Source organism: Paenochrobactrum glaciei (assembly GCF_039522165.1).
Taxonomy (GTDB): Bacteria; Pseudomonadota; Alphaproteobacteria; order Rhizobiales; family Rhizobiaceae; genus Paenochrobactrum; species Paenochrobactrum glaciei.
Genome location: NZ_BAAADE010000001.1, coordinates 1,152,435 through 1,209,787, shown reverse-complemented (window position 1 = coordinate 1,209,787; position 57,353 = coordinate 1,152,435). Strand labels below are relative to the sequence as shown.

The window sequence follows — 57,353 nt, the reverse complement described above, 5'->3', positions numbered from 1 at the left end:
TGAGACCCAACACGTTTGCTTTGAAAAACGCATACACAGTCAGGCCATATGTACAATTACCTCGATTTTGAAAAACCAGTCGCCGATCTTGAAGGTCAAATTCTCCAGCTGAAAAAACTCAGCGAAGAAGATGGCAGCGTCGATATGAGCGACGAAATCAAACGCCTTGAAAAGCGTTCTTCAGATGCTTTGCGCGATCTTTATCGCAAGCTGACCCCATGGCAGAAGACACAAGTTGCCCGCCATCCGGATCGTCCGCATTGCCTGGATTACATCAATCATCTGTTCACCGAATTCACGCCGCTGGCCGGTGATCGTAAATTCGCCAATGACGACGCTTTGCAAGCCGGCTTTGCACGTTTCAACGGTGAAGCGGTTGCGGTTCTTGGTCAGGAAAAAGGCCATGATACCAAAACCCGCCTGAAGCACAATTTTGGTTCGGCTCGTCCTGAAGGCTATCGTAAAGCTGTACGCGTGATGGAAATGGCTGACCGTTTTGGTCTGCCGATTATTTCCCTCGTTGATACAGCAGGTGCTTATCCGGGCATAAGTGCGGAAGAGCGCGGTCAGGCAGAGGCCATTGCCCGTTCAACAGCTGCTAGTCTTAATCTGAAAGTGCCGATGGTTTCCATCATCCTTGGTGAAGGTGGTTCAGGCGGCGCGATTGCTATCGCTGTTGCCAACCGCGTTTACATGCTGGAAAACTCCATCTACTCGGTTATCTCACCGGAAGGTGCGGCCTCCATTCTGTGGCACGATTCAACCCGCGCTAAAGATGCAGCAGCCAATATGCGCATCACCGCGCAGGATCTGTTGGAATTGAAAGTCATTGACGGCATTATCCCTGAAGCAATGGGTGGTGCGCATCGTGACCGTGTGGCTGCAATGAATGCAACCGGCGAAGTCATCGCTTCAGCCTTGCGCTCTATGCAAGGTGTTGATGGCGAAACTTTGAAGCAGGAACGCCGTAAGAAGTTCCTCGAAATCGGCAGAAACATCTAATCTCTGCCTTTGAGCTTAAAATGAAAAAGCCCGATATTGTCGCAATATCGGGCTTTTTCATGCAAATATGTCAGCTTGTTACAAACTGTTACCGGCACTTATTCTGCTCATAGATTTGTCAAATTTGCACAATATTGAATTATTACTTAGACTTAAGATCGCATCCGGTAATTCAGTGCCGGATAGATAAAAAATGACGGGAATTGCAAAAAAAGCATAGTTTGGCTAACTCAGAGCAAGAATTTGTCAACCTTACTGAAAGGTTTTACTGCTAGCCTTCCCTTTCCAAATGTCGGTTAATCGGCAATATTGATGATGTGTCGCACGAGTTAAGTAGGCATAACGGGTATGAAAATCAGAACCGCAATTTTTGCAAGTTTAATGGCTTCCGTGCTTTTAGCCGGTTGTCAGGGATCTGCGTTTGATGATCTGGGCATGAAGGCTGAAAAGCCTCTGCCACAGAAAATCGTTGCTCAGATGAAGGCGAAGGGCATGACCCGCACCTCGCCTGTCATGGTTCGTATTTTCAAAGAAGAAGGTGTCTTAGAGGTCTGGAAACAGAAAAATAACGGCCGCTATGACATGATTTCTTCCTATGAAATCTGCAAATGGTCGGGCAAGCTCGGCCCTAAATTTGTGGAAGGTGACCGTCAGGCACCGGAAGGTTTCTACACCGTTTATCCGGCCCAGATGAACCCGAACTCACAATATTATCTGGCCTTTAATATGGGCTTCCCGAATGCTTATGACCGTGCGCATGGCCGCACCGGTCAGCATTTGATGGTGCATGGCGCCTGCTCGTCAGCAGGCTGTTATTCCATGACCGACGAACAGGTTTCAGAAATTTACGCCTTCGGTCGTGATGCCTTTGTCGGCGGCCAGCGTGCATTCCAGATTCAGGCATTTCCGTTCCGGATGACCGCAGCCAATATGGCGCGCTACCGCAACGATTCAAACTATGAATTCTGGAAAATGCTCAAGCAAGGCTATGACGCTTTTGAAGTCACCAAAGTGCCGCCAAAAGTGGATGTGTGCGAAAAGCGTTATGTCTTCAATAATAATGCAATTCCTAGCGGTAGTCCGGCAACCGCTGCCTGCCCGCCGACCATGCAGTCGGAAGCCATCAGCACGGCCTTCACCAGCTATCACAAGACCTATGAAGCAGCCTTTAGCGCAGCAACCACCAAAAGCGGCAAAGCCTTGTCGCCATCAATTGCCGGTCTTGCTGAAGCCAAGCTGGTTTCGGCTTGGAGTGCTGCGCGCGCACGCGGTGAAAAAGTCAGCCGCGAACCGCCATCATTGAATTATTCGGCACCAGCGGCTACTCCGGCAACCGCACCAACATCTGCTCCAGCAGTTGTGCCAGCCTCAGTTCCGGCTTCAGTGCCCGCGAGTGCACCAGTTGCGGCTCCTGTACCTGCTCAAGCACCTGTTACACCTGAAGCAGCGCCTGCCGCCACTTCCGTTCCGGTGCCATCAAACAATCCCGCAGCGGCACCTGTACCAGCTGAAAACAACATCATGGCGCAGGATGCAATTGAACAGGCGGATACAACCGTGACCGGTGCTGTTCCTGAGAAAAAGAGCCTCTGGGGCATGTTCAAAAAATAATGACTATGTCTGAAGAAAAACAGGCACTCATTTACGATTTACGCGGGCTTAACTGCCCGCTTCCCGTGCTTAAAACACGACGTAAATTGCAAGATATGGCCAGCAGAGACGTGCTTGAAGTTCGCACAACCGATCCGATGTCACGTCTCGACATTCCGCATTTTTGCGCAAATGAAGGTCACACCATCATTCATCAAGAAAATGATGGCGTTATCTTTACCTTCCGCATTCAAAAAGCGTGAAACTTATTTCAGCGTAAAGCCCGGGATAGCCAGCGGATTATCCGTCATCGCCGCGCCATCCGCCTGATCAATACCAGGACGGCCTAAAAACGCATTGAACAAATCCCGGATATAGTTTTCATCGAGATCTTTGACGATCATCACCAGTACGGTTTGTGGCTTGCCTTCCGGCCAATGCGGCAGACGTGCAGGCGGATGGAAAATCTTTTGCACACCATGGATCACCAGCGGGCGTTCCGGATCTTCTGCGATCTGAATAATACCCTTCACCCGCAAGAGTTTGTCGCCATGGCTTGAGCGCAACAGATCAACAAACATCTCAAAAGCTGAAAACGGCACCGGCAGATCATGTTTTAAAGCAAAAGTACGAATGGCCGTATCATGGTGATGATGATGGTGCTCATGCGTGCAATGCTCACCACAGACATGGTCGTGGTGATGATCGTGACCATGATCATGATGGTGCTCATCATCAAAAACATCCGCATTCAGCCAGCGCTGCACATCGGCTGTTTTCTTTTCCGGATTATAAAGGCCGCATTCAAAAAGACTGGCATAGCCGGTTTGCTGATCCGAAACATTCAACAATTCTGCTGAAGGGTTAAGCAAACGAATGCGCTGCAACAAATGTTCATAAGCAACCTTATCCTCCATCAAATCCGTTTTGGTAAGGATAATACGGTCAGCCATAGCAATCTGCTTCACAGCTTCTTCATGTGCATCCATGGTGGCCATTGCATTAACAGCATCAACCGTTGTCAGCACACCGTCCAAACGAAACGCCTGCAACAAAACCGGATGCCCCATAATGGCATTAAGAACAGGCCCCGGATCAGCCAGACCGGTGGTTTCAATCACCACCCGTTTTAACGCTTTCAACTGACCCGTTTGCAAACGGTCAATCAAATCCGCAAGCGTATCCACCAACTCGCCACGTACAGTGCAGCAAATGCAGCCATCGGCCAGCTCAATAACGCCATCACTTGATTGCTCAACCAACAAATGATCAATGCTGATTTCACCAAATTCATTGATGATTACAGCCGTATCGGTGAGTGCAGGATCTTTCAACAACCGGTTCAACAGGGTTGTTTTTCCAGAACCGAGAAACCCTGTCAGCACAGAAACGGGAATAGGATGGCTGAACGTACTCATGGATTTATGTTACTTTCTCACATGCACAAAATGCAGATTTTAATTTTAAGAACCGCGCTTGGCCGGACGCTGAAGCGGGATCGGCACTTGTGAAATATGCAGCTGTCCCGGCTTGTTTTCCGGTGCCTTTTGGCTCAAACCCACTGTAATTGCGCGGGGTTCATGTTTGATATCATGGATATATGGAGAATCTATTTTCATATATCCTTCCACCTCACGACCATCCCATCGTGCTGCGATCGCTTCCTGATTACAAATCTGCGCGCGCAGATCCGGTGCCGAATTGATGTTCTGGCCATAAGGTGCCAGAGCTCTCAAATCCGGCGCATTGGCTGCATTGCCGCGGAAAGCTGTTTCCATCAATTCAGCCGATTTGGCTGCACGGGTTTCCTGACGTGTCGCGCCAAGCACAACCGACATCACAGTTCTGCCTTGACGGGTTGCCGAAGCCACCAGATTGAAGCCTGAAGCGCAAATGAAGCCGGTTTTCATACCGTCTGCACCATTATAACGGCCAAGCAGAATATTTCCGTTCAGTTCCTGACGGTGACCATCGGTAAAGTCGAGCGCTTCGACGCTGAAATAATGCGCATATTGCGGAAATTGCTGACGCAGCGCCATGCCCAAGACGGCCAAGTCGCGTGCTGTTGTATAATTTTGCGGATCAGGAAGGCCGTGCGGATTGGTAAAATGCGAGCCGCTCATGCCTAAACGTGCTGCTTCCGCATTCATCATTTTAGCAAAACCATTGACGCTACCACCCAAGGTTTCAGCCACAGCCACCGATACGTCATTGGCCGATTTAACCATCATGATTTTGAGCGCTGTATCCAGCGTCATAACGGAGCCCGGCTTATAACCCATTTTGCTCGGCGGCTCTTTGGCAGCGATGACACTGATGCGCACCGGCGTATCGGGTGTTATCTGCCCTGACTCCAGCATACGAAATGCCACATAAGCGCTCATCATTTTGGTGAGAGAGGCCGGATACCAGCGCTGGAATGCCTCTTCATGGGCGTAAACTTTGCCAGTAGCTACATCCACCACAATAGATGGCGCTGCTGCCGCGCCGCTTAAAGCCGCACAACTCAACGCAGTTGCGGTTAAGACGGATACAGGCAGGCAACCTTTGATCAGTTTCAATAACATTAATTTAATTCCGTTCTGGTGCCGCTTAAAATATTCAGCATGACTTATCTAAGGCATGTGGCATAGAAAAGGCAAACAGGCATTGCTCTCTTTCATGCAAAAGTAATAGTCTGTGGCAGGGAAACCACCCCATAATCATCGGCGACCACGCCGGTTTACAGATCAATTTCGGAGCTAATCTATGCCAGTGCTGAATCGTGCCGTTGAAATGCAATCGAAAGTCTCTGAATGGCGCCGTTATCTGCACCAAAACCCTGAATTGCTCTATGATGTTTTCAATACGGCAAAATTTGTTGAAGACAAGCTGAAAAGCTTCGGTTGTGATGAAGTGGTGACCGGTATCGGCCGCACTGGTGTTGTCGCCATTATTAAAGGCCGCCACGGTGACGGACCTGTCATCGGCTTGCGCGCTGATATGGATGCGTTGCCTATTCAGGAAAGCAGCGGCGTGGAATGGTCTTCCAAAACCGATGGCAAAGCACATTCATGCGGCCATGACGGCCACACAGCCATGCTGCTTGGCACAGCACAATATTTAAGCGAAACCCGTAATTTCTGTGGCGCTGTCGCTTTGATTTTCCAGCCAGCCGAAGAAGGTGGCGCTGGCGGTCTTGCCATGATCGAAGATGGTTTGCTGGAAAAATTCCAAATCCGCGAAGTCTATGGCTTGCATAACCGGCCGGGTATTGCATTGGGTGAATTTGCCATTTGCAAAGGCCCGATCATGGCTGCAACCGATGAATTTGATATTATCATCTCCGGTAAAGGCGGCCATGCGGCTATGCCACACACAACCATTGATCCGGTTGTTGCAGGCGCACAATTGATCACCACATTGCAATCCATTGTTTCACGCCGCACAGATCCACTGGATTCACTCGTTGTTTCGGTTACAAAATTTCATGCCGGTGACGCACATAATGTTATCCCGCAGGAAGCACGCCTTGCCGGAACTGTGCGCAGCTTAAGCAAAAACACCCGTAAAGAAGCCGAAGACGCAATCAAAGCAGCCGCAGCGGGTATTGCCACCCTCACCGGCACGTCGATTGAAGTAAAATATCAGAAGAATTATCCGGTTACTTTCAACCATGATGCCGAAACCGATTTTTCTGCACGTATTGCCAAGCAGATTGTGGGTGAAACCAAAGTGGACACCCAAACCCCGCCAATGATGGCTGGGGAAGATTTTTCCTATATGTTGGAAAAATGCCCGGGCAGTTATATTTTCCTCGGTAATGGTGACAGTGCCGGTCTGCATCATCCGGCCTATGATTTTAATGATGATGCCATTCCTTATGGCATCAGCTATTTTGTGCAAGTTGTTGAAACTGCATTGGCAGCTTGATAAATTAAGCTTTCCCAAAACCTGTGCGGCCAATTTCTCATTGGTCGCACAGGTTTTCGGGTTGGCGAAATTAACAAAACACAGTATGTGTTGCCTCGATGGTCCCGTAGCTCAGTAGGATAGAGCGCAAGATTCCTAATCTTGAGGCCACTGGTTCGAATCCAGTCGGGATCACCACTTTTATAAAATCGTTTAGCTGAAAATAATCTGATTTTTACCAGCGCGTTTGGCTTTATAAAGCCGCTCGTCTGCACAGTTTAATGCTGCTTCTGCTCCATCCCGCGCATTGACAAAATTTGCCAGCCCCATGGAAAATGAAACCGGCGCTTCAGCCGCTTTCACCACAATATCCAGCTGGCTTTTAATTTCATTGGCTTTGCTCACCGCTTCTTCAAGTGTTGTATTGAGCATCAAAACCACAAACTCATCACCACCCAAACGTCCGTGAACTTCATCACGGGTGCCTCTGGCGGATAAGGTCTGTCCGATCAGCTTTAAAAGCTTGTCGCCCGCAGCATGGCCATTTTGGTCGTTGATCATTTTGAAATAATCAATATCGAAATAAAGCAATGAAAACGGCACCGACTGCTCGTTTGAAATGGTAATCGCTTTTTCAATTTCGGCTTCCAGCGAACTGCGGTTAGCCAGTTTTGTCAAACCATCCACCAGCGCCATATTATGCGCCTGTTTCATCATACGCCGCATTTCAAGCAATTGCACAGCCGTATTGGCAAGGCTTTGCAATTTGCGCTGTTCTTCTGTCGTATAGCTGCGTGGTTTCACATCCAAGGCACAGATAGCACCCAAAGCCGTACCATTAGGCGCAATCAATGGAGAACCTAAATACATCCGAATATGCGGATCATTGAGAACGAAAGGATTATTGGCAAAGCGCACATCCTTTGTCGCATCCTCAATCAAAAACGGTGCATTATCCAGAACCGCATGTGAACAGAATGTATGCTCATTGGCGACATCGCCAAATTCAATACCGGCAAAGCCCAAATGGTGGGTTACATGCTCATCTATCAATGAGACAGCCGCCATCGGCACATCAAATAATGACATTACCAATTCGCACAATGCGTCGAGGCTGTGATCGCGCCCCAGTTCCACACTATTATAAGCTTGTCGGGTTTCTGATGCTAAAATCATAAGTCTACTATGCTGCAATCCCTTTAATAATCAATAGCAATTTATTCTCTCGTACAGTCATGAAACATTGAAGCTTAGTATTTAGCAACAGATTTAAATCCAGATGCGCCTTAGCACTTTGGCTGCGTTGCTTTCGATTGAAAACTGCATTAATTCTCTTTACAAAACATGAAAAGATTAAGAGGGAGATCTTTATGCGTTCAATGTTTCTGGCACTGCTGGCTGCCACTGCTATCGCCACCACCCCAACCATGGCTAAAGATGTTTCTGTAGCTGTTACCGCTATTGTTGAACATCCGGCACTTGATGCTGTTCGTGACGGCGTTAAAGATGCGCTGACGGAAGCCGGCTATAAAGACGGTGAAAACCTTAAATTCACCTATCAGTCAGCTCAGGGCAATCCTGCAACCGCTGCACAGATTGCGCGCCAGTTTGTTGGCGATGCGCCAGACGTTATTGTTCCGATTTCGACACCTTCCGCACAGGCTGTTGTTGCTGCTACCCGTGATATTCCGGTGGTTTTCACCGCAGCTTCCGATCCTGTTGGTGCGCAGCTCGTAAAAACCATGGAAAAGCCGGGCGGTAATGTCACCGGTCTTTCCGACCTTTCACCTGTTGCCGAACATGTGGCTTTGATTAAAGAAATCATGCCGAATGTGAAAAAAATCGGCTACCTCTACAATTCCGGTGAAACAAACTCTGTTTCTCTTCTGGCTGTTTTGAAAGAAGCTGCCGCTAAAGAAGGTATCGAGATTGTTGAATCTGCTGCCACCAAATCATCGGAAGTCAAAGGTGCTGCACAGGCTCTTATCGGCCGCGCTGATGCCATGTATGTGCCAACCGATAACACCATCGTTTCAGCTCTCGAAAGCGCTGTAACCGTTGCTGAAGAAGGCAAGCTGCCGCTTTTCACTGCTGATACAGATTCTGTTACCCGCGGTGCTGTTGCTGCCCTCGGCTTCAACTATTACGATGTTGGCAAACAGACCGGTGTGGTTGTTGCCCGCATTCTGAAAGGTGAAAAGCCAGGCGACATCGATGTGGACGTTGCCAAAGGCACCGATCTCGTTGTCAATTTGGGTGCTGCCAAGAAAATGGGCATCGAACTGCCACAGGCAGTCGTTGATCGCGCAACCAAAAAGATCGACTAATTAATTTGAGACGCACAGCAGATATTTCTGCCGTGCGTCTCATTCTCTTAAATTTTCAGCATTGTATTTTATTGCAAAGTTGAAAAGTAAAATCATAAAAGCATTTTTACTGCACCCATTCTGTGCGTAAAATTGCCGGACAACGAACGGCCAACTCGCAAGCAATTAGGCATGTGTGTACGCCAGATTTAAAGGAATGGCATTGTGAGTCAGATCGCCTTTTGGGGTGCGGTCGAATTAGGCCTGATATTTTCATTTGTTGCGCTAGGTGTATATCTGGCGTTCCGGGTTCTCGATTTCCCCGACCTTACCGTAGACGGTTCTTTTCCATTAGGTGCTGCTGTCACTGCCGTGCTAATTTTAGCCGGATTTAATCCGTGGCTGGCTGCTGCCATTTCGATGATTGCCGGTTCCCTTGCAGGGCTTGTGACAGCGACACTCAATGTGCGCTTTAAAATTCTCAACCTGCTTGCCTCTATTCTCACCATGATTGCCCTTTTCTCGGTCAATTTGCGGGTGATGGGACGTCCGAATATTGCACTGATTAATCAGGACACCATGCTGTCGCCGTTCTTCGGTCATGGTCTGCCTGAATATTATGTGCGTCCATTGTTTATTTTCGTACTTGTCGTTATTGCAGTGATCCTGGTTTGGCGCTTTCTTGAAAGTGACACCGGTCTGGCCATGCGTGCAACCGGTGCAAATCCGCGTATGGCACGCGCACAGGGCGTTCGCCCTGAGCGGCAGATATATCTCGGCATGGCGCTTTCAAACGCACTGGTGGCGCTTGGTGGCTCTTTGTTTGCACAGACAAACGGCTTTGCGGATGTAACGTCCGGTGTTGGTACTATCGTTGTTGGTCTTGCCGCTGTTATCATCGGTGAAACAGTGCTGCGCTCACGCCTCATCCTTGTCACACTTATCGGCTGTGTCGTCGGTTCCATTATCTACCGTATTGCGATCCAGCTGGCACTCACCAGTGATTTCTTAGGCCTCAAAGCCTCAGATCTTAATCTGGTCACCGCAGTGCTTGTGACTTTGGCGCTGATCTTGCCGCGTCTTCGCCGCGGAGGTGCATGAAAATGATTGAAGTTTCTAATCTTGATGTGATTTTTGGCCGTGGAACACCGCTTGAAAAACAAGCGCTCAACGGTATCAGTCTCACCATGCAACAAGGCTCATTTGTCACTGTTATCGGTTCCAATGGTGCGGGTAAATCCACTTTCCTCGGCACCCTTGCGGGTGATGTTATCCCGACAAGCGGCAAGGTTGTTATCAACAATAAGGATGTCACCAGACAGGCAACGGCGGAACGAGCCAAACTGGTTGCCCGCGTCTTTCAGGATCCGCTGGCTGGTAGCTGTGGAACACTGACCATTGAAGAAAACCTCGCCCTTGCTGCGGCGCGTGGCAAAAAGCGTGGTCTCTCACCTGCCCTTTCTTCAAGCCGCCGCGCAGAATTTCGTGAGCGTGTGGCCGGTTTAAAGCTTGGCCTTGAAAACCGTATGCAGGATCGCATGGAGCTTCTCTCCGGCGGTCAGCGTCAGGCTTTATCACTTGTTATGGCAACGCTTGCAGAATCAGAAGTGCTGCTGCTTGATGAACACACAGCCGCGCTTGATCCGGGCATGGCAGAATTCATCATGGAACTGACCCGCAAGCTGGTAGCCGAAAACAAGCTTACCACATTGATGGTGACGCACTCGATGCGTCAGGCGCTTGATTATGGCGACCGCACCATCATGCTGCATGCCGGTGATGTGCTGCTCGACGTGGAAGGTGATCAACGCAAAAACTTAGGCGTTGAAGACCTCATCAAAATGTTCCGCGATGTACGCGGTCAAAACATTGATGATGATGCCCTGCTCATCGGCTAAACTAAACTTAAAGGCCTGATTCAAAATCAGGCCTTTTTCTTTGCTCAAATTCTATTCGTGAAACTTGCTTACGCTACCGCAAATTGCCGTTTAAGTTTAAACCCGAATGGGTTAAACAGGCTTCATGGCTCAGAAAAAATCACATGAGGTTGATGCTTTTATCAACCGTCCCAGCAGCAGCTTTCCGATTATCCTGCTCTACGGCCCTGATAAAGGCTTGGTGAGCGAGCGTGCAAAGATTTTTGCCAAAGCCACCGGACTGCCTTTAGATGATCCTTTTACCGTCATTCGTATGGAAGGCGACGAGGTCGATCAAAATCCAGGCGCACTTCACGACGAAGCCATGACCATTTCGATGTTTGGCGGCAAACGCCTGATCTGGATTCGTAATGTCTCCGGCCAAAAAACCATGGCGGACATTATCAAACATCTGGCTGCCGAGCCGCCACAAGATGCCATTATCCTCATTGAGGCTGGCGATCTTAAAAAAGGTGCTGCCTTACGCACAGCTGTGGAAAACGGCTCTGCCGCAATGGCTCTGCCATGCTACAGCGATGATGCGCGCGGTATTGACGGTGTGATTGATGATGTTCTTTCCGCCGCAAATTTACAGATCAGTGGCGATGCCCGTCAGCTGCTCCGCATGAGCCTTGGTGGTGACCGTTTGGCCACGCGTGGCGAACTGGAAAAGCTCTGCCTTTATGCCAAGGGTAAAAGCCGTATTGAGCTGGAAGATGTCCGTGCTTCCGTTGGTGATGTCAGTGTTGCCTCAACCGATGAAATCGTTGATGCGCTTTTGCTCGGTGATATGAAAGGCTTCAACAGTTCTTTTGATCGCCTCGTTACCTCAGGAACTGCGCCTTTCCTCATTCTCAATGCTGCTATGCGCCAGTTTCAGCAACTGCAACTCATGCGCCATAGTGTTGAAGTGGAGCGCAAGGCACCAGCTGCCATTATTGCTGCTGCCCGCCCTCCTATCTTCTTCACCAGACGTAAGCTGATGGAAACAGCATTATCGCGCTGGCCGGCAGCTTCCATTTCACGCGCGGGCGAGCGTCTGCAAAAAGCCGTTCTGGAAAGCCGTCAGAACAGTGATCTTTCCGTACCCATTATTCGTCAATGCCTGATGGCACTTGTCGTTGAAGGTGCGCGTAACAGTCGCGCACGATAATTATATAACTTATTGAAATATAATTATTATTTAAATTAAAACGGCCTCCAGTTAATCATAACCGGAGGCCGTTTTAAATATCAGTCTTCCTTGTCACAATGTTGCATTTAGCTTTGCAAGCGACGGCAGATTTCGTCCAACTGCTCAAGCGAGCTATAACGAATACGCACTTCACCACCACGTTCACGGTGATTGATATCCACTTTCATGCCGGTGACATCAGAAAGCAGTTTCTCCAATGCTTTGGTATCGGCATCTTTTTCCACAGGTGCAGCTTTTTCAGCTTTGCGCGGGTTTTCACCCTGCGCTTCTGCCTGTGCCAATGCTTCGACCTGACGAACAGACAAACCATCCTTGACGATCTTCTCAGCCATCGCCACAGGATTTTCCATTGTAATCAGGCTACGCGCATGCCCAGCCGACAATGCACCATCCGTGATTAAAGACTGAACACCTGAAGGCAGCTTCAACAAACGCAATGTATTGGCCACATGGCTACGGCTTTTACCGATCACCTGTGCCAAATCAGCCTGTGTATATTCATGATTGTCGATCAGCTGTTGATAGCCAAGCGCTTCTTCAATCGAGTTTAAATCCGCACGCTGGACGTTTTCGATAATCGCAATTTCCAATGCAATACGATCATCCACATCGCGCAGAATAACTGGGATAGATGTCAGTCCTGCACGTTGCGAAGCGCGCCAGCGACGTTCACCTGCAATCAGCTCATAATGTTCAGGATTGCCGGGTGCCGGACGCACCACAATCGGCTGCACAACACCATGCTCACGAATAGACTGCGCCAGATCCGCAAGATCTTCCTCGGCAAACATACGTCTTGGGTTACGCGGGTTGCGCGTAATGAATTCAATTGGAACATTGCGCTCTGCTGAAACGGGCGTTTTTCGCTCTTCAACAGGACGATCAATATCCCCGATCAAAGCGGCTAAACCACGACCAAGGCGTTTTTTGGAAGGATCGTCGTTCATAGTCACGGCTACTTTCTAAAAATTGTTACGTAGTCGAATCGATAGTTCAAGCAGCTTGTAAATGCCGCTCACGTTGAATTACTTCTGAAGCAAGCTGCAAATAGGCCTGACTTCCGGCACATTTCAAATCATATAGGAGTGCCGGCTTGCCATGCGATGGCGCTTCAGAGACACGCACATTGCGCGGAATAACAGTGCGATAAACCTTCTCACCCATAAAGGTTCGAACATCATCCACAACCTGCGATGCAAGATTGTTGCGGCTATCAAACATAGTCAGCACAATGCCCTGAATGGAGAGATCAGGGTTCAAAGATGAACGGACCTGCTCAACGGTCTGTAGCAACTGGCTAAGACCTTCCAGTGCGAAAAACTCACATTGCAATGGTACGAGAACAGAGTCAGCAGCAGCCATTGCATTCAAAGTCAGCAAATTAAGCGATGGCGGGCAATCAACCAGCACATAACTATAATGCTCAGCAACGCTGGAATCGAATTTCAGCGCATCTCGCAACCGTCTTGTACGATCAGCAGCTTGTGAAATTTCCATTTCTAAACCAAGCAAATCGAGCGTTGATGGTACAATATGTAAATTCGGCACATCAGTTGAAACCGCGGCCTCCGGTACCGAAGCCGCCTGTGTCAGCACATCATAGGATGACAATGGACGGTTTAAGCGGTCAATCCCAAGCCCAGTACTGGCATTGCCCTGCGGATCAAGATCGACAATCAGGACAGTTTCACCAATAGCGGCAAGAGCTGTCGCCAGATTAATGGCTGTTGTTGTTTTACCAACGCCACCCTTCTGATTTGCAATAGTTATGATACGAGAACGTTTCATCATCACTGCCGCCCTGCTGCTTTCTGTTCACTATCCGTAGATAGAACCGGATTAATTGCTTTCTTACGCAGATTACTAATTTCAAGAATAACGGAATTATCATCGACAGCACTAACATGCTTTACCAGATCATAATCCCACTCATCCAAGGTCTCGTCGATTTCTCTCTGATAGTCCCGTCCCTTCTGAAAGAACGCAACTGCCCCATTTTTCATCCACGGCTCAGTCAAAGAAAAGAGTTTTTTCAATGATGCCAAAGCCCGTGCCGTAATAATATCGGGCGTTGAAACCCTTTCCCAAAGAGATTCAATACGCTCTGCATATACTTCTACAGGAATATCCAGATTACCAGTGGCTGTACGCAAGAAAGCGGCCTTCTTCACTACACTTTCCACCAATATTATCCGGCTGCCTGAATTTTCCTTCATCATGCAACCAAGTACAATGCCAGGAAAACCACCACCAGAGCCAAGATCAAGCCAATTTTTAGCATCAGCTTTACGGCTTAAAACCAACTCATAGAGTTGTGCACTATCCATAATATGGCGCTGCCAAAGCTCTGCGATAGTCGATGGAGAAGCCAGATTAATGCTTGCATTCCACTTGATAAACAGCTGTTCAAAGGCGATCAAGCGCTCTGCTGTTTCACGTGAAACAGTCGGACTAACAGTTTTCAACTGTGAATAATGATCCATTTTACACCTGCCCATTCAAATATAGTCAACACACAAAAACACTTACACAGCCTGATCAAAGGCATCATTGCGACGCAAGTGTTTACGTATTTGCGCGATCAATAAAGCAACAGCGGCAGGTGTCATACCTTCTACACGCTGCGCCTCAGCAATTGTAGCTGGTTTGCGGGTTTCAAGCTTCTGCTTCAATTCGTTGGAGAGACCTGAAATACCAGCATAATTCAGACTTTCCGGAATATGCAATTTTTCGTCCCGCTCCATTGCAACAATGTCATTTTTCTGGCGATCCAGATAAACAGCATATTGCGCTTCTGTTTGCAGAGCTTCGCGCGTCACTTCTGCGAACTGAGAAAACTCAGGCCAGATAGAAATAATGCGATCCATATCGATCGTCGGATAAGAAAGCAGATCATAAACACTGCGGCGCACACCATCATGATTTAAATGCAGACCGTGTGTAGCAGCTAAATTGGGGCTGATATTAATTGTCTGTGCCAGTTCCCGCGCAGTGGTTAAGTCTTGCTGACGTGCCGAAAATTTATCGCGACGGACACTTGATAAGATACCTAACTTTTCTGCCATAGGTGTCAAACGTTCATCAGCATTATCAGCTCTTAATGAAAGGCGGAATTCTGCACGTGATGTAAACATACGATATGGTTCACTCACACCACGCGATGTCAAATCATCAATCATCACACCAATATAAGCTTCGGTGCGTTGAATGATAACAAGTTCATCACCCGAAGCACGTCTTGCTGCATTCACACCGGCAAGTAAGCCTTGTGCTGCTGCTTCTTCATAACCGGTCGTACCGTTAATTTGTCCTGCAAAAAATAACCCCTCAACCTTACGGGTTTCAAGCGTGCGGTTTAATTCGCGCGGATCGACATAATCATATTCAATGGCATAACCAGGTTGCAGCATTAATGCCTTTTCAAGACCAGGAATGGTCTTCAAAAGAGCGAGCTGCGCCTCTTCCGGTAATGATGATGAAATGCCATTTGGATAAACAGTATCATCATCCAAACCTTCAGGTTCCAGAAAAATCTGGTGTCCGTCTCTATCACCAAACTTAACAATCTTATCTTCGATTGATGGGCAATAACGTGGACCAATACCTTCAATATTACCGGAATACATTGCTGAGCGATGCAGGTTCGCGCGGATAATTTTGTGCGTTTCTTCTGTCGTACGCGTAATACCACAATCAATTTGTGGCACTGTAATACGATCAGTCAGCATAGAAAACGGTAATGGATGTTCATCCGCTGACTGCTTTTCTAAGCTACCCCAATCTATCGTTTGGCTGGACAAACGTGGTGGCGTGCCTGTTTTCAAACGGCCTAAGGTAAAGCCTAGTTTCTTTAATGTATCACTTAATCCAAGGGCTGGTTTTTCACCCATCCGGCCAGCAGGGAAATTAAGTTCACCAATATGGATCAAACCATTTAAGAATGTGCCGGAAGTCAAGACAACAGAGCGACATGAAATCTCGCGACCGTCCATCAATTTGACGCCGGTGATTTTGCCATCTTGCGTGATGATATCGTCAGCACCGCCTTCAATAACATCTAAATTATCCTGTTCAGCAATCGCTTGCTGCATTGCTAAGCGATATAGTTTTCTATCCGCTTGTGTACGTGGACCACGAACTGCTGGTCCTTTTTTGCGGTTAAGCAAGCGGAACTGAATGCCAGCCTGATCGGTTACACGCCCCATTAAGCCATCAAGTGCATCAATCTCGCGCACAAGCTGCCCCTTCCCTAATCCGCCGATTGCAGGATTACAGGACATAACACCAATCGTATCCGTTTTATGCGTGACCAATGCAGTACGTGCGCCAGCCCGCGCAGACGCAGCGGCAGCTTCACATCCAGCATGTCCGCCGCCAATGATAATGACGTCGTAAGATACAGTCATGGTAAATTTCCTGACTAGAAGAGTTGATTACGGACTCTTTGCCATGTTCGTTTGAAAAAAGATAGAGCAATTCAATGCAGGTCTACCCTGCTTCATAATCACTTTTTTGAATGATAGTAGATTTTTAAGCTCAAAATTATGGCATGATAAATGGAGAATGGAGACTCATAAGGTCTATTATGAGTCAAGCATCAATTATGGATTCCACTGAAATGTTTCACGTGAAACATTCCATCACTCAAAAATCATTTAAACATGATTGAGTACGAAAATTGTTTCACGTGAATCATTTGCCAATGCAGAATTCTGAAAAGATAACGTCTAAAATATCTTCCACATCAACATCGCCTGTAATGCGCCCTAATGATTGAGAAGCTAAACGAAGGTTTTCAGCACGTAGTTCCAATGGGTAATTCGTGTTGGTTATTGCATTTTCAATTTCATTTGCAGTCTGTTTCAACAAGCTAATGTGGCGCAGCCGTGTGGGAACAACTTCTGACAGATTGCCAGCTTGAGCTGATATAGTTTCTGTTAAACTATCAATAAGCTGATTAATGTTTTCGCCGCTTGTTACAGAGATACAGATTTTAAAATCCTCACCCTTATAATCATGTGTCAGATCAATTTTAGTGCCGATACGCCAAGCTTCAACTCCTGCCAGATCATCTGATAAATCAGTGCGCTGATGAGCGGTTAAATCTTCGAGCAGTAAAACAAGGTCGGCCTTACGTGCTTTTTCGAGTGCACGTTCAATACCAATCTTCTCAACCTTATTTTCTGTTTCTCTTATGCCAGCAGTATCTGTGAGATAAACAGGAACACCTGCCAGATCGAGTTTAACTTCGAGAAGGTCACGCGTTGTTCCCGCTTCATCTGAAATAATCGCTACATCGCGCCCAGCCAAGAGATTTAATAAGCTGGATTTTCCGGCATTGGGTTCACCAGCAATAACGATCTGAAAGCCATCACGGAGTAAATCCGCACGTTTACCACCAGCAATATGATCCTGAATAGAGCTATTAAGCTCAGCCATCGCTTGCCATACCTGATCTGATACAGAACCTGGTACATCGCTTTCATCAGCAAAATCTAGTTCTGCTTCAATCAAAGCGCGCGCTTGAATAAGTTTGGTGCGCCAATCATTATAGAGATCGCGTTGCGCACCCGAAGCCACATGTTGTGCTAAACGTCTTTGACCTTCCGTTTCAGCACTGATTAAATCAGCCAAACCTTCAGCAATCGTTAAGTCCATCTTGCCGTGAGTGAAAGCGCGACGGGTGAACTCCCCTGCTTCTGCAAAGCGTAATCCTTGCATCTGCGATAGTTCACTTAAAAACCGTTCAACAACGGCAACACCGCCATGTAAATGAAACTCGGCACAATCTTCACCAGTGAAACTGGCTGGTCCTTTAAAATAAATCAAAAGTCCCTGATCTAGTAATTCACCATTGACACTATGAAATGAACCAAACATCGCTCGGCGCGGTTCCGGCAATTTTGAAAAGATCGTTTCGATAACGAATCGAGTTTGCGGCCCTGATACGCGAATGACTGCCACACCGGCAGGCAAGCGTCCGCTGGATAAAGCGAAAATCGTATCGTGGAAACTACTCTCATTCATAGCATTTTACCGTATTTAAAAAGATCAGTTGTCTGTATGATAATTCATCATAGGTTTTATCTAGCGCATTTGGTTGATAGTCGCAGCATAAATATATCCAGTCTCAACCTTTCATTTCCTGCTATGCAAACTTCAAGGATCAACACCATGACAGTTCAACTTTCCAATCAGTTAAAACTGTCATCCAGTGCTTACTTACGCCAGCATGCAGATCAACCGGTTCATTGGCAGACATGGTCTAAAGAAACACTGGAACTTGCCAAACAATTAAACCGTCCGATCTTATTGTCGATCGGTTATGCAGCCTGCCACTGGTGTCATGTTATGGCGCATGAGAGTTTTGATAATGATAAAATTGCTGATTATATGAATGAGCATTTCATCAATATTAAAATCGACCGTGAAGAGCGGCCTGATCTCGATCAGATTTATATGGCCGCTTTAACTGCAATGGGTGAGCAAGGTGGCTGGCCTCTCACGATTTTTTTAACGCCAGATGCCGAACCATTCTGGGGGGGCACATATTTTCCACCACATACACGCTTTAATCGTCCCGGTTTTGATGATGTGCTACGCGGCATTCATCAGCTTTTCCATCAGGACAAAGATAAGGTTAACCATAATTCCCGCGTGATCACTGAACATATCCAGCAACGTTTAGCACAACATTTAAATCACGATAGTGCGCCACAAGACCCGTTTCTTTTACACAAGACATATGCGCAGCGTTTGAGTTCAATGCTTGATCCGCATTATGGCGGCATAAAAGGTGCTCCTAAATTTCCAAGCAGCCCTTTAATGGAAATCTTTTGGCTCCAGCATTTAAATAATAATGATCCAGCAGCCTATGATGCTTTTCTGTTAAGCCTCAAGAACATGGTTCAAGGTGGAATATATGATCATGTTGGCGGTGGTCTGTGTCGCTATAGTGTAGATGATCATTGGCTGGTGCCGCATTTTGAAAAGATGCTTTATGATAATAGCCAGCTGATTAAACATGGCAGCTTTGCCTATGCTAAATCCCAGGATCAATTGTTACGTACACGAATCGAAGAAGTCATTGACTGGCTGCAAAGAGAATTACAATTGCCGCAAGGTGGTTTTGCGTCGAGTTTAGATGCTGATAGCGAAGGTGTTGAGGGCAAATATTACGTTTGGGATCGCTCCGAAATTGATGCCATTCTAGGTGATGATAGTCAGATATTTTGTGAAGCCTATAATATAACCATGCAAGGTAATTGGGAAGGCAGCAATATTCTCAATCGCCTCCATTCTTCTTTAGCTGATCCTGACCAGAAACTAATCGAAACATGCAAAAGCAAACTTCTGGCAGTGCGCCAAAAACGTATTGCACCAGCCCGTGATGATAAGTTGCTGGTCGATTGGAACGGACAATTAATTGTAGCGCTTCTAAATGCCGGCCGCGTATTTGATCGCGCGGACTGGATTAAGCTAGCCAAACAGACTTACGCAAAAATTAACATGAGCCTTGATCATCACGGCTTATGTCATTGTCTTTCAGATTATGTTCCGAGTGTTCGCGCATTATCATCAGACTATGCGGCGATGATCCATGCCGCAGTTTCATTATATGGCTATACAAGTGATCAAAGCTATTTAGCAGATGCCCGCTTATGGCTCAGTGAGCTCAATAAACAGCACAAGGATGAGAACGGCGATTATCGCCTTACAGCGCTTAATCAAGATGATGTGATTATCCATATCCATGCGGATCAGGATGACGCTACACCAAGCGCTACAGCACAGCTGATTGAAGCCTTAGCAAGACTGGCACTGGTTGATCAGGATATAAAACTACAGCAACAGATAGAAGCGCTATCACAACGCGCCCTCACCCGTATTCAAGCGCTTAGCTATGGCCAAGCAGGCATTTTGAATGCTGCGCTCATTTCACAATCAGCGATGATTTTACATATTTTTGCTGATTCAATGGAACATCCGCTCATCAAAATTGCCAATCAGATGATTGATATGAGACGCACAGATGTCATCAAAGTCATTGCGAATGATGAAATGCGTGAAACAGAGATACCACATCTTGGTGCGCAGAATATCACTCAATCATCAGCTTATTTATGTATCAGCAATCGATGTTTAGCGCCGGTTTACTCCGGTGATGATCTTGAAAAGCTCTTAAAAGAAAATGCCTCGCTTCAAACCTGAAGCGAGGCATTTTAAAGTCACAGGCTAATTCCCGTTATTCTATGAATTAGGTATTCATGGAATCGAAGAATTCACCATTGCTCTTGGTCTGCTTGAGTTTGTCATTAAGGAACTCAATCGCATCTGTGGTGCCCATTGGTGCCAGAATACGACGCAGAACAAAGATCTTCTGAAGATCCTGACGCGGCACAAGAAGGTCTTCTTTACGTGTACCGGATTTAAGAATATCCATTGCCGGGAAGATACGCTTATCAGCAACCTTACGATCCAGAACAATTTCAGAGTTACCAGTACCCTTAAATTCTTCAAAGATCACTTCATCCATACGGCTACCCGTATCGATCAGGGCTGTTGCAATAATGGTAAGCGAACCGCCCTCTTCAATGTTACGTGCAGCACCAAAGAAGCGTTTAGGACGCTGCAAAGCATTCGCATCCACACCACCGGTCAAAACCTTACCTGATGACGGCACAACGGTGTTGTAAGCGCGTCCAAGACGGGTAATGGAATCGAGCAGAATGACAACGTCACGGCCGTGCTCAACCAGGCGCTTGGCTTTTTCAATCACCATTTCAGCAACCTGAACGTGGCGTGCTGCCGGTTCATCAAAGGTAGAAGAAATCACTTCCCCCTTAACCGAGCGCTGCATATCGGTCACTTCTTCCGGACGTTCATCAATAAGAAGAACAATCAGATAGCACTCAGGATGATTAGCAGTGATCGAATGGGCAATATTCTGCAACAGTACCGTTTTACCGGTACGTGGCGGTGCAACGATCAAAGCGCGCTGACCTTTACCCAAAGGCGCCACCAAATCAATCACACGGGATGAGAGATCTTTATTGGTTGGAACTTCAAGTTCCATCTTAAAGCGTTCATTCGGATAAAGCGGTGTCAGATTGTCAAAGTGAACTTTGTGACGGATTTTTTCCGGATCTTCAAAGTTGATAGTGTTGACCTTCAACAGCGCGAAATAACGTTCGCCTTCTTTAGGGCCACGGATCGGGCCTTCAACCGTATCACCGGTTTTCAAAGAGAAACGACGCAGCTGTGACGGTGAAATATAAATATCATCAGGGCCTGGCAGATAGTTTGCGTTTGCTGAACGCAAAAAGCCAAAACCATCCTGCAAAACTTCCACTACACCTTCGCCGATAATTTCGACTTCCTGAGCGGCCAGTTTTTTCAAAATAGCAAACATCAGCTCCTGCTTACGCATGGCGCTGGCGTTTTCGACTTCGAGTGTTTCAGCAAAGGCCAGCAATTCAACCGGCGTTTTGTTCTTTAGTTCTTGTAGTTTCATTTCCTGCATGGGTGAGGAACTCATTAAAATGTAAGGGAAAAAATGCAATTTTCGGAAAAGTGATCATTAAGCTATGATCGACATCGAAAGTCTGCTTATCAGGTGGGAAGTGCCACATACATAATGATTTTTACGCTTCAGAGCAAGAGGCAATTAAATCGGACAAATTATTTTAGTACGAATTTTATAATCGAGACAAAACGAACGACGTATTTTTAAAAATTATAGCAGAGCACAAAATACTACAATCATAAAAAAAGCGCCGCTTTTGCAAACGGCGCTTCTTTTTGAACTTAAAAAATCCTGATCAGAATGGTTTCACGATCACTAAAATGACAATCAAGATCATCAGAATTGTCGGCACTTCATTGAAAATCCGCCAATATTTCGATGATTTAGTATTCTGATCGGCTGCAAAGCGGCGCATGGATTTCGATAGGATTCCGTGTGCTGCGGACATCAGGACAACTAAAAGTAGTTTTCCGTGTAACCAACCACCTTTGAATGCAAACATATCCCAAGCCATCCAAAGACCGGTGATCCATGCAATGATCATCGCTGGGTTCATGATGACGCGCAAAAGTCTGCGTTCCATCACTTTGAACAATTCAGATGTTTCAGAACCCACCGCGATTGTTGAATGATAAACAAACAAACGCGGCAGATAGAGCATCGCTGCCATCCAAGAAATGATCGCAATCACATGGAGCGCTTTAATCCAATTATAAGCACCTTCTGGATTCACGTGAAACAATATGCCGAAACCGATTAAAACAATGGCAAGTGAAACCATTGCCCGAATGGCGACTTTGGAACCGGAACTATTAACATCAGTGCTCATAAAGATTCTCCTTATGCCTGATTTCTTATCCGATCGAGCATTTGCTGTACATGTTCAATCGGTGCCTGTGGTGTTATGCCATGGCCCAGGTTGAAGACGAGCGGACCTTGTCCCAAATGCTTCAAAATGGCGTCTACGCCTTCATCAAGCGCTTTTCCGCCAGCAACCACCCGCAATGGGTCGAGATTACCCTGTACGGCGCCCTGTGCCTGTAACTGCTTGGCAAAAGAGAACGGCACTGTCCAATCCATCCCCAGCATGTTCACGCCGGTTTTTTCACGGTAATCTTGATAAAGCAGACCTGCACCTTTCGGGAAGCCGATGATGCGGGCATCCGGATAAACGGATCTGACTTTTGCAACAATGCGCGCCACTGGTTTGACACAGAAGCGATCAAAGCAATCTTCATCTAAAACGCCAGACCATGAATCAAAGATTTGCAAAGCATCAGCGCCGGAATCGAGCTGTTTGATTAAATAGGCAGCAGAGATATCCGCCAGATCATTCAAAAGCTTTTCAAACAGTTCCGGGTGCTGATAGGCAAAAAGGCGTGCAGGCGCCTGATCCGGTGTGCCATGACCGGCGATCATATAGGTCGCAACAGTCCATGGTGCGCCACAAAAGCCGAGCAAGGTGGTTTCATCCGGCAATTCATTACGCAGACGATTGACTGTTTCATAAACAGGTGCGAGTTTTTCCTCAGCCCCTTCAATATTCAAAGCAGCAATTTCATCTGGCGTAATCGGTGTCATTAAAGGACCACGTCCTTCTTCAAAGCGAAGGTCACGTCCAAGGACATGAGGGACAACCAGAATGTCAGAAAAGAGAATTGCTGCATCAAAGCCAAAACGACGAATTGGCTGAAGGGTTACTTCAACAGCAAAATCGGGTGAGTAGCACAGGTCGAGAAAGCTTCCTGCTTCCTTTCTGCTGGCTCTGTATTCAGGCAGATAACGGCCTGCCTGACGCATCATCCAAGCTGGTGGTGGAAATACTGTTTCACCGTCAATAACTCTCAAAACTTTGCGTGTCATCGTTTTTCCTTTTGGCGCGAGCGGAGTTATCCTCAGGCGCTATTAGTAAAGAAAGGAAGGATTTTGGAATCTTTTGATTCTTAGAGTCTGTTAGTATTGGGGATTAATGTTTGCCTTTAATTTACCCACAGCACATTCACTCTGATCCTTTGGTGTGTGCATAAATCACCGATCATTCGGGAAAAAGCAATGGGTGGTCAAATTTACTTTGAATCCTAAGGACTTGGCAAAAAAATCTATCCACTGCAAATTGTGGAAAACTATTGGATAAGTGTGATAGAACTAAACCAATCAGAGTTTATGCACATCCCTGTCATAAGTTTTTATACAGATCGGCGAATTGTGGATAAATCGCGAAGTTTTCACCAGCCTGACTGGGATGAATAAAAGGCACTTAAAATTACGCACAACCGTCAACAGGGTGATGAGATAACTGTGACAAAACCGCTTTCTTACTTTCATTTACATTTGATTTCTGATGCGACCGGAGAGACTCTCATTGCAGCAGGCCGTGCAGCGGCCGCGCAATACACCAATGCGCGTGCGATTGAGCACATGTATCCGCTGATCAGAACCGAGAAACAATTGAGCAAAGTTCTGGAAGGAATTGATGCCGAACCGGGCATTGTTCTTTACACAGTGGTGGATCAAAAACTGGCTGCGATGATCGATCAGTCCTGTTCGGCGATGGGGGTTCCTTGTGTTTCTGTGCTGGAGCCGGTGCTGGCAACTTTCCAGTCTTATTTGGGGCTCGCCGCACACCGACGCGCCAGCGCGCAGCATGTTTTAAACACGGATTATTTCCGCCGTATCGATGCGCTCAATTTTACTATGGAGCATGATGACGGCTTGCTGCCACCTGATATTGAAGAAGCAGATATTGTTTTGGTTGGCATTTCCCGCACCTCTAAAACACCAACCAGTATCTATCTGGCCAATCGCGGTATCAAAACCGCCAATGTGCCGATTGTGAATGGCGTGCCAATTCCTGATGAAGTGATCAATGCCAAGAAACCATTGATCGTTGGTTTGATTGCCACGGCTGAGCGTATTTCGCAGGTGCGCCAGCATCGTTTGCTAGGCACGGTTGCTGATTTTCATAATGAATTTTACACTGACAGAGCTGCGATTGCAGAAGAGCTAACCTATGCGCGCAATCTTTGTGCGCGGCATGGCTGGCCGGTGATTGATGTATCGCGTCGCTCGATCGAAGAAACAGCGGCGGCCATTTTAGCGCTGCGCCCGCGCAATCGCTGATAAGACAGACCAGAAAATGAGATCAACCGTGACCCCCTCCCTTATCTTAGCGTCCAAAAGTCCGTTCAGGGCACAGCTTCTTAACAATGCCGGTTTGACCTTTGGCACGGAAAATGCCGATATTGACGAGCGCGCTGTTGAAGCGCCGCTTTATCGTTCGGGTGCAACGCCTGAAGATGTGGCGATGGTGTTGGCAGAAGCAAAAGCTTTAGCCGTTAGTGAAAAACATCCCGATGCGATCATTATCGGTTGTGACCAGACCTTATCTCTGGGCGATGAGATTTTTCATAAACCGGCTGATCTGGAAGAAGCAGGTAAAAACCTTCTCAAGCTTTCCGGTAAAACACATCAGTTAAACAGTGGCATTGTGCTGGTCAAAAACGGCGAGACAATTTGGCGCCATGTGGCCATTGCTTATATGACTATGCGTCCCTTGCAGCCGGAATTTATCGGCCGCTATCTGGAGCGTATTGGTGATAATGCTTTATCCAGTGTCGGCGCTTATCAGGTGGAAGGCGAAGGCATTCAGTTGTTTGAAAAAATCGAAGGCGATTATTTTACTATTATCGGCCTGCCTTTATTACCGCTCTTACAAAAACTGCGCGAAGAAAGTTTGATTGATGGCTGATAAAAACCAAGCCTTTGTAACCGGCTATCCGATTAAACATTCACGCTCGCCGCTTATTCATGGCTTTTGGCTGCGGGAATATGGTTTGCAGGGGTCGTATCAGGCAATGGAAGTGGCACCTGAAGACTTTGCCAGCTTTGCTACCACGTTAGCTGCGCAAAATCTGGTTGGGGGAAATGTCACCCTGCCCCATAAGGAAGAAGCTTTTAAGCTTTGTGCCAAACTTGATGATGCAGCCAAAGCCATTGGCGCGGTTAATACGCTTTGGCTGGAAAATGGCGAGCTGTGCGGCAGCAATACCGATGCTTATGGTTTTGCAGCCAATCTGGATGCATTGGCGCCGGATTGGGATAAAGCAGATACAGCGTTGATTTTAGGTGCGGGCGGCGCTTCGCGCGCAATCATCCACGCATTGAAAGAGCGCGGCTTTAAAACCATATCTATAGTGAACAGAACTTTGGCGCGCGCTGAAGAGCTGGTCAGACATTTTAAAAGCGATGATGTTGTGATCACCGCGCATGAATGGGCAGAAGCTGACACGCTTGTGCCATCGGCTGGTTTGATCGTTAATACAACATCGCTTGGAATGAGCGGACATGGCGAAAGTCAGGAATTTCCGCTTGATCTGACCAAGGCATCTAGCCAGGCCTTGGCAACAGATATTGTTTATGTTCCACTGGAAACAGGGTTTTTGAAAAAGGCAAAAAGTGCCGGATTAAAAACTGCGGATGGTTTGGGCATGCTGCTGCATCAGGCGGTGCCGGGTTTTGAGCGTTGGTTTGGTGTGCGTCCTGAAGTGACAGATGCTTTGCGCGCGCATATTTTAGAGGATATGGCAAAATAAAATGATCATTGTCGGTCTCACCGGTTCTATCGGAATGGGTAAATCCACCGCTGCCAAAATGTTTGAGCAGGCTGGTGTGCCGGTTTATGATGCTGATGAGACGGTGCACCGGCTCTATGCCGGACGTGCCAGCCCTCTGATTGAGCAAGCTTTTCCAGGCACTGTGGTTGACGGCATTGTCGACCGTAAAAAACTGGCGCAGGCTGTACTTAATGATAGTCAGGCCATGAAAAAGCTTGAAGCAATCGTGCATCCGTTGGTGCATGAAGAAGAAAGCCTCTTTCTGGAACAGGCAAAGTTTGATCGTGAGCCGATGGTGGTACTTGATATTCCGCTGCTTTTTGAGGCAGGCGGCAAAGACCGGGTTGACCGTATTGTGGTGGTAAGTGCCGCTGCTGATGTGCAGCGCCAGCGGGTGCTGGCCAGAGAAGGCATGACGATTGAAAAATTTGAGAGTATTTTAAGTCGTCAGATGAGCGATCACGAAAAGCGTGCAAAAGCTGATTTTATCATTGATAGCAATGTTAGTTTTGAGGCTATGCAAGAGCAGATTGATTTAATCATTGAGCAATTGAGCAAGCATTAAATCTGAAGATAGAATTAAGCATAAAGGCATGAATAACAATGCGTGAAATCGTTTTCGATACTGAAACCACGGGTCTTGCCCGTCTGGAAGATCGGGTTATTGAAATCGGCGGCGTGGAAATGGTCAATCGTTTCCTCACCGGTCGCACATTTCATGTTTACATCAATCCGCAAGGCAAAGAAGTGCATCCTGATGCGTTGGCAGTGCACGGGATCAGCAATGAGCAGCTGGTTGATAAGCCGGTTTTTGCCGATATCGTGGATGATTTTCTCGCGTTTTTTGATGGTGCCAAGCTGGTCGCGCATAATGCGATGTTCGATCTGGGCTTTATCAATGCGGAACTTGATCGTTTGGGGCGCGAGCCGATCGGGACTGACCGGATTGTGGATACATTGGCCTTGGCGCGTCGGCGCAATCCGATGGGGCCGAACACGCTTGATGCGCTCTGCCGTCGTTATGGCATTGATAACAGCCACCGTACATTGCACGGCGCTTTGCTTGACTCTGAAATTCTGGCCGAAGTTTATATCGAGCTGATCGGCGGTAAACAGACAGCCCTTGGTTTAAACAGTGATAGTAATCAGGATAGTTCTGCCCAATCAGGCGGAGCGCAAAAAATTGAGCTGGCCAAGCGCCCTGCCCCTTTGGCTTCCCGTATCAGCGAAGCCGAAAAAGCAGCCCATGATGCAATGGTTGCTAAAATGGGCGATAAAGCGATCTGGAAAAAATATATGGCCGGTTGAGGCTTTAATAGTGTTTAATAAAAAAGCCCGGATAAACATCCGGGCTTTTTTATATTTCAGTTTTTAAACTGATTAGCTCTTAACAGCGTTTTTAGCCTGTTCTTCAGCCATGCGCTGCTGGAACATCTGAGCAAAATCGATCGGGTCGATCATCAGTGGCGGGAAGCCGCCATTGCGTGTTGCATCAGCAATGATCTGACGGGCAAACGGGAACAGAAGACGCGGGCATTCGATGAAGAGAAGCGGCAATACATGTTCCTGCGGGATGCCCTGAATGCGGAATACACCACCGTAAACCAGCTCTGCGTTGAACAGAACATCTTTGTCGTCTGTTGCTTTCGCGGTCAGGGTCAGAACAACATCAAAATCGTCCTGTGCAATCGGGTTTGCATTGACGTTTACATTGATGTTGATTGCAGGGGCTTTTTCACGCGGACGCAGTGACATTGGTGCGCCTGGGCTTTCGAAGGAAAGATCCTTGATATACTGAGCCAGAATATTCAGTGATGGCTCAACAGCTGGATTAGCCGAACCGTTTCCATTCGTCGCTTCATTTGCCATTTTCAAAAAAACCTTTTTTTGTTTGAGCGGGATCCTGAATGTCCCGAATTCAGTTAAGTTGGCTAGCATGTGTTTCTCTATGAGGCAAGAAACTGCTTTAAATCTTAAAGCTTCAGGCTTCATTTATCCTGATTATTTGGCCGCCATGGTGAATTCGGGTCAGGTTTACTGGAAAAATCTTCCGGATCGAGATCAATGATATTGTCATCACTATAAGAAGAATTACTGTTATAAGAATTATTATTGCTGTAATTGCCGCTGTTTGTATAAGCGCCAGCGACCACCATTTTGCCGCGCAAAAAGCGGTTCCAGACAAAATCACGAATTGGTGGCATGAAAAGCAGCAAGCCGATTGCACTGGTAAAAAAGCCTGGCACGATCAGCAAAATTGCCGCCATTACTAGCATAGCACCATGAACAACTTCACGGTCTGGCACACGGCCGGCAGCGGTTTCTGAGCGGATGCGCTGTAACAGGCTGAAGCCTTGAATACGCAGCAGAAAAAAGCCCAGTATGGCGCTTAGGATCAGCAATCCGATGGTTGCCAGCACGCCCACATGACTGCCGACGATAATAAAACCAGCAATCTCGATAAAAGGTAATGCCAATAAGAAAAGCGGTGCATAGGAGGATGGCATATAAAAAAGGCCTTTCACTTGCCTGTCGGTTTCAGTTCATTCAGCATTTATGAATGTCCATCATTCACATTGATGCGGCAGTATTGCGGTTATAATGCTATATTCGTGGTTTAATCCGCATGAAATATATGCATTTGCAATGAAATACATATAGGATACACGGCATCACTTAAGCTTTACGCTATTACAGATAGGTATGCGCTATCCGTATTTGAATGTTTGATCAGCACACTCTATATGTTTTTTGAATACAAGCGCATCCTAAAAACTATGTAATGGTTTTTAGATTAAGATGCGCGTTGAGAATAAATAGCATCCCAAAAAGTGTTTAACGGTTTTTGGAATAAGGTGCATCAATGAGCGGATTGAGCATTTTTATAAATTAAGAATGCTTCAGGTGAAATTCAGATCCGGTTATGCTAGAGTGAAGCACGGGTCCTAAAATGGCGCAGGGTATGGAATTTTTTGATTTTGGCACAATTTTCTTCTTCATCGCAGCGGTTGTGATTTTCTTCCAGCTGAGAAATGTTCTTGGCACCCGCACAGGTAATGAGAAACCGCCCTTTGATCCTTATACATCGCAAAAGCCAGCGGATGCAGCGCAGCCGCAAAATGGTGATGATGCGGATAATGTGATTTCGCTGCCGCGCAAAGCTGGTGCAGAACAGCCGGTCAAAGATTTCCGCTCCATTGATGCCGTGGCACCCGTCGGTTCGCTCATCAATGATAAATTGCGTGCCATCCGTGCAATGGATGCTTCATTTGATCCAAAGACTTTCGTTAAAGGCGTGAAGCTTGCGCATGAAATGATCGTGATGGGTTTTGCCGACGGTGATCGTAAATTGCTGAAAAACCTTCTGTCCAAAGAAGTGTATGAAGGCTTTGTCGCCGCTATTGATGAGCGTGAAAAGCGCGGTGAAAAACAGCGTTCCACTTATATCGGTGTGGAAAAAGCTGATATCACTGCAGTGGAAATCAAAGGTTCGGAAGCCCATATTACAGTTTCACTGTTAAGCCAGATGATTTCATCCACTTTGGACAACCAAGATAATCTTATCGATGGTGATCCGGAAGCTGTGATTGAGGTCAAGGATCTCTGGACATTTGCGCGTGATGTAAAATCGCGTGATCCAAACTGGCGTTTGGTGGCAACTGAGGCAGAGGACTAAGGGTCTTTCTGCTTTTAGCAACCTTAATCTTTTGTGATCCGGATTCGGACAAGTGTTGTATATAATAAAATTAGCTCTGTTCCGGGCAGCATTGACTGCCCGGATGTTTATTTTTCGAAAAATGACTAACGGCTTTGGCCGTTTTTTTGCGTTGTGAGGAGCATTGCACATGGCTCCTAAAAATTACCTACGCTCAGAAGACAGGATTTTATGGGAAACGGTTGCCAAAACCGCATTGCCGATTTCCGGCAAACATCATTTAAAATCGGCAATGGATGATTTTGATTTGTGGGAACAGGAAGTCGCCCCCAAACCAAAACCATCGGCTGCGCCCCAATTTAAAAAGCTTGTTGTATCAAACGAAGAAACAAAGCCTGTGGTCGGCAAACCGAAACAGGCGGAAATTTATCAGCTTGATAAACCAACGCATCGAAAAATCGCCAAAGGGCGTCTCAATATTGATGCAAGGATTGACCTGCACGGACTGACGCAGCGTGAGGCGTATAATTTATTATACGGCTTTCTGGCCGATGCTCATGGCAGAGGTTTGCGCCATGTGCTGATTATCACCGGTAAAGGACGCTCTTTCGGCAGTGAGGGGGTACTGAAACAAGTGGTGCCGCATTGGTTTTCGACGCCGATTTTCCGTTTGCTTGTCAGTGCTTATGAAGATGCAGCCCATCATCATGGCGGGCATGGTGCGCTTTATGTACGTTTGCGCCGTGCCGGTTCCGTAGGATTATCCCTATGACCCCTTTTGGCCAGCGATTGCGAGAACTGCGTGAAAAGCGCGGTGTATCACAAAAGGAAATGGCGGAAGCTTTACGGGTTTCTGCTGCCTATTTGTCAGCGCTTGAGCATGGGCGGCGCGGTGCGCCGACATGGGACATGCTGCAACGCATCATCACTTATTTTAATATTATCTGGGACGAAGCGGAAGAGCTGCAACAGCTGGCGAAAATTTCGCATCCGCGTGTGGTGATCGATACGGCTGGCCTGAGCCCGCAAGCCACCGAACTTGCCAATTTATTATCAAAGAATATTCGTATTCTGGATCGCGAGACGATTAAAACCATGACTGAACAGATTGAAGCGGCGCGTAAGCGCCGCCGCAATAAATCAATCCGTCACGGTTTGCCTGTTAATTAAAACAGGGCTTTCAACTCATCCATCTTGGTATTGACCAACCAGCCATAGTAGTTTTCCTGTGGCATCAAAGGCGGCTGACCAGCTGCTTTTCGCTTGTTGTTGGTCTGTGCCAAAGCGCGTGCACGGTCGTCCGCACCACCGGTATTATAAAGGGTGGCGGTCAGACCCGGATTTTTAGAAATATCAAAACCGGCAATCTGACGATAGGACGTGATCGACTGTTTAATCGTGGCTGCAATATATGGCAGGGTTAAATCCGGATCCATAATGGTTTTATAGATGGTGGTGCCATCTTCAGCGCGCAGTTTCGGCAAACCTGAAACGCGATTGACCATATCGGACATTTGCAATGCGGTCAGTGGGTTGATCTGGCCAAGACCAAAGGTTTGGCCTGCATAGAATGGCTGGAAGAAGACAGCGCTGAAACGGTTGTTCGGGTAAGATTTGCCGCCAACTTTTTTACCGCGAAATTTGGCATTCCATACATCTTCACGGCAGCCCCAGAGCGTGTAGCTGTCTTTAAAGCGTTCGCAACCGGAAAATTCAGGACGCTTGATAAAAGCGGCGATGCTTTCGCCATTATAAGAAAAATCCACACCCTGATTAACATAGGACATGGCCTTCACATAATAGGTCTGCAAACGGTCATAGACATCCACATTATAGGTATGTTCACCGACAACCGCGCCCACAATATGGATCGGGTCAATGCCATAGGCAGAAGCATTGGCGCGGATTTTTGAGCGCAGCGATGCATCCGATTTCAGCAATGTGTAGATTTTTTGATATTTCTTTTCGTAAGTGGTGCTGAGTTCTTTGGTGCGCTTGGCAGAGGCACCAGGAATTGCAGGCTGCTCAGCATTGCGATTGCCCGGGGGAACAAGCGTCGCGCTATAAGCGGGCTGGCTGAAAACTGGGCTTGCAAGCACTACGGACAGGCAAAGGCCGGCGATAAGGTTCAGTCGGCTAGTCATATTGCTGTAACGTGCCTCGGTAAGTGAAGAAATGCGAATATAAGTTGAGCCGGAAAATAAAAAATCCCCCCGCACAAGTCGAGGGGATTTTTTAAATTCTTAATTAACTATTTCAATAGTGACTTTCTGGTCACTTATATTCACAATTATCACAGAATAAAGCGTGACAGATCGGTGTTCTTGGCCAGATCGCCCACCATTTTACGCACATAATCGGCGTCAACGACAAAAGCCGAGCCCGATTTATCCGGTGCGGAAAATGAAATTTCATCCAGCACACGCTCCATCACGGTCTGCAAACGGCGTGCACCGATATTTTCAACCGTTGCGTTGAGATCAACGGCAATATCCGCCAAGGCATCAATCGCATCATCGGTAATATCGAGTTTGACCTCTTCCGTTGCCATCAAAGCGATATATTGCTTGATGAGGCTCACTTCGGTTTCGGTCAGAATGCGACGCAGATCCTGACGGGTCAGTGCGCTCAGTTCCACACGGATCGGCAAACGACCCTGCAATTCAGGCAGCAGGTCGGATGGTTTGGAAACATGGAAAGCACCGGATGCGATAAAGAGAATATGATCGGTTTTCACCGGACCATATTTGGTTGCAACGGTGGTGCCTTCCACCAGTGGCAACAGATCGCGCTGCACACCTTCACGTGAAACACCGGCACCGGAACCACCTTCACGGGCGATCTTGTCGATCTCGTCCAGGAAGACGATACCGTCATTCTCTGTTGCCTTGAGTGCTTCCTGAATGACCTGATCCTGATCCAGCAGCTTGTCGGATTCATCGGTGATCAACAGCGCATAGGAATTTTTGACACTGGTTTTGCGTTGTTTGGTACGGCCACCCATGGCTTTGCCAAGCATGTCGCTCAAGTTCAGCACACCGATATTGGCACCCGGCATCCCCGGAATTTCAAAATTGTTGCCGCCGCCATTGTCGGCGACTTCAATTTCGATTTCCTTGTCATCCAGCTCACCTTCGCGCAATTTCTTGCGGAAGCTGTCGCGGGTTGCAGGGCTGGCCGTTTTACCCACCAGCGCATCCAATACACGTTCTTCGGCATTGATATGGGCTTTGGCTTTCACCTCTTCACGCTTTTTCTCGCGCACAAGGCCAATGGCCGCTTCCACCAGATCGCGGATGATCTGTTCAACATCACGTCCGACATAGCCAACTTCGGTAAATTTGGTGGCTTCAACCTTGATGAAAGGCGCACCGGCTAATTTGGCAAGACGGCGGGAGATTTCGGTTTTACCAACGCCGGTCGGTCCGATCATCAGAATGTTTTTTGGCATCACTTCTTCGCGCATCTGGCCGTCAAGCTGCTGACGTCTCCAGCGGTTGCGCAAAGCAATGGCAACGGCGCGCTTGGCGTCGTTCTGGCCAATAATGTAGCGATCCAGTTCAGAAACAATTTCACGCGGTGAAAAATTTGACATGATTTATAATCCATCGGCCGTTACCCGCATAAGTTTGAAAGGATGAACGGCTTTTCATTTGAGCTGATTGGATGATGAGAGGCGATTTTCGCCTCTCGGCTTTGCTCTTCAATTGGGCGCTTATTTCGCGTCGAGTGTTTCCACCAGAATGCTATGATTGGTGTAAATGCAGATATCGGCTGCAATATTCATTGCTTTGAGAGCAATTTCTTCTGCGCCAAGATCGGTATCAACCAGCGCTCTGGCCGCAGCCAGCGCATAATTGCCGCCCGAACCGATGGCCATCACGCCATGTTCCGGTTCCAGCACGTCGCCGGTGCCGGTCAGTGCCAAAGTTACATTGGCATCAGCCACCAGCATCATGGCTTCCAGTTTGCGCAAATAGCGGTCGGTGCGCCAGTCTTTGGCAAGTTCCACACAAGCGCGCATCAACTGGTCGGGATATTGTTCAAGCTTGGCTTCAAGGCGCTCCAGTAGTGTGAAAGCATCAGCCGTCGCACCGGCAAAACCGGCAATCACATTGCCTTTGCTGAGGCGGCGCACTTTGCGGGCATTGCCCTTCATCACTGTATTACCAAGCGATACCTGACCGTCACCGGCAATAACGACTTTGTCGCCTTTGCGGACTGTCACGATGGTGGTGCCGTAAATGGTTGTCGGATTGTGATTGATCATAGATACTCCTTAGGCGATCGCTCAGATTCCTGTTCACTTAGGCAATCATGGCGATCCCGACTGATCTTAGCTGATCCTGAATATGTGACGCGAAGATGCGATTTACAAGAAATAAGCTCTGTTTCCTTGTCTGTTTATGTATGAAATTGACAAAGAAATGCAAATAATAAGGCGGTGCGGCGCAACAAATTAAGCCAATTGATGGCTGCAACCCATCAAAGCATTTGGAAAAAGCCGCAACCTGTTCTAGAACGCTGCCAATAAATGCCTATGGGGCCAATATATACATATGGGAAAAGATATGGTTTCTGACAGCACACGCAAAGCCAGCATTGAACGCTCCACCAACGAAACCGGAATTTCCGTTTCGGTGAATTTGGACGGAACCGGCCAATTTGATATTAAAACAGGTGTTGGTTTCTTCGACCATATGCTTGATCAGCTGTCACGACATTCCCTGATTGATATGCATATCCGCACCAAAGGCGATACGCATATTGATGACCATCATACCGTTGAAGATACCGGCATTGCACTGGGCAAGGCTGTGGCGGAAGCCTTGGGCGAGCGCCGCGGTATTGTGCGTTATGCCTCACTTGATCTGGCGATGGATGAAACTTTAACCCGCGCGGCATTGGATGTGTCGGGGCGCCCTTTCCTCGTTTGGGATGTGCCTTTCAATGCGCCGAAAATCGGTACATTTGACACCGAGCTGGTGCAGGAGTTTTTTCAGGCCTTTGCCATGAATGCCGGCATTACATTGCATGTCAAAACCCATTATGGCAGCAATAACCATCATATTGCCGAAACTGTTTTTAAAGCAGTGGCGCGCGCTTTACGGGTTGCTATTGAAAGTGATCCGCGCCAAAAAAATGCGATACCTTCAACAAAGGGCACTTTAAAAGGTTAGTCATGGCAAGCTTTGTCGTTCTGGAACCAGAAGGCTTAAACGAAAAGGTACAGGCAGATCGGACTGTCATAGTACGTGACGGTTTTGCGTTCTTCGCGCTGATCGTGCCTTTTTTCTGGCTTCTGTCCAAACGGCTGTGGCTGGAAGCATTTGTTGTGTTGGCGGCAACCATTGCCATTGGCAGCGCTGCCAATACATCACAATTTGCGCCCGCTGTGCCATTTCTGATTTTTCTTGTTTCTGTGCTGGTGGCGCTGGAAGGCAATAATTGGCAGATCGCTAAATTACGTCGTCGCGGCTTTGTGGAAAAGGCTGTGATTGATGCCAATGATTTAGGCGAAGCGGAAATCCGCTATTTCGTTGATCATGCAGATTTGCGTCCACAGCCACAGAGCGCCGCTTCAGTGACAGAAACAACCTCTCAGCAAAGACAGCTGAAGTCCCCTCTCCAATTCCCACATATCGGCTCGCAGATTGGTCTTGTGAGCCACCGCGGAGACAATTCTTAATGCGTGTTGCCATTATTGATTACGGATCAGGCAATCTGCGCTCCGTTGCCAAAGCATTTGAACGTGCAGGCAACGATGTGCATCCTTCAATTGAAATTGATGTGACTTCGGACGCGCATCGCGTGGCGTATGCGGATTATATTGTGCTGCCGGGTGTCGGCGCTTATGCCGATTGCAAACGTGGTTTGTCCCTTGTGCCGGATATGATCGAAACATTGCAGAAAACCGTTGTTGAACAGGCGCGCCCTTTCCTCGGCATTTGTGTCGGCATGCAGTTGATGGCTGAGCGCGGCCTTGAAAAACAAGTGACTGAAGGCCTTGGCTGGATTGCCGGTGATGTGCGTGAAATCAAAATTTCAGACCCGGGTTTGAAAATTCCGCAGATCGGCTGGAATAAGATTCACGTGAAACATTCCCATCCACTATTTGCCAATATTGCAACCGGTGAGGATGGATTACACGCCTATTACGTTCATTCTTACATGCTGGACGCTAAAAATCCTCAGGATGTTTTGGCCACAAGTGAGTATGGAGAGACAGTCACTGCTGCGGTTGCGCGCGATAATATGGCTGGAACCCAGTTCCATCCAGAAAAAAGCCAGGCACTCGGGCTGGCCTTGATTGCTAATTTCTTGAAGTGGAAGCCATGATTTTATTTCCTGCGATTGATCTTAAAGAAGGCGAATGTGTTCGCCTGAAACTGGGCGATATGGATCAGGCAACGGTCTATAATAAAGACCCTGCCGCTCAGGCAAAAGCATTTGAAGATCAGGGCTTCGAGTGGCTGCATGTGGTTGATCTCAACGGCGCTTTCGCCGGTGAAAGTGTCAATGGTGCAGCTGTTGATGCAATTTTGAAAGCTACCAAAAATCCGGTACAGCTCGGCGGCGGCATCCGTACATTGCAGCATATTGAAAGCTGGCTGTCGCGAGGGCTGTCGCGCGTGATTTTAGGCACGGTTGCGGTGCGTGATCCGGCACTTGTTATCGAAGCTTGTAAAGAGTTTCCGGGCAAAGTGGCCGTTGGCATTGATGCCAAGGGCGGCAAAGTGGCGGTTGAAGGCTGGGCAGAAGCATCCGAGCTTGGCGTGATTGAACTGGCGCAGAAGTTTGAAGGTGCCGGTGTGGCCGCTATCATTTACACCGATATTGACCGTGACGGCATTCTGGCTGGCATCAATTGGGATTCAACCCTTGCATTGGCGGAAGCGGTTTCCATTCCGGTGATTGCATCCGGCGGCTTGGCGTCGATGCAGGACATTGAACGCATGACCCAGCCCGATGCCCGCAAGCTTGAAGGCGCAATTTCTGGACGTGCGCTTTATGATGGCCGGATTGATCCGGTTGCGGCACTGGCATTACTCAAAAACAACAGAGGCGCATAATGCTCAAAGCACGTGTTATTCCTTGTCTGGATGTAAAAGATGGACGCGTCGTTAAAGGCGTCAATTTTGTTGATCTGATTGATGCCGGTGATCCGGTGGAAGCGGCTAAAGCTTATGATGCGGCCGGTGCCGACGAATTGTGCTTTCTTGATATTACGGCGACCTCCGACAATCGCGATACGATTTTTGATGTGGTGTCACGCACCGCTGAACAATGCTTCATGCCGCTCACTGTGGGTGGTGGCGTGCGTGCTGTTGGCGATATTCGCAAATTGTTGCTGGCGGGTGCTGACAAAGTTTCGATCAATACGGCTGCGGTGAAAAATCCTGAATTTGTCGCAGAAGCTGCCGATAAGTTTGGCAATCAATGTATTGTTGTGGCGATTGATGCGAAAAAAGTGTCCGCTGCCAATGAAGAAGATCGTTGGGAAATTTTCACCCATGGCGGTCGTGAACGCACCGGCATTGATGCGATTGAGTTTGCGCAGAAAATGGCAGATCTCGGTGCAGGTGAAATTTTGCTCACCTCTATGGATCGTGACGGCACCAAGGCTGGTTATGACATTGCACTGACCCGTGCTGTGGCTGACAGTGTACGCGTGCCGGTGATTGCATCGGGTGGCGTTGGTACGCTTGATCATATGGTGGCAGGTATTCGTGACGGCCATGCGGCGGCTGTGCTGGCTGCGTCCATTTTCCATTTTGGCACCTACACGATTGAAGAAGCAAAGCGCTATCTGGCTGATGCCGGCATTCCTGTGCGCCTTGATCCATTGCCATAAAAAACTGATGAGCGGGAACAGCTCCGGAGAAAAACGATGAGCAGATTTACCCTTGAAGCGCTGGAAAGCATTATTGCTGAGCGCGCGGCCAGCACGGATGGTTCGTCTTATACGGCTTCTTTGATGCGTAAAGGTCAGCCGAAAGCCAGCCAAAAGCTTGGCGAAGAAGCGGTGGAAACGATCATCGCAGCACTTGCCGGTGATAAGTCGGAAGTCGTGTCTGAAAGTGCTGATCTTCTCTATCACTTGTTGGTGGTGTGGAAATTGGCCGGTGTCTCTTTGGATGATGTTTTGGCTGAATTACAGCGTCGCACATCTCAAACGGGTCTTGAGGAAAAAGCTGCTCGCGGCAACGCATAAGGACGCGCTCTCATGTGGGAAAAAGTGGACCAGCTTGCACCCGGACAATATTCGCCTTATCGCTTGTTTTCCGCAAATGAGTGGTCGGAATTTCGTGCCGATACGCCCCTCACCCTGACCGCAGATGAGGTTAAACGGTTACGCTCTTTAGGCGATCCGATTGATCTGGATGAAGTGCGCCATATTTATCTGTCGCTGTCACGTTTGCTGTCGGCGCATGTGGAAGCAAGCCAGTTGCTGTTTCAGCAGCGCAAGCAATTCCTCAATATGGATGATACGTTCAAAACACCGTTCATTATCGGCATTGCCGGTTCGGTGGCAGTGGGTAAATCCACCACAGCGCGTATTCTGAAGGAATTGCTGGCACGCTGGCCGTCAAGCCCGAAAGTTGATCTTGTCACAACAGACGGCTTTCTCTATCCCAATGAAGTGCTGCGAAACCACAATATGATGGATCGCAAAGGCTTTCCGGAAAGTTATGATGTGGGTGCGTTGCTGCGCTTTTTGTCTGCCATTAAAGCTGGCATGGGACAGGTGCGCGCCCCACTTTATTCGCATCTTTTCTATGATGTGCAGCCGGATGAATATATCACCATCCACAAGCCTGATATTCTGATTTTTGAAGGTATCAATGTGTTGCAGGTGCGTGATCTGCCGGAAGATGGCAAGATGGTGCCGTTCGTATCCGACTTCTTTGATTTCTCCATCTATATTGATGCGGAAACCGATCAGATCCACAAATGGTATATTGACCGCTTCATGCATTTGCGTGAGACGGCTTTCCAAAATCCGAATTCGTTCTTCCACCGTTATTCACAGCTGTCAGAAACCGCTGCACGCTCAATCGGCGAAGGTTTGTGGGAAAATATCAACCTGATCAATTTGCGCGAAAACATTCTGCCGACACGGCCGCGTGCGGATTTGATCTTGCGCAAAGGTGCTGATCATCTGATTGAAGAAGTGGCACTTCGCAAACTTTAAACAGTAAAAAGTCCGGCTTGATGAGCCGGACTTTTTCGTTTTAAACTCTGTGACTGGCGATAAACTGGTCTGTTTCTTTGGCCATCGGGATTGTCTGCTGACTACCTGTTTTTGTGCAGGCAATGGCTGCGGCAACGGATGCACGCTCCATCGCTTGGCCAAGTGTCATGCCTTTGTCGAGAGCAGAAGCCAGCACACCAACAAAACAATCACCGGCGCCGGTCGTGTCTTTGACATCCACGGCCACGGCTTTCATTTGAATGAATTGTCCGTCCATAAAGGCCTCAGCCCCCTCACCGCCAAGAGTGCGTAAAATGCCGGTGTTGAGACACTTGCTAAGGCTTTCAGCATCAGGTGGGCAGTTAACCCATGTTGCAAGTGCTTCAGCTTCATCCTCATTGACAACAATCAGATCACATAAAGACAACACATCTTCTGGCAAGCGATAGGCTGGTGCCAGATTGAGTATCGCCAGCGCTTTGCTTGCATGGGTACGGCGGATGAGCTTCTCGACCTCTTCCGGTTTGTTTTCCATCTGCATCAACACGATATTGGCGCTTTGAAGATCTGTGTCTTCGATCACATCCGAGGAGGCGTGCAGATTGGCACCAGAAGCCACTGCAATCATATTATTGCCGTGGCTGTCGGTATAAACAGAAGCGCAACCAGTTGGCTCTGTAAGGCGCTCAATGCGCGTGATATTGGCAACCTGTTCCAGATTGCTGAGGCCGATTTGCGCCAGTGCATCTGTGCCCACTGCCCCATACATCAGCACCTCAGCGCCATCACGGGCAGCGGCCAGTGCCTGATTGCCGCCCTTGCCGCCTGCGCCGGTATGAAAATCATTGGCCAGCAATGTTTGGCCGGCACGCGGCATTTCGTTTAGCTGAAACATGAAGTCCACATTAATCGACCCAAAGGTGATGATCATCATATGTCTCCGGCTTTATTGAAGGCTTAAAGATGGCATAAAAAAAGCCCCGCCGAAATGACTGACTTGCTAGTCTTTCGGCGGAGCCTTTCAGATGAAAATATATGAAATTTTAGTCGAGCTCAGGAATACGCAGAACCTGACCCGGATAGATTTTGTCCGGTGAGGTCAGCATCGGCTTATTGGCTTCAAAGATAATGTTGTTCTTGTCGCCTTTGCCTTTACCATACTGGGCTTCGGCGATTTTCCACAGGTTGTCGCCTTTTTTCACGGTATAGAAAACCGGCTCTTTGCTATCCGAGGCACCATCAATGGTGAGCTCCGAGGCTTCCACTTTGGAAACGCCCAGTGAGTTGCCCACAGCAATAATGGCTTTTTCAAAAGCAGACTGGTCCTTAACGGTGCCTTTGAGCACAGCCTTGTCGCCTTCAACCACAACCTGCACATCGTCAGTGCCGAGCTTGTGAGAGTCTAATTCTTTTTTCAGATCATCTGCTTTTGGTTCATCTTCACCAAAGCCGAGCTTGGTGCCTACAGATTTAACAAAATCGAAAATACCCATCAAAATAGCTCCTCGTTACAGTTGTATGGCAAGTTTAATGCGGAAATTGCAGCTGTCCAATAAAATAAATCAGAAAGCGCCATAACTCATTTTAAAAGATCGTGACGATGCATTCTGGCATATTTCTTTGACAGAAATATCTGCTTAATCAAAATTCACTTTGCCACGCATTTTCTTGACATCAGCGCGCCCTGCTTTTTGTTTCAGGCGGCGTTCAACAGAGCCTTTGGTGGGCTTTGTTTTACGTCTTGGCGGTGGCGGCGGAACGGCAGCCTCGGCAATCAGCGCAATCATTCTTTCCCGCGCATCAAGGCGGTTGCGTTCTTGTAAACGAAAGCGGCTTGCTTCAATCAGAATATCGCCATCTTTGGTGGCGCGTTGTCCGGCAAGCTTGATGAGGCGTTCCAGCACATCTTCCGGCAGCCCTGCTTGTCCGGCCAGAAACCGCAATTGCACTGCGGTGGAAACTTTATTGACGTTCTGTCCGCCCGGCCCCGACGACCGGATAAAACTCTCCTCCAAATCATTTTCATGAATATGGATGCGGTGATTGATGCGGATGCGGTTTTTATTCTCTTCCATGCGCGTGACATTACACGGAAAACACCATGAAAAAACCCGGCTTTTGCAAGCCGGGTTTTTAAATTAAGATTTTGAAAGCGCTTATTCTGCGGCCATCTGGGTGGCAGGTGCAGCGGAGCGCACATCACTGTCCACATGGGCTTCAAACTTTTCAAAAGCCTTGATGAACATATCAACAAGCTTGGCTGCCTGTTTGTCATAGGCTGCTTTATCTGCCCATGTTGAACGTGGGTTGAGAATTGCACTATCCACACCCGGTACAGAAACAGGAACCTGGAAGCCGAAGTTTTCGTCGGTGCGGAATTCGACCGAGTTTAGCGAACCGTCAAGTGCAGAGCTGAGCAAAGCGCGTGTGGCTTTAATCGGCATACGGTTGCCGGTGCCGTAAGCGCCGCCTGTCCAGCCAGTGTTAACCAGCCAGCAATCCACATCATGTTCAGCAATCAATGCACGCAGCAGATTGCCGTATTCTGACGGATGGCGCGGCATGAAAGGCGCACCAAAGCAGGTGGAGAACGTTGCTTCAGGCTCGGTTACACCTTTTTCGGTACCAGCAACTTTAGCGGTGTAGCCGGACAAGAAGTGATACATGGCCTGTGCCGGTGTCAGCTTGGCAATCGGAGGCATAACGCCGAAAGCATCAGCGGTGAGCATGATGATGTTCTTAGGCTGACCGCCCTTACCTGTCTTGCTTGCATTTGGAATGAAGTTCAGCGGATAAGCGCAACGGGTGTTTTCGGTGAGCGAACCATCATCGAAATCAGGCTGACGGTTGTCATCCAGCACGACATTTTCAAGCACTGTGCCGAAACGCTGTGTGGTTGCGTAGATTTCTGGTTCTGCTTCTGCCGACAAACGGATGGTTTTTGCATAGCAGCCGCCTTCAAAGTTGAAGATGCCGTCTTTGCCCCAGCCGTGCTCATCATCACCAATCAATGTGCGGCTTGGATCAGCCGACAAAGTGGTTTTACCCGTGCCGGAAAGACCAAAGAAAATAGCTGTGTCACCGTCTTTGCCTTCATTGGCCGAGCAATGCATTGGCATAACGCCCTTGGCAGGCAATAGATAGTTGAGAGCGGTGAAAACAGACTTCTTCATTTCACCGGCATAGGATGTGCCGCCGATGAGAACGATTTTGCGGGTCAGATCAACAGCAATCACGGTTTCTGTGCGGCAGCCGTAGCGCGCAGGGTCAGCCTTGAAGGATGGCAGATCAATAATGGTCATCTGCGGAACGTAAGAAGCGAGATCACTTGCCTCAGGACGGATCAGCAGATTGCGGATGAACAGGGAATGCCATGCAAATTCTGTAATCACGCGTGCATTGATGGAATTGTCTTTGTCTGCGCCGCCGATCAGATCCTGCACAAACAGTTCTTTGCCTTTGGCATGCTCGATGAAATCGGCATAAAGCAGCTCAAATGCTTCAGGTGTCATTGGCTTGTTGTTGTCCCACCATACCTGATCTTCGGTATTGGCATCACGGACAACAAATTTATCCTTAGGTGAACGGCCGGTGTGCTGACCGGTGCGGGCAACGATTGCGCCCTGCGCTGTCAGTTCTGCTTCACCACGACGGATTGATTCTTCATAAAGCTTCGCTGGTCCAAAGTTATAATAGACTGCAGAGAGCTCCTTCAGTCCTGAAGTGGCAATGGAAGCGGCGGTATTGTGGATGCCGATCTCGCTCATGTTATCTCCGCGATCTGTTGTAAAAGAAAAATTGAACACTGCCGGTGTTTCATTTGTTGCCACCAGCACGATGGCGAGTCCAAAACATTTTAAATAAAATAATTCAAATGTTTAATCGATTTAAAAAAATTTAAAAATTTTTAAATCGGTTAGAACGAACTGTCAGGGTTGTTTTTGATAATAATTCACAACCAGAGATTGTTTTTGGCTGTGGAAGACTTATTTAAAGGCAGAAAAGGTCTTTGCCACATTTTGTACCTAATTTGTACTGCACAAGCGCAAAGAACTATAGTAATTTTGATATCTACTGATTTGCTTAAATCAAGGAAAGGCGACCGTATGAAGGAAGTATCCGCAACACAGACGATTGCTCTGGTCGATGATGATCGTAATATTCTGACCTCCGTTTCAATTGCTTTGGAGTCAGAGGGCTATCGTGTTGAGACTTATACGGATGGTGCCTCGGCACTTGATGGATTGACGGCGCGTCCGCCAAACCTTGCTATCTTCGATATTAAAATGCCGCGTATGGACGGGATGGAATTGCTGCGCCGTTTGCGTCAGAAGTCTGACCTGCCAGTGATCTTCCTCACCTCCAAAGATGATGAGATTGACGAATTGTTCGGCCTTAAAATGGGCGCGGATGATTTTATCACCAAGCCGTTTTCACAGCGTTTGCTGGTCGAGCGTGTTAAAGCGGTTCTTCGCCGTGTTGCAGCGCGGGATGGTTCCGCCAAGCCAAGCGGCCAGCAAGCCCGCTCGCTTGAGCGCGGCCAGTTGGTGATGGATCAGGAACGCCATACCTGCACATGGAAGGGCGAGCCGGTTATTTTAACCGTGACTGAATTCCTTATCCTGCATTCTTTGGCGCAGCGTCCCGGTGTGGTCAAAAGCCGTGATGCGCTGATGGATGCCGCTTATGACGAGCAGGTCTATGTGGATGATCGCACCATCGACAGCCATATCAAGCGTCTGCGTAAGAAATTTAAGCAGGTTGATGATAGTTTCGAGATGATTGAAACGCTTTATGGGGTTGGCTATCGCTTTAGTGAGGCTTAAATCATAAATGAATTTTCATTTGTGCGTTTAAAATCCGAAAGGCAATAAAGCAGGTCATGGTCGTGCAGGCGCCAGAAGCGCATAATGGGGCGGACAATAAATCAGGCACGCGCAGAGAGCGTATGGCACGCCGCCAACGCTCGCTTTTTCTGCGCCGCTTGGTTGCGCCTGTTCGTAAGCTGCTCGGCAATTATCTCTTTTCCAGCCTGACACGCCGTATCCTGTTTCTCAATCTGGCAGCTTTGGCTGTGCTGGTTTCCGGCATTCTTTATATGAACCAGTTTCGGGACGGGCTGGTGGATGCCAAGGTGGAAAGCTTAAAAACGCAAGGTGAGATTATCGCCGGTGCGATTGCTGCTTCCGCTACGGTGGAAACCAATTCCATTATGATTGATCCTGAAGTACTGTTGGAATTGCAAGCGGGGCAAAGCACCAATCCGGCTTCCGATTCTATTGAGAACTGGGAATTTCCGATTAATCCGGAACGTGTGGCTCCTTTGCTGCGCCGTCTGATCTCACCGGTCAATACCCGCGCCCGTATCTATGATCGCGGCTCCAATCTGTTGCTTGATTCACGCCATCTTTATTTCCGCGGACAGGTTTTCCGTTATGACCTGCCGCCGCTGGATGAAGAAGAAAAGACATGGACAGAGCGTGCACGCGGCTGGATCTGGCGTTTGTTCTATGGTGGCGGTCTGCCGCTTGATCACGAACAGCCGGGCGGTAATGGTTCTGTTTATCCGGAAATTAAAGCAGCCCTTGATGGCGTGCCGCAATCTGCACAACGCCGGAATGAAAAAGGCGAGCTGGTTGTTTCGGTGGCAATTCCTGTCCAGCGTTTCCGTGCTGTGCTTGGCGTTTTGTTGTTATCCACAGAAGGTGGGGATATCGACAAGATTGTGCAGGGCGAGCGAAACGCAATTTTCCGCGTTTTCGGTGTGGTTTCTGCGGTGATGGTTATTCTGTCGCTGTTTCTGGCGCATGCGATTGCCAATCCGTTGCGCAAATTGGCGGCGGCCGCGGATCGTGTGCGTCATGGCGTTAAAACCCGTGTGGAAATTCCCGATTACTCTGAACGTCAGGATGAGATCGGCCATCTATCCACATCCATCCGCGATATGATGGATGCGCTTTATACGCGTATTGAAGCGATTGAAAGTTTTGCGGCTGATGTCAGTCATGAGTTGAAAAACCCGCTGACCTCTTTGCGCAGTGCTGTGGAAACATTACCGCTTGCCAAAACAGATGAATCCCGCAAGCGCCTGCTGGATGTGATTGAACATGATGTACGCCGTCTTGACCGTCTGATTACCGATATCTCCGATGCGTCGCGTCTTGATGCGGAGCTGGCACGCGAACATAGTGATCTGGTGGATGTAAAAGTTCTGCTGGAAAATATTGTGCAGGCTGCGCAAGGCGTGCGCCGTAATAAAATCGGTACGGAAATCGAATTTCATATTGGTAAGAAACCAGCTGGTAAAAAAGGTTTCACCGTTGCCGGCCATGATCTGCGTCTTGGACAGGTTGTGTCAAATCTGATTGAAAATGCACGTTCTTTTGTGCCGGAAGATACAGGCAAGATCACCGTGCATCTGACAAGCCGTGCTCAGCGTTTGCAAATTATCGTTGAGGATAATGGTCCCGGCATTCCGATTGAAAATATTGAGCGCATTTTCGAGCGTTTCTATACAGATCGCCCGTCTAATGAGGCTTTTGGCCAAAATTCCGGCTTAGGGCTTTCGATCAGCCGTCAGATCATCGAAGCGCATGGCGGTACGCTGATTGCTGAAAATATTTACAGCAATGAGAAAGAGCCGAAAAAAACCGGTAAAGCTGCCAAGGCGAAAGTACAGGCCGAGCCGGAAATTATCGGTGCCCGTTTTATCGTTGATTTACCTTTGGCAAGCTGATGGAAAAAAGTGGTATCCACGCCTCAACAGTTGAAGTGAATGGCCGCGGTGTCATGTTCTTGGGCGCATCGGGAATGGGTAAAACCGAGCTGGTGCTGACGCTGATTGAACGCGCCATTGCGCGAGGCGAAGAAGCGGTGCTGGTGGCGGATGATCGCACATTGATCAGACGCGAAGGCGAGGCAATCATCGCCAGCGTGCCGGAGCAACTGGCCGGTGGCATTGAGATCCGCGGGGCGGGCCTGTTCAAACGTCCCTTTAAAACTGATACCCAATTGGCACTTGTCGTTAAACTGGTTTCAGCAGAGCTGGGCGAACGTTTTCCTGAAGGTCATCAGTGGCATTTTGAAGGGGTGGATATCCCTTGTTTGCACTTGCGCGCTTTGAGTGCGGGTGCTGATTCGCTGACAATTGCCCGCGCTGTTGAAGCGACTTTGTTTTATGAGCCGTGGCCGTGAAAGGCCTCGCTTGAATATATGGTGTATAAGCCTATATTATATATGCGTGATGCATTAAATATTGACTGTAAATGCAAACTTTATAAATCTATTTAAAAACAACAGTTTAATTAGATAGTTCGTAATTTCCGTAATTTTTACCAATGCTTTTCAAGCTTAAGACTGCGGCATTTTGTTTTTATTGGCTTTTTGCGAATAATTTTCACTTGATATCAATAATTGCCCTGCCAAGATATGTGTCCTATTTGCTAAATGATGATGTATCAGGATTGCTAAAGCCTTATTAGCGGGTAATTTTACTGTTCAGGCAGTAAATGGCAGGCCAGAACGGGAGCAGTTAAACAATGATCGGACTCGTGCTTGTTACGCACGGCAGATTGGCCGAAGAGTTTTTGCATGCGGTTGTGCATGTTGTCGGCCAGCAGGATAATTTTGAAACTGTTTGCATCGGCCCTGATGATGATATGGAACAGCGCCGCAAGGACATTGTTGATGCTGTAGCGCACGCTGATACTGGTCAGGGCGTTATTATTCTGACCGACATGTTTGGCGGCACCCCTTCCAATCTGGCTATTTCCGTGATGGAAGCAGGCAAAGTGGAAGTGATTGCCGGTGTGAATTTACCGATGCTGATCAAGCTGAGCAGCATGCGTGTTTCGGGTGATATGAAACTGGCATTGAGCGAGGCACAGGATGCCGGACGCAAATATATCAATGTGGCCAGTCAGGTTCTGACAGGAAAATAACTTTATGCATGTGAGCGTGCCGGTAACTGGTGACTATAATCCTGATGAAGCTCTGACACGCTCTCTTGAGATTATTAATATGCGCGGGCTTCATGCGCGCGCTTCGGCCAAGTTTGTCCAGACTGTGGATAGTTTCAATGCCCATGTGCGCGTTGAAAAAGATGGTATGTCAGTGGGCGGAACATCGATCATGGGTTTGATGATGCTCGCCGCCTCACCTGGGTGCAGCATTCAGGTCAGCGCTTGCGGTGAAGAGGCACAACAAGTGCTGGAAGCTTTGAGTGCGCTGATTGCCAATAAATTTGGCGAGGACGCCTGATTTCATCCCTGCTCTATACATTATATATAGCCGGATTTTAACCGGCTATTACAGGCTGTCCGGATAGACCCTGACCGGACGATTATCCTTGACCGATTCCATCACGACAAAAGTGGATGTACTGGCGACATTGGGCAGGCTGGAGATTTTCTCGCCTAGCACCAGCCGGTAACGGCGGATATCCGGTGTTCTGATTTTCAACAGATAATCAAACGAGCTGGCGATCATGTGGCATTCTTCCACTTCGCGGATTTTGCGCACAGCTACGTTAAACTCCTGCAAGGCTTTTTCGCGGGTATCCGACAATTTCACGGTTGTAAAAGCAATATGGTCAAGGCCGAGCTTTTCCGGATCAATCGCAGCGCGGAAGCCTTGAATATAACCTTCCTCAACCAATCTTTTCAGCCTTGTCTGGCATGGTGTTTTGGAAAGCCCGACTTGTTTAGCCAGTTCTGTCATGGCGATGCGGCCGTCTTGGCTTAAAATTTCCAAAATCCGCATATCGAACAAATCCAGATTGCCTGTATTTGAATGTTTTTCAGTCATTATGGATGGAATTCCGCGTTATAATAAGTTCATTTTGCCTCAATATAGCAAATAATAGGTGAGAAAGGAACTTACGGGAATGATATTCTGCAACCAACAGACAAGCGGGTTCACGTTTTGAAAACGGACAGCGTCTGATATCTTACCAGTCTCAAGGGTTCTTCTCTTATGTCTAATGATATTTTCTCTCGCTTTGATCCGGCTCTGAAAACACAATCGCCGCTGCGCCAGGCCATTACTGATGCGACGCGCCGCCCCGAAGCTGGATGTGTCAGCCATTTGCTTGAAAAGGCAACTTTGCCGGAAGCTGAGCGTAAAGCCATCCGCGCAACCGCCACACAGCTTATCACCGCGTTGCGCGCCAAACATAAAGGCACCGGCGTTGAAGGTCTGGTGCATGAATATTCGCTTTCCAGTCAGGAAGGTGTCGCGCTGATGTGTCTGGCGGAAGCATTGCTGCGTATTCCCGACACTGCAACACGTGATGCGCTTATTCGTGACAAGATCGCGACCGGTGACTGGAAATCCCACATTGGTGGCGGTCGCTCTTTATTCGTCAATGCGGCCACATGGGGACTGGTGGTTACCGGTAAACTGACCGGCACGGTCAATGATCGCGGTTTGTCGGCCGCACTTACCCGCGTGATTGCGCGTTGCGGCGAGCCTGTTGTGCGCCGCGGCGTTGATATGGCAATGCGGATGATGGGCGAACAATTCGTCACCGGTGAAACTATTGATGAAGCGGTAAAACGCGCCCGTGTGCTGGAGCAAAAAGGCTTTGGCTATTCTTATGATATGCTGGGCGAGGCTGCGACCACCGCACAAGATGCCGAGCGCTATTATAAAGACTATGAAAATGCCATTCATGCGATCGGTAAAGCCTCTGCCGGACGTGGTATTTATGCAGGCCCTGGCATTTCCATCAAGCTGTCTGCCTTGCATCCGCGCTATTCCCGCGCGCAAACAACACGCGTGATGGGCGAATTGCTGCCGAAAGTGAAAGCTCTGGCCGCAATTGCGAAATCCTACAATATCGGCCTCAACATTGATGCCGAAGAAGCAGACCGTCTGGAAATCTCGCTCGATCTGCTCGAAAGCCTTTGCCTTGATGAAGAGCTGAAGGGCTGGGAAGGTATCGGCTTTGTTGTGCAGGCTTATGGCAAGCGCTGCCCTTATGTGCTGGATTTCATCATTGATCTGGCGCGCCGCTCCGATCACCGCATTATGGTGCGTCTGGTTAAGGGTGCTTATTGGGATGCCGAGATCAAACGTGCGCAGGTGGATGGTCTGGAAGATTTTCCGGTTTATACCCGTAAAATCCACACCGACGTCTCTTATATTGCCTGTGCGCAAAAACTGCTCAATGCACGCGATGTGATTTTCCCGCAATTTGCCACCCATAATGCGCAGACCCTGGCGACGATTTATCATCTAGCCGGTCAGGATTTTAAAATCGGTGATTATGAATTCCAATGCCTGCATGGCATGGGTGAGCCGCTTTATGATGAAGTGGTGGGCGCATCAAAACTAAACCGCCCTGCCCGTATTTATGCGCCTGTCGGTACGCATGAAACCTTGCTTGCTTATCTGGTGCGTCGTTTGCTGGAAAATGGTGCCAACTCTTCTTTCGTCAACCGCATTGCCGATAAAGCTGTGTCGATTGATGAACTGACTGAAGATCCGGCAGCTATTGTGCGTTCGATGCGTGAAATCGGTGCCCTGCACGATCAGATTTCACTGCCGAAAGATATTCTGGGCGCTCGTAAAAACTCTGCCGGTCTTGATCTTTCTAACGAGAACACGCTTGTGGCGCTTCATGCAGATTTGTTGAAATCGGCCGCTCAGGATTGGCAGGCTAAACCATTACTTGGTTCATTGCCTGTGCAAGGAACACCGCGTGATGTGCTTAATCCGGGTGATCACAGCGATAAAATCGGCACTGTTTTTGAAGTTAGTGAAGAAGACGCAGCCAAGGCTGTGCAATTGGCGGCTAAGTCGGTGAAAGACTGGGCTGCAAAACCGGCAGCTGAACGCGCGGCCTGTCTGGATCGTGCCGCCGATAAAATGCAGGAAGAAATGCCTGTGCTTCTCGGCCTTATCGTGCGGGAAGCGGGCAAGTCTTTGCCAAATGCGATTGCTGAAGTGCGCGAGGCGATTGATTTCTTGCGTTACTATGCCGATCAGGCACGCCGCACCATTGGTGCCGCGCATCAATCTCTGGGCGCCGTTGTTTGCATCAGCCCGTGGAACTTCCCATTGGCAATTTTCACCGGACAGGTTGTTGCAGCCCTTGTTGCAGGCAATGCCGTCTTAGCAAAACCTGCTGAAGAAACCCCTTTGATTGCAGCAGAAGCTATCCGGTTGCTGCATGAAGCTGGTGTCCCTGCGGATGTTCTGCACTTTGTGCCGGGTGATGGCCGCATTGGTGCAAGCCTTGTTGGTGCTGATGATGTCTCCGGCGTGATGTTCACCGGTTCCACGGAAGTTGCCCGTCTTATTCAGGCACAACTGGCCAAGCGTTTGTTGCCAAACGGCCAGCCTATTCCGCTGATTGCTGAAACCGGCGGCCAGAACGCCATGATCGTAGATTCTTCTGCGCTGGCTGAACAGGTGGTGGCCGATGTGATTGCCTCGGCTTTTGACAGTGCCGGTCAGCGTTGCTCGGCTTTGCGTGTTCTTTGCTTGCAGGAAGATGTGGCAGATCGCATCCTCAATATGCTGAAAGGTGCTTTGCAGGAATTACAGATCGGGCGCACAGATCGTCTGTCAACCGATATCGGGCCGGTTATCAGCGATGAAGCCAAGGCAATCATCAACGCACATATTGAAGCCATGCGTGATCAAGGCCGTGCTGTGGAACAATTGCCGCTGCCGGAAGAAACGGCAAAAGGCACTTTTGTTGCCCCAACTATTATTGAACTGCGTAGTTTAAGCGAATTGAAGCGTGAGGTCTTCGGGCCAGTGCTGCATGTTATTCGTTATAAGCGCGATGATCTGGATCGGTTGATCGATGATATTAATGCCACCGGCTATGGCCTGACATTTGGTTTGCATACGCGCTTGGATGAAACCATTGCGCATGTGGCCGAGCGTATTCGGGTTGGCAATATCTATATCAATCGCAATGTGATTGGTGCGGTTGTAGGCGTGCAGCCTTTTGGCGGCCGTGGATTGTCCGGCACGGGGCCAAAGGCAGGCGGGCCGCTTTATCTTGGCCGCTTGCTGCAAAAGGCGCCGGTGCCGCCGCAATATGCTTCGGTGCATCGGGATGCAGGTGCAACCGAGTTTGCGCGTTGGCTTGGCTCGAAGGGTATGAACAGCCTTGCGGCTGCTGCTCGTGAAACGGCAGGTGCTGCCGCATTGGGTTTAAGCATTGAATTGCCAGGCCCTGTAGGCGAACGCAATATTTATGCTCTGCATCCGCGCGGTACTATTTTATTGCTGCCGCAGACGGAAACGGGTCTTTATCGTCAGTTGACGGCTGTGCTTGCAACAGGCAATGATGCGGTGCTTGATGGTGCTTCACCATTGCGCGGCACTTTAAAAGATCTGCCTGCCTCATTGCATGCGCGCATTCGCTTTGTCTCTGACTGGAAACAAAGCGGTCCCTATGCGGGTGCGCTGGTGGAAGGGGATGCGAGTGAGGTCAGAGCTGCCAATCAGGCTATTGCGGCCCTTTCCGGCCCGCTGGTGCTGACGCAAGCTGCAAGCAGTGAAGACCTGAGCGCGAATGCAGACAGCTATTGCCTCAACTGGCTGATGGAAGAAGTATCCACATCCATCAACACCACTGCGGCAGGCGGAAATGCGAGCCTGATGGCGATCGGATGATCGCCCTCTTGGTTAAATGAGGGTCGGTTAACCGGCTTTTGATTAATTTTCACGCTTGCAAGACATTATTTTATGCTTTGCAAGCCTGAGAAGCCTTAAAAATGATAAAAGCGATGCATGTTAAAATGCATCGCTTTTATATTTAGAGCGAATTGTGACGCGACGCATAGCTTAACGAAAAACAACGCATAGAAGCGTTGCGAATCCATCAAAAACGGATGCGGTTCATTTTTTAAATAAAAATCGATTTTTAGGTGATTTTGTTGCGCGTAACTGAAGTATAAATCAATTTTATTACTTTTAAGCGATTTTCTGGATTAAGGCTTCGTTAATCTTTGGAAATCTCTCGCGAACATTCGATTCATTCTACACATGATTGTGAACTTATGAAGGCAGAACTACGCCTTTGCGGTGCTTTTGATGTTCTTTAGCGCAGGGTAGCTATGCAAATTTGTGTCTGCACATATCGTGCGCTTTCCCCTATATGTAGGGGGCAAGAGAGAACAACAACTTATTACTTAGGTGAAAAGAAATGAACCTTATCCGCTCATACAACAACTGGCGCCGTTACCGTAACACTGTAAACGAACTGAGCCGCCTTTCATCCCGCGAATTGAATGATCTCGGCATCCTGCCTTCAGACATTCCTTATGTAGCACGCAAGGCTGCAACCCGCTAACAACAGAATTACTGCTGAAGGTCATTAGTATCTTCATGTTGTTCTGTTCATGTGGACTAAGAATTCGGGCAGTGAAGTAGTATAGTTAAGCAATACGGCAGAATATACGAAACCAGCTCAAATTAATATCACAGAAGACCCCTCCTCCTCCCCTTAAAGTCTTCTGTGGTTTAAGACCGGTCTCCCTCCTCCCAATTAGCCGGTCTTTCTATCAGACACCCGTTGCAGTCCTCCCCTGCGACGGGTGTTATTTTTTGCGTATTTTTTATTGAGCAGAGTGCTGCTGATTGAGACACATAAAAAGCCCCGTATGAAAGCTTCATACGGGGCTTTAAAACTATGTATGCAGTCATTCAGCGCTGGCAGATATTTAGCCCCATTTTTCAATAGTCAGCTTGCTGCCGTCAATAAATCTGGAAAAACGGAAAGGTGTCGGATCAACAATCGGTGTTGCGCCCATCACCATATCAGCAATCAAATGCCCTGCTCCCGGCCCGATGCCGAAACCATGACCGGAAAAACCGGTGGCAATCGTCACACCTTCCACATTGGCTGCATCTGAGATCACCGGAATAACATCCGGCATGGTATCAATCAGCCCTGCCCATTCCTGCTCAATGCGTGCGTCTTTCAATTGTGGAAAGGCTTGTTTGACTTTTTCAAGCGCCTGCATATTGGCGCTGTGGTGCGGGCTCGGATCAATGGTGCGGATTTTTTCAAAAACCGACACCTGATCGAGCGGTTTGTTACGCCAGTGGATAAGTTCTTCAAAAAAGCGCTCACCAAAGCGCAGATGCAGCGTGCGCCATTCCATCATCAGCGAAGGCAGATATTCACGGAAAAACGCAAAACTGTCCGGAATAATATCGGCAACACCGCCACCTTCCGAGGCGACTGTATAGCCGCCATCCAACCGTTTACGAATGCCGAAATCATTGTAATAAATGGCATGATCAATGCCTGCATCAAGCGGTTGGGTACGAAAAACGGAGCCGCGCAATTTAAGCTGCGGCAAACGCAGGCCTAAGCCTTTGCAAATCAAACGTGACCAGACGCCACCAGCAATAACAACCGCCTGACAGGCGACTTGCCCACGCTCTGTCACCACGGCGCTGACCTTGCCATTGGTGGTTTCAATGCCTCTGACGGCACAGTTTTCCAAAATATATGCACCGTCTTCCATGGCTTTTGCTGCCATAGCAGGTACGGCCTTTTGCGGCTCGGCGCGGCCATCGCCCAAAGTTTGCAGACCGCCGACTAGTTTTTGTGTCAGGCCGGGAGCTGCATCCATCGCTTCGCTGGCGGACAGGATTTTGGAATCCAATCCATGTTCACTGGCAATTTTGACCCATTTCTCATAGGTTTCAATCTGCGCTTGGCTTTGCGTTGTGTAAACAATTCCGGAGGTGCGAAAACCGGTTTCACGGCCGGTTTTCGCATTCAGACCGTTCCAGATTTTCATGCTCTCGCGAATGAGCGGGAGTTCGCGGCTGTCGCGCCCGTTTTGTCTGCACCAACCCCAGTTGCGGCTTGATTGCTCACCTGCGAGCATGCCTTTTTCGAAAAGTGTTACGTGAATCCCGCGCTCTGCCAGAAAAAGTGCCGTGCTAACCCCGATAATGCCGCCGCCGATAATGGCCACGTCGGTTTTTTGTGGCAAGGTCTGCGAGGTGGCGATTTGATCAATGACAGGACCCATGATAATTCCTCGATCAAGCTGGGATTAAGCGCAGTGCTTTGATGTTATTATAACAATTGCTGCCAAGCGTGGCTGAATTTTTTGGATCAGGCAATTGCCCTGCATACTAAATTTGAAAAAATCAGCGCAATATTGCGCGCCGGATATGCATTTCGTATAAAGAATTTTCGTTAAACTATTGAAAGCGCTTGCCATAAAGCACTTCCGCACTTCATAATATACGCAACCGGTTTTTTTGATTCCCCGATTTTGCCTAACGCGTAAACTGATCGGAAAATATGGAGGCGTAGAGCGCATGATGATGGACGGCAGCCTGTTATTCCTGCTTGTCCTGCTTCCATTTACCGGTAGTTTAATCATTGGACTTTTCCGTTTCGTTGATCGCACTTCGGCAACATGGATTACGGGTGGCGTTGCGCTTTCTGCATTTCTGCTGACGCTCGGCCTTTATCCTTTTGTTTTTAATGGACAAGTTTTACGTGCCAGCATTGAATGGTTGCCGGATTACGGCTTGAACCTTTCTTTGCGCATGGATGGCTTTGCCTGGCTGTTTGCGGTTCTCATCACCGGTATCGGTTTTCTGGTTGTGGTCTATGCGCGCTATTACATGGCGCAGGAAGACCCGGTTCCGCGCTTTTTCTCGTTCTTCTTGGCCTTTATGGGCGCGATGCTGGGTGTGGTATTATCCGGCAACATCATTTTGCTGGCGGTGTTTTGGGAACTGACCAGTATTTTCTCATTCCTGCTAATCGGTTATTGGTACCATAATGTCAGCGCCCGTGATGGTGCGCGTATGGCTTTGACGGTGACCGGTATTGGCGGGTTTGCGCTGCTTGTAGGTGTTTTACTGCTTGGCCATATGGCTGGCAGTTACGATATGGATATCGTGTTGGCGGCTGGTAATGTGGTGCGCACGCATCCGCTTTATGTTCCGGCTCTTGTGCTGATCCTGCTTGGCGCTTTCACCAAAAGTGCGCAGTTCCCGTTCCATTTCTGGCTGCCGAATGCGATGGCCGCGCCAACGCCGGTTTCTGCTTATCTGCACTCCGCCACGATGGTGAAGGCAGGTGTGTTCTTGCTGGCGCGTTTCTGGCCGGTGCTGGCTGGCACGGAAGAATGGTTTTGGATTGTCGGCCTTGCCGGTATGACCACTTTGGTGGTCGGCAGTTTCTTTGCAATGTTCCAGCAAGATCTCAAAGGCCTGCTGGCTTATTCGACCATCAGCAATCTTGGGCTTATTACAGCGCTTTTGAGCCTTGGTAGTCCTTTGGCTGCGGTGGCGGCGATTTTCCACATGGTCAATCATGCGATTTTCAAGGCTTCGCTTTTCATGGCGGCTGGTATTATCGATCATGAAACCGGCACACGCGATATGCGCAAGCTGAGCGGCTTGTTTAGGGCGATGCCTTATACGGCGACGCTTGCGATGGTGGCGAGTGCCGCGATGGCAGGTGTGCCATTGCTCAACGGCTTTATCTCCAAAGAAATGTTCTTTGCTGAAGCGGTCGAAACCCATATGGATTCATGGTTTGACCGTGCAACGCCATATCTGGCAACCATTGCCGGTGTTTTCACTGTGGCCTATTCGGTGCGCTTTATCCATTCGGTTTTCTTCGGGCCTCCGCCGCATGATCTGCCGCACGAGCCGCATGAGCCGCCGCATTGGATGCGCTTTCCGATTGAGTTTCTGGTGGTGCTCTGCTTGCTGATCGGTATTATTCCAAGCCTTTCCATTGGGCCTTTCTTACATTCAGCCGTAATGTCGGTTTTGGGTGATGCAACGCCGAGCTATAGCCTGTCTGTCTGGCACGGTTTCAATGTGCCGCTGATGATGAGCTTTGTGGCGATGATCGGTGGTTTCGTGCTTTATGCGCTGTTGAAAAACTACTTTGAAACCAGTGAGGGCGGCCCGCCATTGCTGCGTAATTTAAAGGCGCAGCGTATTTTTGAGCGGGTGCTGGTCACTGTTTCATGGAAATGGGCGCGTAGCGTTGAAAGCCGTTTCATTTCACGTCATTTGCAAACACAATTGCGCATTGTGGTGCTGGTTGCCATGCTGGCAGCTGCATGGCCGATTTATCAGGCCGGCATTGGCGCAGGGCAGATGGGCTCGCAGCCGGTTGATCTGATCTTTGCATTATTGTGGGTTATCGGCGGCATCTGTGCCATTGGTTCGGCTTATCTGGCGAAGTTCCATCGTTTGGCGGCACTTATTTTGCTGGGCGGGGCAGGGCTTGTCACTTGTGTCACCTTTGTCTGGTTCTCGGCACCTGATCTGGCGGTCACGCAGCTGGTTGTGGAAATTGTCACCACTGTGCTAATTCTGTTGGGCTTACGCTGGCTGCCAAAACGCTTTGAAGATCCTGATCCGTTTCCGGTGCCGTTTGGCGCGCGTATGCGCCGTTACCGTGACGTGATTATTGCCGCCATCGGCGGTGTCGGCATGACCATTATCGCTTATGCGGTGATGACACGTCCGGCACAAAGAGGCATTGGCGATTACTTCCTTGAAAATGCCTATACGGGCGGCGGCGGCAAAAACGTCGTTAACGTCATTCTGGTGGATTTCCGCGGCTTTGATACGCTGGGTGAAATTGCCGTGCTGGGCATTGTCGGTCTTGCTGTTTTTGCGCTGCTGCGTCGTTTCCGTCCTGCAGCCGACAGTGCAGGTTCCACGCCACAGCAGAAAATTCAGGATGCCTATGACGAGGCATCACCGGATCGCAATAGCGGCGATACATTGCATGATTATCTGGCGGTTCCCTCGGTTATTATGCAGTGGCTGTTTCCGGTTATTATTGTCTTTGCAGTGCATTTGTTCATGCGCGGACATGATGCGCCAGGCGGTGGTTTTGCAGCCGGTATTGCATTGGCGATTGCCTTTATTCTGCAATATCTGGCAGCAGGTACGCGCTGGGTGGAAGACCATTTGCGCATCTTGCCGCTTAAATGGATCGGCCTTGGTTTGCTGACAGCCGTTGCCACAGGGGCAGGGGCATGGGTGTTCGGTTATCCGTTCCTCACCTCTTATTTCCAATATGTGGATTTGCCTTATATCGGCAAAATGCCGCTTGCCAGTGCGCTCGGCTTTGACCTTGGCGTGTTTACGCTGGTTGTCGGGGCAACGGTGCTGGTGCTGATTGCATTGGCGCACCAATCAATCCGCCGCCATCGTGTGGAAAAAAATACGGGTGCAAACCCTGCGGCTAAGGAGGCAAACTGATGGAGATTGTACTCTCATTAGCCATTGGCATTTTGACAGCTTCCGGCATCTGGCTGATTTTACGTCCGCGTACATTTCAGGTCATCATCGGACTGTCGCTGATTTCTTATGCGGTTAATCTGTTTATCTTCAGCATGGGACGGCTGCGCACCAACGCAGCACCAGTGCTGGAAGACGGTCATAATGTTGTATCAGGTCTTTACGCTGATCCGGTGCCACAGGCGCT

Annotated in this window: 55 protein-coding genes and 1 tRNA gene (1 of these 56 only partly in view); 34 read left to right on the top strand and 22 right to left on the bottom strand. The window is 48.5% G+C overall.

The window, feature by feature from the left end:
- Positions 1–48: 48 nt before the first annotated feature.
- From ABDZ76_RS05655 to ABDZ76_RS05645, 3 genes are all read left to right on the top strand, one after another.
- Positions 49–1,002, top strand: a complete 954-nt coding sequence (locus tag ABDZ76_RS05655; protein WP_343802482.1) for an acetyl-CoA carboxylase carboxyltransferase subunit alpha — start codon at positions 49–51, stop codon at positions 1,000–1,002.
- Between the two features lie 348 nt (positions 1,003–1,350).
- The gene (locus tag ABDZ76_RS05650) at positions 1,351–2,613 is read left to right on the top strand and encodes a hypothetical protein (RefSeq protein ID WP_374844593.1); all 1,263 of its coding nucleotides are present in this window, start codon (positions 1,351–1,353) and stop codon (positions 2,611–2,613) included.
- A complete protein-coding gene (locus ABDZ76_RS05645) occupies positions 2,613–2,855 on the top strand; it encodes a sulfurtransferase TusA family protein (protein WP_343802479.1) in 243 nt (80 codons plus the stop codon). The genes ABDZ76_RS05650 and ABDZ76_RS05645 overlap by 1 nt, the downstream gene beginning before the upstream one ends.
- 3 nt (positions 2,856–2,858) lie before the next feature.
- On the opposite strand, the gene ABDZ76_RS05640 is transcribed toward ABDZ76_RS05645, so the two are convergent.
- Both ABDZ76_RS05640 and ABDZ76_RS05635 read right to left on the bottom strand, forming a co-directional pair.
- Positions 2,859–4,010 (bottom strand): CobW family GTP-binding protein, encoded by a 1,152-nt coding sequence (locus tag ABDZ76_RS05640; RefSeq protein ID WP_343802476.1) that lies wholly within the window; start codon positions 4,008–4,010, stop codon positions 2,859–2,861.
- Between the two features lie 45 nt (positions 4,011–4,055).
- Complete coding sequence (locus ABDZ76_RS05635) at positions 4,056–5,159, bottom strand: D-alanyl-D-alanine carboxypeptidase family protein (protein WP_343802473.1); 1,104 nt, start codon at positions 5,157–5,159, stop codon at positions 4,056–4,058.
- A 181-nt stretch (positions 5,160–5,340) separates the two neighbouring features.
- On the opposite strand from ABDZ76_RS05635, the gene ABDZ76_RS05630 reads away from it, so the two are divergent.
- Entirely contained in the window at positions 5,341–6,504 is a 1,164-nt protein-coding gene (locus tag ABDZ76_RS05630) for a M20 aminoacylase family protein (RefSeq protein WP_343802470.1), read from the top strand.
- 100 nt (positions 6,505–6,604) lie between these two features.
- Positions 6,605–6,681, top strand: a tRNA-Arg gene (locus ABDZ76_RS05625).
- 15 nt (positions 6,682–6,696) lie between these two features.
- Here the strand turns inward: ABDZ76_RS05625 and ABDZ76_RS05620 are convergent.
- On the bottom strand, positions 6,697–7,659 hold the full coding sequence (locus ABDZ76_RS05620) for a GGDEF domain-containing protein (protein WP_343802467.1): 963 nt from the start codon (positions 7,657–7,659) through the stop codon (positions 6,697–6,699).
- 194 nt (positions 7,660–7,853) lie between these two features.
- Between ABDZ76_RS05620 and ABDZ76_RS05615 the strand changes: the two genes are divergently transcribed.
- The 4 genes from ABDZ76_RS05615 (at position 7,854) to holA (ending at position 11,858) form a co-directional block, all read left to right on the top strand.
- Positions 7,854–8,810, top strand: a complete 957-nt coding sequence (locus tag ABDZ76_RS05615) for an ABC transporter substrate-binding protein (RefSeq protein ID WP_343802464.1) — start codon at positions 7,854–7,856, stop codon at positions 8,808–8,810.
- 204 nt (positions 8,811–9,014) lie between these two features.
- Positions 9,015–9,890: an ABC transporter permease subunit gene (locus ABDZ76_RS05610; protein ID WP_184221553.1), complete on the top strand. Its 876-nt coding sequence runs from the start codon at positions 9,015–9,017 to the stop codon at positions 9,888–9,890.
- Between the two features lie 2 nt (positions 9,891–9,892).
- A complete protein-coding gene (locus ABDZ76_RS05605; protein ID WP_343802459.1) occupies positions 9,893–10,687 on the top strand; it encodes an ABC transporter ATP-binding protein in 795 nt (264 codons plus the stop codon).
- A 124-nt stretch (positions 10,688–10,811) separates the two neighbouring features.
- Positions 10,812–11,858: a DNA polymerase III subunit delta gene (holA, locus tag ABDZ76_RS05600; RefSeq protein WP_343802456.1), complete on the top strand. Its 1,047-nt coding sequence runs from the start codon at positions 10,812–10,814 to the stop codon at positions 11,856–11,858.
- Between the two features lie 107 nt (positions 11,859–11,965).
- Here the strand turns inward: holA and ABDZ76_RS05595 are convergent, their stop codons facing one another.
- The 5 genes from ABDZ76_RS05595 to mnmE form a co-directional block, all read right to left on the bottom strand.
- Positions 11,966–12,847, bottom strand: a complete 882-nt coding sequence (locus tag ABDZ76_RS05595; protein ID WP_343802451.1) for a ParB/RepB/Spo0J family partition protein — start codon at positions 12,845–12,847, stop codon at positions 11,966–11,968.
- A gap of 46 nt (positions 12,848–12,893) precedes the next feature.
- The gene (locus ABDZ76_RS05590) at positions 12,894–13,691 is read right to left on the bottom strand and encodes a ParA family protein (RefSeq protein WP_343802448.1); all 798 of its coding nucleotides are present in this window, start codon (positions 13,689–13,691) and stop codon (positions 12,894–12,896) included.
- Positions 13,691–14,383, bottom strand: coding sequence for a 16S rRNA (guanine(527)-N(7))-methyltransferase RsmG (rsmG, locus tag ABDZ76_RS05585; RefSeq protein ID WP_343802444.1), 693 nt, complete (start codon positions 14,381–14,383; stop codon positions 13,691–13,693). Before rsmG ends, ABDZ76_RS05590 begins: the two co-directional genes overlap by 1 nt.
- Before the next feature lie 42 nt (positions 14,384–14,425).
- A complete protein-coding gene (gene mnmG, locus ABDZ76_RS05580) occupies positions 14,426–16,306 on the bottom strand; it encodes a tRNA uridine-5-carboxymethylaminomethyl(34) synthesis enzyme MnmG (protein WP_343802441.1) in 1,881 nt (626 codons plus the stop codon).
- A gap of 286 nt (positions 16,307–16,592) precedes the next feature.
- Positions 16,593–17,927, bottom strand: a complete 1,335-nt coding sequence (gene mnmE, locus ABDZ76_RS05575) for a tRNA uridine-5-carboxymethylaminomethyl(34) synthesis GTPase MnmE (RefSeq protein WP_343802438.1) — start codon at positions 17,925–17,927, stop codon at positions 16,593–16,595.
- 147 nt (positions 17,928–18,074) lie between these two features.
- On the opposite strand from mnmE, the gene ABDZ76_RS05570 reads away from it, so the two are divergent.
- Positions 18,075–20,111, top strand: a complete 2,037-nt coding sequence (locus ABDZ76_RS05570; RefSeq protein WP_343802435.1) for a thioredoxin domain-containing protein — start codon at positions 18,075–18,077, stop codon at positions 20,109–20,111.
- A 46-nt stretch (positions 20,112–20,157) separates the two neighbouring features.
- Here the strand turns inward: ABDZ76_RS05570 and rho are convergent, their stop codons facing one another.
- The 3 genes from rho to hemE form a co-directional block, all read right to left on the bottom strand.
- Positions 20,158–21,423 (bottom strand): transcription termination factor Rho, encoded by a 1,266-nt coding sequence (gene rho, locus ABDZ76_RS05565; protein WP_343802432.1) that lies wholly within the window; start codon positions 21,421–21,423, stop codon positions 20,158–20,160.
- Positions 21,424–21,721: 298 nt separating this feature from the next.
- Positions 21,722–22,255: a protoporphyrinogen oxidase HemJ gene (gene hemJ, locus ABDZ76_RS05560; RefSeq protein ID WP_343802429.1), complete on the bottom strand. Its 534-nt coding sequence runs from the start codon at positions 22,253–22,255 to the stop codon at positions 21,722–21,724.
- Between the two features lie 11 nt (positions 22,256–22,266).
- Positions 22,267–23,289, bottom strand: a complete 1,023-nt coding sequence (gene hemE, locus ABDZ76_RS05555) for a uroporphyrinogen decarboxylase (RefSeq protein WP_343802426.1) — start codon at positions 23,287–23,289, stop codon at positions 22,267–22,269.
- A gap of 435 nt (positions 23,290–23,724) precedes the next feature.
- Here hemE and ABDZ76_RS05550 point away from each other — a divergent pair, with 435 nt between their 5' ends.
- Genes ABDZ76_RS05550 through dnaQ form a run of 5 tightly spaced genes read left to right on the top strand, consistent with a single transcriptional unit; the run spans position 23,725 to position 27,347 of the window.
- A complete protein-coding gene (locus tag ABDZ76_RS05550; protein WP_343802423.1) occupies positions 23,725–24,546 on the top strand; it encodes a pyruvate, water dikinase regulatory protein in 822 nt (273 codons plus the stop codon).
- A gap of 28 nt (positions 24,547–24,574) precedes the next feature.
- The gene (locus tag ABDZ76_RS05545; RefSeq protein WP_343802420.1) at positions 24,575–25,174 is read left to right on the top strand and encodes a Maf-like protein; all 600 of its coding nucleotides are present in this window, start codon (positions 24,575–24,577) and stop codon (positions 25,172–25,174) included.
- Positions 25,167–26,018: a shikimate dehydrogenase gene (locus tag ABDZ76_RS05540; RefSeq protein ID WP_343802417.1), complete on the top strand. Its 852-nt coding sequence runs from the start codon at positions 25,167–25,169 to the stop codon at positions 26,016–26,018. The genes ABDZ76_RS05545 and ABDZ76_RS05540 overlap by 8 nt, the downstream gene beginning before the upstream one ends.
- A gap of 1 nt (position 26,019) precedes the next feature.
- Positions 26,020–26,604 carry a dephospho-CoA kinase gene (gene coaE / locus ABDZ76_RS05535; protein WP_343802414.1) on the top strand — a complete coding sequence of 195 codons (585 nt, stop codon included), beginning with the start codon at positions 26,020–26,022 and terminating at the stop codon, positions 26,602–26,604.
- Between the two features lie 38 nt (positions 26,605–26,642).
- Positions 26,643–27,347: a DNA polymerase III subunit epsilon gene (gene dnaQ / locus ABDZ76_RS05530; protein WP_343802411.1), complete on the top strand. Its 705-nt coding sequence runs from the start codon at positions 26,643–26,645 to the stop codon at positions 27,345–27,347.
- A 72-nt stretch (positions 27,348–27,419) separates the two neighbouring features.
- On the opposite strand, the gene secB is transcribed toward dnaQ, so the two are convergent.
- Together secB and ABDZ76_RS05520 are read right to left on the bottom strand one after the other, a co-directional pair.
- A complete protein-coding gene (gene secB / locus ABDZ76_RS05525) occupies positions 27,420–27,908 on the bottom strand; it encodes a protein-export chaperone SecB (RefSeq protein ID WP_184221521.1) in 489 nt (162 codons plus the stop codon).
- Between the two features lie 119 nt (positions 27,909–28,027).
- On the bottom strand, positions 28,028–28,546 hold the full coding sequence (locus ABDZ76_RS05520) for an FxsA family protein (RefSeq protein WP_343802406.1): 519 nt from the start codon (positions 28,544–28,546) through the stop codon (positions 28,028–28,030).
- A gap of 455 nt (positions 28,547–29,001) precedes the next feature.
- On the opposite strand from ABDZ76_RS05520, the gene ABDZ76_RS05515 reads away from it, so the two are divergent.
- The 3 genes from ABDZ76_RS05515 to ABDZ76_RS05505 all read left to right on the top strand — a co-directional run bounded on the left by ABDZ76_RS05515 (position 29,002) and on the right by ABDZ76_RS05505 (position 30,864).
- Positions 29,002–29,715, top strand: coding sequence for a Tim44/TimA family putative adaptor protein (locus ABDZ76_RS05515; RefSeq protein WP_343802403.1), 714 nt, complete (start codon positions 29,002–29,004; stop codon positions 29,713–29,715).
- A 169-nt stretch (positions 29,716–29,884) separates the two neighbouring features.
- Positions 29,885–30,466, top strand: a complete 582-nt coding sequence (locus tag ABDZ76_RS05510) for a Smr/MutS family protein (protein WP_343802400.1) — start codon at positions 29,885–29,887, stop codon at positions 30,464–30,466.
- Positions 30,463–30,864, top strand: a complete 402-nt coding sequence (locus ABDZ76_RS05505; RefSeq protein WP_343802397.1) for a helix-turn-helix domain-containing protein — start codon at positions 30,463–30,465, stop codon at positions 30,862–30,864. The genes ABDZ76_RS05510 and ABDZ76_RS05505 overlap by 4 nt, the downstream gene beginning before the upstream one ends.
- On the opposite strand, the gene ABDZ76_RS05500 is transcribed toward ABDZ76_RS05505, so the two are convergent.
- From ABDZ76_RS05500 to hslV, 3 genes are all read right to left on the bottom strand, one after another.
- Positions 30,861–31,838: a DUF1402 family protein gene (locus ABDZ76_RS05500; protein ID WP_343802394.1), complete on the bottom strand. Its 978-nt coding sequence runs from the start codon at positions 31,836–31,838 to the stop codon at positions 30,861–30,863. The two genes, ABDZ76_RS05505 and ABDZ76_RS05500, sit on opposite strands and share 4 nt — an antisense overlap.
- 149 nt (positions 31,839–31,987) lie before the next feature.
- Positions 31,988–33,289 (bottom strand): ATP-dependent protease ATPase subunit HslU, encoded by a 1,302-nt coding sequence (hslU, locus tag ABDZ76_RS05495; protein WP_343802391.1) that lies wholly within the window; start codon positions 33,287–33,289, stop codon positions 31,988–31,990.
- A gap of 120 nt (positions 33,290–33,409) precedes the next feature.
- The gene (gene hslV, locus ABDZ76_RS05490) at positions 33,410–33,964 is read right to left on the bottom strand and encodes an ATP-dependent protease subunit HslV (RefSeq protein WP_343802388.1); all 555 of its coding nucleotides are present in this window, start codon (positions 33,962–33,964) and stop codon (positions 33,410–33,412) included.
- A 301-nt stretch (positions 33,965–34,265) separates the two neighbouring features.
- Between hslV and hisB the strand changes: the two genes are divergently transcribed.
- Genes hisB through coaA form a run of 7 tightly spaced genes read left to right on the top strand, consistent with a single transcriptional unit; the run spans position 34,266 to position 38,890 of the window.
- Positions 34,266–34,874 (top strand): imidazoleglycerol-phosphate dehydratase HisB, encoded by a 609-nt coding sequence (gene hisB, locus ABDZ76_RS05485; protein ID WP_343802385.1) that lies wholly within the window; start codon positions 34,266–34,268, stop codon positions 34,872–34,874.
- A 2-nt stretch (positions 34,875–34,876) separates the two neighbouring features.
- Positions 34,877–35,383 (top strand): DUF2628 domain-containing protein, encoded by a 507-nt coding sequence (locus tag ABDZ76_RS05480; RefSeq protein WP_343802382.1) that lies wholly within the window; start codon positions 34,877–34,879, stop codon positions 35,381–35,383.
- Positions 35,383–36,033, top strand: a complete 651-nt coding sequence (hisH, locus tag ABDZ76_RS05475) for an imidazole glycerol phosphate synthase subunit HisH (protein ID WP_343802379.1) — start codon at positions 35,383–35,385, stop codon at positions 36,031–36,033. Before ABDZ76_RS05480 ends, hisH begins: the two co-directional genes overlap by 1 nt.
- On the top strand, positions 36,030–36,767 hold the full coding sequence (gene hisA, locus ABDZ76_RS05470; RefSeq protein ID WP_343802376.1) for a 1-(5-phosphoribosyl)-5-[(5-phosphoribosylamino)methylideneamino]imidazole-4-carboxamide isomerase: 738 nt from the start codon (positions 36,030–36,032) through the stop codon (positions 36,765–36,767). The genes hisH and hisA overlap by 4 nt, the downstream gene beginning before the upstream one ends.
- Entirely contained in the window at positions 36,764–37,549 is a 786-nt protein-coding gene (gene hisF / locus ABDZ76_RS05465) for an imidazole glycerol phosphate synthase subunit HisF (protein WP_343803137.1), read from the top strand. The genes hisA and hisF overlap by 4 nt, the downstream gene beginning before the upstream one ends.
- Positions 37,550–37,585: 36 nt before the next feature.
- Positions 37,586–37,909, top strand: coding sequence for a phosphoribosyl-ATP diphosphatase (locus ABDZ76_RS05460; RefSeq protein ID WP_184221497.1), 324 nt, complete (start codon positions 37,586–37,588; stop codon positions 37,907–37,909).
- Between the two features lie 12 nt (positions 37,910–37,921).
- Positions 37,922–38,890, top strand: a complete 969-nt coding sequence (gene coaA / locus ABDZ76_RS05455; protein WP_343802371.1) for a type I pantothenate kinase — start codon at positions 37,922–37,924, stop codon at positions 38,888–38,890.
- Positions 38,891–38,930: 40 nt separating this feature from the next.
- Here the strand turns inward: coaA and ABDZ76_RS05450 are convergent, their stop codons facing one another.
- The 4 genes from ABDZ76_RS05450 to ABDZ76_RS05435 form a co-directional block, all read right to left on the bottom strand.
- Positions 38,931–39,824, bottom strand: coding sequence for a ribokinase (locus ABDZ76_RS05450; protein ID WP_343802368.1), 894 nt, complete (start codon positions 39,822–39,824; stop codon positions 38,931–38,933).
- Between the two features lie 109 nt (positions 39,825–39,933).
- Positions 39,934–40,383 (bottom strand): peptidoglycan-binding protein LysM, encoded by a 450-nt coding sequence (gene lysM, locus ABDZ76_RS05445; protein WP_343802365.1) that lies wholly within the window; start codon positions 40,381–40,383, stop codon positions 39,934–39,936.
- Between the two features lie 144 nt (positions 40,384–40,527).
- On the bottom strand, positions 40,528–40,965 hold the full coding sequence (arfB, locus tag ABDZ76_RS05440) for an alternative ribosome rescue aminoacyl-tRNA hydrolase ArfB (RefSeq protein WP_343802362.1): 438 nt from the start codon (positions 40,963–40,965) through the stop codon (positions 40,528–40,530).
- 81 nt (positions 40,966–41,046) lie between these two features.
- Positions 41,047–42,657 (bottom strand): phosphoenolpyruvate carboxykinase, encoded by a 1,611-nt coding sequence (locus tag ABDZ76_RS05435; RefSeq protein WP_343802359.1) that lies wholly within the window; start codon positions 42,655–42,657, stop codon positions 41,047–41,049.
- Between the two features lie 339 nt (positions 42,658–42,996).
- On the opposite strand from ABDZ76_RS05435, the gene ABDZ76_RS05430 reads away from it, so the two are divergent.
- The 5 genes from ABDZ76_RS05430 (at position 42,997) to ABDZ76_RS05410 (ending at position 47,149) form a co-directional block, all read left to right on the top strand.
- Positions 42,997–43,716: a response regulator transcription factor gene (locus tag ABDZ76_RS05430; RefSeq protein WP_343802356.1), complete on the top strand. Its 720-nt coding sequence runs from the start codon at positions 42,997–42,999 to the stop codon at positions 43,714–43,716.
- 56 nt (positions 43,717–43,772) lie between these two features.
- Entirely contained in the window at positions 43,773–45,626 is a 1,854-nt protein-coding gene (locus ABDZ76_RS05425; RefSeq protein WP_374844592.1) for a stimulus-sensing domain-containing protein, read from the top strand.
- Complete coding sequence (locus ABDZ76_RS05420) at positions 45,626–46,084, top strand: HPr kinase/phosphorylase (protein WP_343802353.1); 459 nt, start codon at positions 45,626–45,628, stop codon at positions 46,082–46,084. The genes ABDZ76_RS05425 and ABDZ76_RS05420 overlap by 1 nt, the downstream gene beginning before the upstream one ends.
- 344 nt (positions 46,085–46,428) lie before the next feature.
- Positions 46,429–46,830, top strand: a complete 402-nt coding sequence (locus ABDZ76_RS05415; protein WP_343802350.1) for a PTS sugar transporter subunit IIA — start codon at positions 46,429–46,431, stop codon at positions 46,828–46,830.
- Positions 46,831–46,834: 4 nt separating this feature from the next.
- Positions 46,835–47,149, top strand: coding sequence for an HPr family phosphocarrier protein (locus ABDZ76_RS05410; RefSeq protein ID WP_343802347.1), 315 nt, complete (start codon positions 46,835–46,837; stop codon positions 47,147–47,149).
- A gap of 48 nt (positions 47,150–47,197) precedes the next feature.
- Here ABDZ76_RS05410 and ABDZ76_RS05405 read toward each other — a convergent pair whose 3' ends face one another.
- The gene (locus ABDZ76_RS05405) at positions 47,198–47,695 is read right to left on the bottom strand and encodes an Lrp/AsnC family transcriptional regulator (protein WP_343802344.1); all 498 of its coding nucleotides are present in this window, start codon (positions 47,693–47,695) and stop codon (positions 47,198–47,200) included.
- Between the two features lie 168 nt (positions 47,696–47,863).
- Between ABDZ76_RS05405 and putA the strand changes: the two genes are divergently transcribed.
- Both putA and ABDZ76_RS05395 read left to right on the top strand, forming a co-directional pair.
- Complete coding sequence (gene putA, locus ABDZ76_RS05400) at positions 47,864–51,526, top strand: trifunctional transcriptional regulator/proline dehydrogenase/L-glutamate gamma-semialdehyde dehydrogenase (RefSeq protein WP_343802341.1); 3,663 nt, start codon at positions 47,864–47,866, stop codon at positions 51,524–51,526.
- Between the two features lie 532 nt (positions 51,527–52,058).
- Complete coding sequence (locus tag ABDZ76_RS05395; RefSeq protein ID WP_184221475.1) at positions 52,059–52,205, top strand: DUF1127 domain-containing protein; 147 nt, start codon at positions 52,059–52,061, stop codon at positions 52,203–52,205.
- A gap of 370 nt (positions 52,206–52,575) precedes the next feature.
- On the opposite strand, the gene ABDZ76_RS05390 is transcribed toward ABDZ76_RS05395, so the two are convergent.
- Entirely contained in the window at positions 52,576–53,904 is a 1,329-nt protein-coding gene (locus ABDZ76_RS05390) for an NAD(P)/FAD-dependent oxidoreductase (protein ID WP_343802336.1), read from the bottom strand.
- A 295-nt stretch (positions 53,905–54,199) separates the two neighbouring features.
- On the opposite strand from ABDZ76_RS05390, the gene ABDZ76_RS05385 reads away from it, so the two are divergent.
- Both ABDZ76_RS05385 and ABDZ76_RS05380 read left to right on the top strand, forming a co-directional pair.
- On the top strand, positions 54,200–57,127 hold the full coding sequence (locus ABDZ76_RS05385; RefSeq protein ID WP_343802333.1) for a monovalent cation/H+ antiporter subunit A: 2,928 nt from the start codon (positions 54,200–54,202) through the stop codon (positions 57,125–57,127).
- Positions 57,127–57,353 carry the 5' portion of a Na+/H+ antiporter subunit C gene (locus ABDZ76_RS05380; RefSeq protein ID WP_184221469.1) on the top strand. Its footprint extends 112 nt past the window's final position, so only the first 227 of its 339 coding nucleotides appear in the window; it begins with the start codon at positions 57,127–57,129; its stop codon lies off the right edge, out of view. The genes ABDZ76_RS05385 and ABDZ76_RS05380 overlap by 1 nt, the downstream gene beginning before the upstream one ends.

Bases quoted from the DNA above. Each gene is read 5' to 3' on its own strand.
- ABDZ76_RS05655 (WP_343802482.1), top strand. From the start codon at position 49: ATGTACAATTACCTCGATTTTGAAAAACCAGTCGCCGATCTTGAAGGT.
- ABDZ76_RS05650 (WP_374844593.1), top strand. From the start codon at position 1,351: ATGAAAATCAGAACCGCAATTTTTGCAAGTTTAATGGCTTCCGTGCTT.
- ABDZ76_RS05645 (WP_343802479.1), top strand. From the start codon at position 2,613: ATGACTATGTCTGAAGAAAAACAGGCACTCATTTACGATTTACGCGGG.
- ABDZ76_RS05640 (WP_343802476.1), bottom strand. From the start codon at position 4,010: ATGAGTACGTTCAGCCATCCTATTCCCGTTTCTGTGCTGACAGGGTTT.
- ABDZ76_RS05635 (WP_343802473.1), bottom strand. From the start codon at position 5,159: ATGTTATTGAAACTGATCAAAGGTTGCCTGCCTGTATCCGTCTTAACC.
- ABDZ76_RS05630 (WP_343802470.1), top strand. From the start codon at position 5,341: ATGCCAGTGCTGAATCGTGCCGTTGAAATGCAATCGAAAGTCTCTGAA.
- ABDZ76_RS05620 (WP_343802467.1), bottom strand. From the start codon at position 7,659: ATGATTTTAGCATCAGAAACCCGACAAGCTTATAATAGTGTGGAACTG.
- ABDZ76_RS05615 (WP_343802464.1), top strand. From the start codon at position 7,854: ATGCGTTCAATGTTTCTGGCACTGCTGGCTGCCACTGCTATCGCCACC.
- ABDZ76_RS05605 (WP_343802459.1), top strand. From the start codon at position 9,893: ATGATTGAAGTTTCTAATCTTGATGTGATTTTTGGCCGTGGAACACCG.
- holA (WP_343802456.1), top strand. From the start codon at position 10,812: ATGGCTCAGAAAAAATCACATGAGGTTGATGCTTTTATCAACCGTCCC.
- ABDZ76_RS05595 (WP_343802451.1), bottom strand. From the start codon at position 12,847: ATGAACGACGATCCTTCCAAAAAACGCCTTGGTCGTGGTTTAGCCGCT.
- ABDZ76_RS05590 (WP_343802448.1), bottom strand. From the start codon at position 13,691: ATGATGAAACGTTCTCGTATCATAACTATTGCAAATCAGAAGGGTGGC.
- rsmG (WP_343802444.1), bottom strand. From the start codon at position 14,383: ATGGATCATTATTCACAGTTGAAAACTGTTAGTCCGACTGTTTCACGT.
- mnmG (WP_343802441.1), bottom strand. From the start codon at position 16,306: ATGACTGTATCTTACGACGTCATTATCATTGGCGGCGGACATGCTGGA.
- mnmE (WP_343802438.1), bottom strand. From the start codon at position 17,927: ATGAATGAGAGTAGTTTCCACGATACGATTTTCGCTTTATCCAGCGGA.
- ABDZ76_RS05570 (WP_343802435.1), top strand. From the start codon at position 18,075: ATGACAGTTCAACTTTCCAATCAGTTAAAACTGTCATCCAGTGCTTAC.
- rho (WP_343802432.1), bottom strand. From the start codon at position 21,423: ATGCAGGAAATGAAACTACAAGAACTAAAGAACAAAACGCCGGTTGAA.
- hemJ (WP_343802429.1), bottom strand. From the start codon at position 22,255: ATGAGCACTGATGTTAATAGTTCCGGTTCCAAAGTCGCCATTCGGGCA.
- hemE (WP_343802426.1), bottom strand. From the start codon at position 23,289: ATGACACGCAAAGTTTTGAGAGTTATTGACGGTGAAACAGTATTTCCA.
- ABDZ76_RS05540 (WP_343802417.1), top strand. From the start codon at position 25,167: ATGGCTGATAAAAACCAAGCCTTTGTAACCGGCTATCCGATTAAACAT.
- coaE (WP_343802414.1), top strand. From the start codon at position 26,020: ATGATCATTGTCGGTCTCACCGGTTCTATCGGAATGGGTAAATCCACC.
- dnaQ (WP_343802411.1), top strand. From the start codon at position 26,643: ATGCGTGAAATCGTTTTCGATACTGAAACCACGGGTCTTGCCCGTCTG.
- secB (WP_184221521.1), bottom strand. From the start codon at position 27,908: ATGGCAAATGAAGCGACGAATGGAAACGGTTCGGCTAATCCAGCTGTT.
- ABDZ76_RS05520 (WP_343802406.1), bottom strand. From the start codon at position 28,546: ATGCCATCCTCCTATGCACCGCTTTTCTTATTGGCATTACCTTTTATC.
- ABDZ76_RS05515 (WP_343802403.1), top strand. From the start codon at position 29,002: ATGGAATTTTTTGATTTTGGCACAATTTTCTTCTTCATCGCAGCGGTT.
- ABDZ76_RS05510 (WP_343802400.1), top strand. From the start codon at position 29,885: ATGGCTCCTAAAAATTACCTACGCTCAGAAGACAGGATTTTATGGGAA.
- ABDZ76_RS05505 (WP_343802397.1), top strand. From the start codon at position 30,463: ATGACCCCTTTTGGCCAGCGATTGCGAGAACTGCGTGAAAAGCGCGGT.
- ABDZ76_RS05500 (WP_343802394.1), bottom strand. From the start codon at position 31,838: ATGACTAGCCGACTGAACCTTATCGCCGGCCTTTGCCTGTCCGTAGTG.
- hslU (WP_343802391.1), bottom strand. From the start codon at position 33,289: ATGTCAAATTTTTCACCGCGTGAAATTGTTTCTGAACTGGATCGCTAC.
- hslV (WP_343802388.1), bottom strand. From the start codon at position 33,964: ATGATCAATCACAATCCGACAACCATTTACGGCACCACCATCGTGACA.
- hisB (WP_343802385.1), top strand. From the start codon at position 34,266: ATGGTTTCTGACAGCACACGCAAAGCCAGCATTGAACGCTCCACCAAC.
- ABDZ76_RS05480 (WP_343802382.1), top strand. From the start codon at position 34,877: ATGGCAAGCTTTGTCGTTCTGGAACCAGAAGGCTTAAACGAAAAGGTA.
- hisH (WP_343802379.1), top strand. From the start codon at position 35,383: ATGCGTGTTGCCATTATTGATTACGGATCAGGCAATCTGCGCTCCGTT.
- hisA (WP_343802376.1), top strand. From the start codon at position 36,030: ATGATTTTATTTCCTGCGATTGATCTTAAAGAAGGCGAATGTGTTCGC.
- ABDZ76_RS05460 (WP_184221497.1), top strand. From the start codon at position 37,586: ATGAGCAGATTTACCCTTGAAGCGCTGGAAAGCATTATTGCTGAGCGC.
- coaA (WP_343802371.1), top strand. From the start codon at position 37,922: ATGTGGGAAAAAGTGGACCAGCTTGCACCCGGACAATATTCGCCTTAT.
- ABDZ76_RS05450 (WP_343802368.1), bottom strand. From the start codon at position 39,824: ATGATGATCATCACCTTTGGGTCGATTAATGTGGACTTCATGTTTCAG.
- lysM (WP_343802365.1), bottom strand. From the start codon at position 40,383: ATGGGTATTTTCGATTTTGTTAAATCTGTAGGCACCAAGCTCGGCTTT.
- arfB (WP_343802362.1), bottom strand. From the start codon at position 40,965: ATGGAAGAGAATAAAAACCGCATCCGCATCAATCACCGCATCCATATT.
- ABDZ76_RS05435 (WP_343802359.1), bottom strand. From the start codon at position 42,657: ATGAGCGAGATCGGCATCCACAATACCGCCGCTTCCATTGCCACTTCA.
- ABDZ76_RS05430 (WP_343802356.1), top strand. From the start codon at position 42,997: ATGAAGGAAGTATCCGCAACACAGACGATTGCTCTGGTCGATGATGAT.
- ABDZ76_RS05425 (WP_374844592.1), top strand. From the start codon at position 43,773: ATGGTCGTGCAGGCGCCAGAAGCGCATAATGGGGCGGACAATAAATCA.
- ABDZ76_RS05420 (WP_343802353.1), top strand. From the start codon at position 45,626: ATGGAAAAAAGTGGTATCCACGCCTCAACAGTTGAAGTGAATGGCCGC.
- ABDZ76_RS05415 (WP_343802350.1), top strand. From the start codon at position 46,429: ATGATCGGACTCGTGCTTGTTACGCACGGCAGATTGGCCGAAGAGTTT.
- ABDZ76_RS05410 (WP_343802347.1), top strand. From the start codon at position 46,835: ATGCATGTGAGCGTGCCGGTAACTGGTGACTATAATCCTGATGAAGCT.
- ABDZ76_RS05405 (WP_343802344.1), bottom strand. From the start codon at position 47,695: ATGACTGAAAAACATTCAAATACAGGCAATCTGGATTTGTTCGATATG.
- putA (WP_343802341.1), top strand. From the start codon at position 47,864: ATGTCTAATGATATTTTCTCTCGCTTTGATCCGGCTCTGAAAACACAA.
- ABDZ76_RS05395 (WP_184221475.1), top strand. From the start codon at position 52,059: ATGAACCTTATCCGCTCATACAACAACTGGCGCCGTTACCGTAACACT.
- ABDZ76_RS05390 (WP_343802336.1), bottom strand. From the start codon at position 53,904: ATGGGTCCTGTCATTGATCAAATCGCCACCTCGCAGACCTTGCCACAA.
- ABDZ76_RS05385 (WP_343802333.1), top strand. From the start codon at position 54,200: ATGATGATGGACGGCAGCCTGTTATTCCTGCTTGTCCTGCTTCCATTT.